Genomic DNA, 55399 nt, shown 5'->3' on the forward strand with positions numbered 1-55399 from the left:
TCGGCCAGGCTGATGTCCCAGTTGGCGATACGGCTGCCGACAATCTCAATCGCCGGCAAGGCGTAGGCGGTGGCGCGCAGGATATCGGCCACGGTGTTTTGCTCGTGCGACAGCGAGCGCTCCAGCACCAATGCAATCTCGGCTTCCACCTTCGGCTGCAGCACGCGGCCCGGCGCCACTTCTTCGCCGTCGCACAAGCACATATCGGCATACAGCATGCCGAAGTCCGGCTGGTCCACGCCCAACTGCTTCTGCACTGCGGCCGAAGTCAGGCCGATCTTGCGGCCGACAGCGCGGCGGCCGCGTACCAGCCAGCGGTCGGTATTGATTTTCTGGACGGCGTAGGCGCTCTCGATGTCGGTGGCGCCTATCAGGTCGCGCACCGGTGCACATGGTTCGCCGCGCTGGTGCGCTTCCCAGATCCGGTCTGCGGCTTGCTGAATTTGCGTATTCATGGACGACGCTCCTGCACAAAAGTGAATTCGATTTCGACGCTGGCGCCCAGCGGCAGTGCGCTGACGCCGATGCTGGTACGTGCTGGAGGCGTGACCTCCGGCGTGAACACGGCTTCCCACGCGGCGTTGATGTCGCTGAACAGATCCATGCGCGTGGTGTAGATGCGAGCGATCAGCAGCTGGTCCAGCGTGACGCCGTAATCCGGCAAGGCGCGTTGCAGAATCGCGAGGATGAAGGCCGCTTCGGCGCCGGGTCCACCGGCCATCAGCGCGCCGGTGTCAGCATCGAGGGCGATCATGCCGGACAGCTGCACCGTGTCGCCTATGCGCACGCATGGGCTGTAGCGGAAGCGCGGTGCAGCGACCGCCGGGGACTGTATCGTTTGGCGTTGCATGCGATCTCCTTACAGTTTGATGCAGATGTTGGCGACGTCGGAATAGAAGTCGAGCGAATAGCGTCCGCCTTCGCGGCCAAGGCCGGACAGCTTGACGCCGCCGAACGGCGTGCGCAGGTCGCGCAGATACCAGGTGTTGACCCAGACCAGGCCAACATGGATGCGGCGCGCAACGCGGTGCGCGCGCGACAGGTTGGTGGTCCACAGCGCGCAGGCCAGGCCGTACTTGCTGTCGTTGACGCGGCCGATGATTTCTTCTTCATCGTCAAACGGCGCGATGTGGCATACCGGGCCGAAGATTTCTTCCGTGTTGCAGCGCGCGTTGTCCGGCAGTCCGGTCCACACGGTCGGCTGCACATAGGCGCCCTGGTCGCGGGCGTCGCCGAATACTGGCACGCCGCCACCGGCAACCACGGTCGCGCCCTCTTCCACCGCCAGCCGGTAGTAGCTCAGTACCTTGTCGCGGTGGCCGCGTGAAATCAGCGGCCCCATATCGACCTCCGCTTCATCCGGGAAGCCGATGCGCAACGCATGCACCTTTTCCTTGATCGCGGCGACGAATTTTTCATAGATCGGCCGCTGCACGTAGACGCGCTCGGAACACAGGCACACCTGGCCGGAGTTGGTGAACGACGAACGCACCACGCCAGCGACGGCGGCATCGAAGTCCGCATCGGCAAACACCACGGCGGCGTTCTTGCCACCCAGTTCAAACGACACTTCCTTGACGCCGTCCGCCACCGCTTTCATGATGGTGCTGCCAGTGCGCGATTCGCCGGTGAAGGTCAGCGCGTCGATGCCCGTGCTCTGGGTCAGGAACTGGCCGGCCGAATCAGCGCCGCGGCCGTGCACCAGATTGAAGACGCCTGGCGGCACGCCGGCGTGGCACATGACTTCCGCCAGCAGCGTGGCGCTGGCCGGCGACTCTTCGGACGGTTTGGCGACGACCGCGTTCCCACAGGCCAGTGCTGGCGCCACTTTCCACGTCAGCAGCAGCAGCGGCAAGTTCCACGGCGAGATGATGCCCACCACGCCCAACGGCTTGCGCACCGTGTAATTCAGCGCGCCGGCGCCATCGGCGGTTGGCGTCTCGAAGGCATCCGAGTTGGCGCAGGCGGCCAGGTCGGCGAAGGTGCGGAAGTTGGTGATGGCGCGGGCAATATCCAGGCTGCGCGCCTGATGAACAGGACGGCCGGTATCGCCCACTTCGGCGGCGACGAATTCGTCGAAGCGCGCTTCGATGCCGTCGGCGATTTTGTGCAGCATGGCGGCGCGCTGCTGCACGCTCATCTTGCCCCATGGCCCGGACAGCGCGCGGCGCGCGGCCGCTACCGCCGACTCCACGGTGGCGCGGTCGGCTTCGGACACCCGCGACAGCAGGCGGCCGTCAACGGGACAGAGGTTATCGAAAGTCGCTGCGCTGGCGACGAATTCGCCGCCGATGTAGTGGCGCAACAGGGCCGGTGATTCTGGTTTCAAGGCTGTCTCCTTATGCTCGTTATGAAATCGAGTATAGGGAGAAGCTGAAATAAAATATAATGAAAAAACCGGACTCAGGTATTCCTGTTTTTTATTGCAGTTCCTTGGCGGCCAGCGTCAGACAATCGATAAATCGTGCCGCTGCCGGCGTGCTGGCGCGGTCGCCGCGCACCGAATAACCGATGCGGCCAAAGGCGCCGATGTCACCCAGCTCCAGTATCTTCAGCAGCTTGAGTTGCGCGAAGTGCTGCGCCACGGCGCGCGGCATCAGGTTAATCGCCTGCATGGATTGCAGCAGACCGATATTGGTCAGCAGTGACAGCGACTCCACCACGTTGGACGGCATTGGCAGGCCGGCATCCGCAAACAGGCGCTCTGCGCGCAGGCGCGCGGGCGATTCGATGGTCGGCAGTAGCCATGGCCAGTCCAGCAACTGCTTCAATTCGATCTTGGGCTGGCTGGCCAGCGGGTGTTCGCTCCAGACCACCGCGCACAACGCCTCACTATATAGCTCCGTGTGGCGGAAGCTGTACATGCGGGCCAGCGGCAGGTCGGCTTCCGGCAAGCGGCCGACTACCAGATCCAGTTCGCCGGTGGCCAGCGCGGGGAACAGGCGGTCGGTTGGGCCTTCGCGCACCGTCACTAGTACGCCGGGACGGTCCGCCTTCAGTTTGGCGATAGCGATAGGCAGCAGCCGCGCCGACGCCGAGATCAGCGTGCCGACCACCACATGGCCCGATTCGCCGGAGCGGAAGGAATTCAGTTCGTCCGTCAGGTAGCGCAATTCGGCAATGACGGCTTTGACGCGGTCGCCCAGCAGCGCCGCATAGCAGGTTGGCACAACGCCGCGATTAGTCCGTTCGAACAGTTCAACGCCCAGATCCGCCTCCAGCTCCTGGATCGCCTTGGTGACGGCGGGCTGGGTCAGATTCAGTTCACGCGCGGCGCGCGCAATGGATTGCGACACCAGCACGCGGTCGAAAATCAGCAGCGGCTTGAGTTTAATCCGCCGCAGCATGACATCCACCAGCGGGATGTTGACGCGATTGCCATCGCCCGGCCGCTCCGCCGGCACCTCGTCGTCATCGGGCTGCATGGGCATCCTGACGTTCGCGCATCACTTCCAGCACATGGACATTGAGGCGGTTGGCATGATCGCGCATCGCCAGGTAGGAACGCTCCGCATCGCCGCCAACGATGGCTTCCACCACCGCCGCATGCTCCTCCTGCGACTTGGCCAGACGCCGCTCCACACCACCTTGTGCGGCGCGAAACTGGTTCAGGCGCAGGCGCAGCTTGTCGATGCTATCGGCCAGGCTGCGGTTATGCGCGCCGGCGCAGATCAGTTGATGGAACTTGCCGTTCATTTCAAGATAGCCTTCTTCATCGCCCTGCTCGATGCACTCCAGGCTTTGCAGATGGATTAGCTCCAGCTGTTTTTTCTGTACAGCGCTCATGCGCTGCGCGCTGATGCGGCAGCACAGCGCTTCCAGCTCGCCCAGCGCTTCCAGCGTATCGGCCAGTTCATCGAGGCTGATGCTGACCACAATGCCGCCTTTGCGCGGACGCAGTTCGATCAGGCCATTCGAGGCCAGTTCGCGCAGCGCTGCGCGGATGGGCGTGCGCGACACCTTGAAGCGCTCGCCGATGGCGTTTTCTTCCAGGCTGTCTCCGGGCGCCAGGGTGCCATTGATAATTTCGTCTGCAAGGATGCGATAAAGCCGCATCGAAATGGTTTCCATCGTTTTTGCTCTTATCTACAAAGTTTCGACACTATACAAGACACTATAAACTAAACAGCATCCTGGTTCCCACCGCCAGCAACAGCAGCGCAAACAGCTTTTTGAGTTTCGCGACCGGCAGCGCATGGGCCAAGCGCGCGCCCAGCGGTGCGGTCAGCACACTGACGCCAGCAACCGCGATCAGCGCTGGCAGATAGACGAAGCCCAGGCTATGTTCCGGCAGCCCGGCCACGCGCCAGCCATTCAGCACATAGCCAGTCGCTCCTGCCAACGCAATCGGAAAGCCCAAGGCGGCCGAGGTGCCGATCACCGTATGCAGCGGCACATTACACCACGTCATAAAGGGAACGGACAAGGTGCCGCCGCCGATGCCGACGAAGCTGGACACCACGCCGATCGCGCCACCGGATGCCAGCATGCCGCCGCTTTCCGGCAGCTGGCGGCTCGGCGCGGGCTTGATATTCATGAGCATCTGGACGGCGACGAAGTAGGCAAAGGCCACAAAAATCGCTTTCAGCAGATTGCTGGACATGTGGGCTGTCAGCCACACGCCGGCCAGCGTGCCAAGCACGATGCCGGGCGTGAGCTGGCGCACCACGACCCAGTCGACCGCGCCGCGCCGATGGTGCGAACGCAGGCTGGCGACGGAGGTGAATAGTATCGACGCCATCGAGGTGCCCAAGGCCAGATGCAGCGTGTATTGCGGCGGGAAGCCGTGCGCCGCATACACCAGGGTCAGCACCGGCACAATGACCGTACCGCCGCCCACGCCGAGCAAGCCGGCCAATATCCCGGCAAAGGCGCCGAGACCGAGGTAAAGCAGGATATCCATGTATGTTCTCTTTATAGTAGCGTGCACACTTGATCGAAGCGCAGGCGTGGACTGCGCGGGAAAATTTTGGCGTGATCGCCATGACCGAGATTGCAAATGAAATTCACGCGCACCCGCCCATCGGGGAAGAACTCGCGGTTGACAGCCGCCGCATCGAAGCCGGAGACCGGGCCGCAGTCCAGCCCCAGCGCGCGCGCCGCCAGCATCAGGTAGGCGCCTTGCAGGCTGCCATTGCGGAAGGCCGTGGCTTCCGCCAGCACGGCGTTGTTGGCGAACAGCGTGGCTGCGGTTGGATTGTGCGGAAACAGCTGTGGCAAATGCGCGTGGAATTGCAAGTCATAGCCGATCACCGCCACCACCGGCGCATCGCGCACTTTATCGACGTTGCCGGGATTGATGGCGGGGAGCAGCCGCTCCCTGGCCTCGGCCGTGCGCAAGAACAGCACGCGCGCCGGGCTGCCATTGACGCTGGTTGGGCAGAGCTTCATTAAGTCATAGACCTGCACCAGCAGTTCGTCGTCCACCGTTTTGAGCAGCCAGCCGTTGTGCGAGCGCGCGGCGCGGAACAGCAGATCGAGGCCGGCGTCGTCGAGCCGCGCATTCATACAACCTCCGGTTTGTAGGCGGTGACGCTCAACTCCACTACCATGTCCGGATGCGGCAGCTGCGCCACGCCCACCGTGGCGCGCGCGGCGCGGCCGTTGAACGCCTGCGCATAGACTGCGTTGTAAGCGTCAAAGCAGGCCATGTCAGTCAGGTAGCTGGTGACGGACACGCAGTCATCGAGCGTGGCGCCCGCCTCCGCCAATGCGGCCCTGATTTTGTCGATCACGACGCGCGTCTGCAAAGCCGCGTCACGTGGCTGCGCGCCGGCCACGCTGCCATCCGCCTGACGCGCGCTCATGCCGGAGACGTAAATAAAATCCCCGGCGCGGCACCACGCCGGATAACGACCCAGCGGCGCGATCGCAGCGCTCATGCCGCCTCCAGCCCAGGCATGGCGAAACCAGCGGCCGACAACAGCGCATGCAGCTCGTCCTGCTGCTGCCCGCTCAAGGCCCGCAGCGGTGGACGCTGGCGCTGCCACTGCGGATCATCGCGATAATGCGCCAGCGTCCACTTGAGTGCCGCGATCATCGGATACTTTTGGATGATCTGGCGTATCGTATCCAACGAGGCTTGCGCCTTGGCGGCGTCCGGCGAGCGCCAGTCGGCGCACATCGCACTGATTGCCGCCGGATTGATGTTGATCGTCGCTGAAATGCAGCCCGCAGCACCAAGCGGCAAGGCGCGTGACAGCAGACTTTCCGATGCCGGGAAAATGGACAGCTGCGGGAAGTTCTTCAGCATCGCCTCCAGGTTGGCCCAGTCACCGGAGCTGTCCTTGACGCCGGCAATCTGCTGCGGGAAGCGCGCCGCCAGCCGTTCGATCAAATTCAGCGAGATCGGCACGCCGGAGAAAGCCGGGATGTGATACAGGAACACGCGAAGATTTTGCATCGCCACGCGCTCAATCACCTCGGCGTAGTAGTCAAACAAGCCGTCGTCGGAGACGCCTTTGTAGAAAAATGGCGGCAGCATCAGCACACCCGCACAGCCGTGCAAGGTCGCATGGCGGCTCAACTCCACCGTGTCCGGCAGCGCGCAGCAACCGGTGCCCGGCAAAATGCGGCTCGCATCCAGTCCATTGGCTATCAGGTGATCAAGCAACACCACTCGCTCGCTGACGGTGAGCGAATTTGCCTCGCTATTGGTGCCGAATACCGCCAGCCCGGCGCCCTGCTGCTGCAACCAGCGGCAATGCTGCGCGAAGCGCTCAACATCAGGACTCAGGTCCGCCTTGAATGGCGTAACGGCGGGCGCAAAAGCCCCTGTCAATCGGTTTGACATCATGATACTTCTCCAGTGAGTGATTCAAATGGGTCGCGTGTGATCCAGGAAGTCGATCAACGCAGGACCGAAGCAGCGGTCCGCTGTGCCTAGATGTGCGACGATGGACGTGTGGTTATGGCCTGGCACGCGCAGTAAAGTGCACGGCGCCGATGCGGCACGCGCGCGCCGGTAAAACTCTTCGCCGTAGCTATCGAGATAAGGATTCTCAAACTCCGCAATCGCCACCATTGCCGGCATATCGAGCCGCGCCGCATGCGTGCAAGGCGACAGTTGGTCATAGCGCGCCGCATCGTCGCCCCAATACGCCCGCACGCCCGCCGCATTCGGATTGCCGGGCAAGACGTCCGCCCGCAAGCGCGCGCTGATCAGCGCCAGTCCTGATAGCCCTCCCCCGCTGTGCCGCGCCGCCTCCAATGCCGGATCGAGCACATACGCCGCCGCATGCGCGCCGCCGGCCGAGTGCCCGGCCAACACGATATGCTGCGGATTGCCGCCAAACCTGCCAGCGTTCCGCCGCAACCACGCCAGCGCCAGCGCAATGTCCTCACTGCCGGCGGGATACGCGGCCTCCGGCGCCAGCCGGTACTCCAGGTTCACCGCCACGTATCCTTGCTGCGCAATATAGCGCGTCACATTGCCGTAGATTTCGGCGTTGCTGTTCATATTCCCGCGCATGAAGGCGCCGCCATGCACAAACACCACCACTGGCGCGGGCGGCGCGCCCTGCGCATCGTCCTGGCGATAGATGTCCATGCACTGGCGCGGATGCTCGCCATACGCCAGCCCGGCATTCACCCGCACGCCGTCCTTGCTGGCCGCCGCATGGTGCGGCGTGTAGATCGCTACCACCTGCTCGCGATGGCGATTGATGTCGTCCGCCCAGCGCGGCCCCATCGCCAGCAAAGTCTCGCGCTCTGCATCGGACAGGCCCGCAAACGGCGGCGCCCAGGAACGGAACGGAGCGCCCATCAATACACTCCCATGATCTGGCTGATCTGCGCGATATATTCTCCGTAGCGCGGATTGCCCTTGATGTTTTCCGGCCGCCGCGGACGCGGCAAGTCGATCGTAATATCATGGATCACGCGCCCCGGCCGCGCTGACATCACCAGCACGCGGTCCGACAGGAATACCGCTTCCTGTATGCTGTGCGTGACCAGCAGCACCGTCTTCATATGCTCCTGCCAGATGCGCAGCAGTTCGACGTTCAGCAAGTCGCGCGTCAGCGCATCGAGCGCGCCAAACGGTTCGTCCATCAGCAGGATCTGTGGATCCAGCGCGAGGATCTGGCCGATCGAGGCACGTTGCCGCATGCCGCCGGACAGCTCATGCGGATAGCTGTTCTCGAATCCCGACAAGCCAAGAGTGCGCGTCAGCTCACGCACCTTGTGCGCAACCGCCGCCGAAGGCAGCTTGCGCAACTGCGCGCCCAGCATCATATTCTGCTCCACCGTCAGCCAGGGCAGCATGTTACTGGTCTGGAAAACCACGCCGATATCGGACGTCGGTCCATGCACATCGCGGTTCGCCACTTGCACCACGCCTTCGCTGTGCGGCACTAATCCGGCAACGATGCGCAGCAAGGTGCTCTTGCCGCAGCCGCTGGGGCCAAGAATGGAGACAAACTCCCGTTCGCGCACGGACAGCGAGACATCCTCCAGCGCATTGACCGACTGCTTGCCTGGGAAGCGCTTGACCACATCCGCCACGCGGATCGCCAGCTTGCTGGCGCCAGGCGCCACCGCCGGCATTACTTTGAGTTGAGCCATCATCACACCGCCTTTCCGCGCCACCAGACCGCGCGCGACAAAACTTCCACTAGCCAGTACAACAAACTGGCCAGCACCGTAATGGTCAGGATTGCAGCAAACATCAGGTCCGTCTGCGCATTGGCCGTGGCCAGCGTCATCAGATGTCCCAACCCTTTTTCCGAACCGATGAATTCACCGACAATGGCGCCGATCACCGCCAGCGGCATGGCGATCTTCACGCCGTCCACAAAGCTCGGTAGCGCCGACGGCAGCTGCAAGCGCAACAAGGTGTCCCAGCGCGAGGCGCCAAGTGCGCGGAAATGCTCGTCCAGATTCGCCGCGATGCCCGCCATTCCACCCAAGGTCGCAATCACCAACGGGAAGAACGCAAACAGGAAGGTGGATGCCAGCTTGGACGAAAAGCCATAGCCGAACCACACAATCATCAGCGGCGCCAGCGCAATCTTCGGCATGCTTTGCAGCGCTGTGATGAGCGGATAAAGCGTGCGCCGTGCAATCGCGCTGAAGTGAATTGCAACGCCCAGCAGCAAGCCGCCAACCACCGCCAGCGCGAATCCCGCCAGCACTTCCAGCAGCGTGACCCAGCTTTCCGCCAGCAATAGCTCGCGCTCCTGCCAGCCCGCTGCGACTACCTTGCTCAGCGACGGCATCAGGTAACTGCGCACACCGGCCAGCGTCACACCGTACTCCCATACCAGCGCCACTGCGCCCCAGAACAGAATCGTCTCCATGATGCGTTTCATGAAGGCCTCCGTTCAGTGTTTGCCAGACTTTGCGTCGATCACCGCTTGCGGCGGTGCGACCACAAAGTGCTTGAAGCGATACTGGTCGAAGGAGTCGATGTTCCGTTCCCACACCTGCGGGCGGTAGTCGCTGCCCGGCGGGATCTGCGTCATCTCGCAATACACCTCGACGTTGTTTCCATCCGGGTCTTTAAACACCAGGAACAGATTCTCGCCCGGACCATGCTTGCCGATGCCACGCACGATTTCGATGCCATGTTCCTGCAGCACCTTCACGGTGCGATCGATCTCCGCGCGGTCTTCCACCAGATAGGAGAAGTGCTCCATGCCCGGCCGGCCGTAATGCGGCAGATCGTTGAAGCCTTCGGCATCCCTGGGGATCTGCGACAGCGCCAGATCGTGGTGGTCTTCGCCAGCACGCAGGAACACCATCTGGTCGGAAATCCAGTCCGATACCTGCAGGCCCACCACCTCGGTATAGAAGCGCGCCGATTTCTGAATGTCGCGCACCATCAGCACCAGGTGTCCGAGTTTTTTTGGTCGTAGTTTTTCCATGCTTGTCTCCATGTCCGTCTTGTTTTTTAGTCGACGAATCGATTGGTATAGATATCGGAAGGTTTGACGCTGGTGGTGACGTTGAAGGCCTTGTGCACGAAGTCCACCGTCGACTGCATGCGTTCCTCCTGCATCCAGCCCGGCTTCTTGCCGGCGGCTTCCGGCGCCTGCATCAGCACCGTGGTCTCTTCAATCTGCTGGCGCAGCACCGTGCGGTCGATCAGCTTCTGCTGGGTGGCCACCAGCGCCACCGCTTCCTGCGGATTCTTCGACTGGAACTCATAGCCGCGATAGGTGGCCTGCATGAAGCGCCGCACCACTTCCGGCTTCGCCGCAATCAGCTTTTCGCTGGTGACAATGCCATTGCCGTACAAATTGAGATTGAAATCGCGGTAGCGCAGCACGCCGATCTTCATGTCGTTCTTTTGCGCCATCTTCTCCAGCACCGGCTTGTTGGCGCCTTCCCAGCATTCCGCCAGGTCGATGCTGCCGTCCAGGAAGGCGGTGTTGATGACGGCGGGATCGAGGCGCAGCAGCTTGACGTAATCGGCCGGCAGCCCGTTGGCCTGCAACCACGCGGGAATCACATTGTGCAGCGGTGATGCGGCGCCACCACCGATCACCATCCCTTTCAGGTCGGCGATGGTCTTGATCTTGCGGCCTGGTTTGTCGACATAGCACAAGGCTCCCGGCCAGCGCGTATTGATCGCCCCCACCATCACCGTCTTGCCGCCCTGCGCACGGTTCAGCATTACGCTGATCGGGTCACCGTAGCCGAATTCAAACAAGCCCTGATCGACTTCGTTGACGGTACGCTGCCCACCGTAGCCGCGCGTGACGCTGACATCCAGTCCCGCCTCGGTGTAATAGCCCTTGGCGATGGCGATCAGCACACCGCTGGTACTGCCCTGCGGCAGCCAGGCCAGATTGAAGCGGACCGCGTCCGCCGCCCTTGCCGGCTGCGCCGCCAGCATGGCCAGTGCCAGCGACGTCGTCACCGCACGCCGTATGAACCGGTGCGCGCGCTTCATGCTGCCACCACGCGGTTGCGGATGCTGCCGATCTTCTCGATGGAGGCGATCATCTCATCGCCAGGTTTGAGATAGATCTCTCGGCCCATGCCGACGCCGGCCGGCGTACCGGTGGCCAGCAAGTCGCCCGGCTTCAGCGTCAACATGCCGGACAGGTAGGCGATCTGCTCGGCGATGTTGAAGATCATCGCATCGGCGGTATCGTTCTGCATCATCTCGCCGTTGACGCTCAGTTTCAGGCGCAGGCTTTGTGGCGCTTCGATGCAGCTGCGCGGTACCACCCATGGCCCCATCGGGCCGAAAGTGTCGTGGCTTTTGCCACGGAACCAGTCATGCTTGAACGGATAGTCGCTGCGGCGATTCAGGTCGCGCGCGGTGACGTCGTTGAACACCGTGTAGCCGGCGATGACATCGTAGGCTTGCTCCACGCTGACATTGCGACAGGTCTTGCCGATGATGACGCCCAGCTCCACCTCCCAGTCCAGCTTTTCCGTACTGGCCGGCATGACGACGTCGGTATCGGTGGCGGTGACGCTGGTCTCCGCCTTCATGAAACAGAACGGCATGCTCTCGGTACGCGGCGCCAACTCTGTGCCCATCTCGCGTGCGTGTTCATAAAAGTTGGACGCGGCGCCGAAGATGCGACCCGGCGTGTAAGGAACGCACAACCGGTAGGACTGCTCCACCAGCGGCGCCACGCGGCCACTGGCCAGCAGCGGTGGCAGCGCGCGCGACATCTGTTCCAGTAACGCGGCGTTGACCTCCCAATTCTGCAAAGCGCTGCCCAGATCCGGCGCCAGGCGCGGACCACCTTCGCCCAGCGCACCAGCTTCGATCAACTGCGCCACGTCGTACAGCCGATGGTCTTCCGCCACCAATGCCAGCCGCGTGCCGCCCTTGCCTACGGTGTGATCATAACTTGCGATTGCGTGCCACATGCATCATCTCCTCGTTATTGAATTAAGGTATACAGTATGTATTATCCGTATACATAGCAAGATGAATGTGTAAAAATCTTCACATCACATCAAAAGGAGACGTTCATGGAGCTACTGCTCTTGATAGAAATGGCTGCGCCGTTTGTGGCGGATCTGCAGTCACGCTGGCCGCTGGCTCGGCACACGCCACAGCGCGTCGGCGAGGTTCGCATCGCCATCACCAATGGCAGCACAGGCCTGAGCGCGCAGCAGATGGATGCGCTGCCTTCCTTGCAGCTGGTGTGCTGCTACGGTGCGGGCTATGAGAATGTGGACCTGCCAGCGGCACATGCGCGTGGCATCGCCGTCACACACGCGCCGGGAGTGAATAACGCCTCCGTTGCCGATCATGCGATGGCGCTGATGCTATCCAGCGCGCGCGCCCTGCCACTGCTGGATCGCGCGGTGAAGCAAGGCAAGTGGCTAAGCCACCGCGCCGCGCGGCCAGCGATACATAGCAAGCGCCTCGGCATTGTCGGCATGGGGAATATAGGCGCGCTGATTGCGCGCCGGGCGGAAGGTTTTGATATGGAGATTGCGTACCACGCGCGCCACGCGCGGCCCGACGCAGCTTATCGCTACGTGAACAATCTGCCAGAGCTGGCGCGTGACAGCGACTACCTGATCCTCGCCTGCCCCGGCGGCGCAGCCACGCGCCACATGGTGAACAAAGAAGTGCTGGAGGCCCTTGGTCCACAAGGCTTCCTGATCAACATCGCGCGCGGTAGCGTGGTCGATACGGCCGCGCTAATCGAAGCGCTACTGCAGAAACGCATTGCCGGCGCGGCCCTCGACGTCATCGAAAATGAGCCGGCCATCCCTGCCGATGCCACACAACTCGATACGCTGATCCTCACGCCCCACATCTCGGGCCGCTCTCCGGAAGCACAACAGGCGCAGCATGATGCGCTGCTCTACAACATCCGGGCCTGCCTGGAAGGCCGGCCGCTGCGCCATGTGCTAACGCTTAATTGATGCCGGTACGGTCGGCCTTCAGGTCCGGATGGCGCAGCGCCGGACCTGTAGCGCCAGCCGCCTCCACATCCTTCACCGCGCCGCCCCAGCCGTGATCCGTGAGGTCGAAGATGACGCCATTCGGATCGCGATACTTCACTTCGTAGAAGATATTCCCTTTCACCGGCACCTCGCCCATGTAGTACGTACCACCCGCCGCTTCAGCATCTTTGCGCGCAGCGGCGATGTCGTCTACCCACATGCCAATGTGATGCAAGCCGACGAAATCCTTGCCGCGATCCTCGCCCGCCGCCTGGTCGCTCTTGTAGTTCAACAGCGCGATCGACATCACGCCATCGCTCAGATAAACGCCGCGCGCCAACGAGGAATCGGTCTCGCCGACCTTTTTGAAACCGAAAGCCTGAATGTAAAACTCCGCCGTCTTCCAGGGGTCGGGAACGGACAAAGCGATGTGACGTAGCTTGGTGCTCATGGTGCTCTCCATAGTAGTGATAAGACTTGCCCGGCCATTGTACGAAGGCCCGAATTTAATGTATACGCTTTTATTTAAATGTATACATATAGAGACAGCCGTTTTATGATGCCGAAATAATGACCACCGGAGACCGACCATGAAGCGCCATGCATTCCCTCTCACCCTGCTCGCCTTGAGCCTGCCTGCGCTGGCAGCCAGCGATAACGTCAGCATCTACGGCTTCCTCAAGGTCGACGCCGAAACCGTGCAGGCCGCAGGCGTGCGCACGCAGCGCGTGTCGAATAATTTATCGGTGCTGGGTTTTCGCGGAACGGAAGATCTGGGCGGCGGCATGCAGGCGCTGTTTCAGATCGAAATGCCGGTGGCGGTGGATACCGGCGGTGGCGGCGACTTCACGCGCAACACGGCAGTTGGCGTGCGCGCAGGTTTTGGCCAGGTGATGCTGGGGATATGGGAGTCGCCTTACCGCTTTGTGTCGGTCTATGCGATCGATCCTTTCACGGCGGGGATCTTTGCATCCAACGCCATCATGGGCAATGGTTTTACCACGGCGGCGAATGCCATCGCGCCGGCGTCATTCGACCGCCGTCAGAAAAATCTGCTGCAGTATTTCACGCCAGAGTATCAAGGCTGGAATGCACGCGTTGCGGTCAGCGCGCGCGAGGAAGCCAGCGGCGCCGCCAATCCCGGCATGGCGTCCGGACTAGTCACGTATGAGAATGGGCCGCTGTACCTGGCCTATGGCGTTGAACAGCACAAGGACTACTTCGCCGCTGGCACCACGGATATTGGCCACAAGATCGGCGCCGCCTACAGCATCGGCGATACGCGCCTGCGCGCGGCGTGGGAATACCTGCGCTACGAGCCGACTGCCACCACACATCTGCGCCGCAATGCGATGCAGCTGGCGGCGACGCACACCAACGGACGCCATATCCTACGGGCCTCCGTCGCCAAGGCATTCAATGCGCGCGGCAATGCTGCTATCAGCGTTGGCGGCATCGTACGGCCGGGCGCCGATTCGGGCGCGCTGCAATATGCGGCCGGTTACGGCTACACGCTGTCCAAGCGCAGCGAGTTGTGGGCCGCCTACACGCGCGTGCGCAACGGGCGCAATGCGGCATACAACTTATCCGCCAATCCCATCGCGGGACTGTCCGCAGGACAGGATCCCTCGGGCCTTGGAATTGGCGTGCTCCACAAATTCTAAATTGAAGCTGTGAATTACGACTGGCGACGGCGGGCGGCAACGCCCAGCAGGCCCAGGCCAACCATCAGCATGCCATAGGTAGCTGGTTCCGGCACGGCGCTGATATTCAGCACGACGCGGGTATCGGTAGTGAAGCTCAGGCCGTTCCAGTTCACCGACGCCACATTGCCGCTGATGCCGACATTAGCCGCGCTAAAGCCTACCATGTTGGTGCTGCCGATAAGATCAACTCAAGTGAAATAAAAACAACTATCAGCCTGCAACTAAAACAACACGCCAATAGTCGTATCCAGCCTTGCTTAATTGGCCTGATTCAAGGCCGAATGATGGCGGGCGTAGGTGAAATACACCACCAAGCCGATCAGCAGCCACACGGTGAAGGCGATCCACGTCACGGCGCTGAGGAAGATCATCAGCGCGCCGCAGAACAGGATGGCCAGCACCGGAATCACCGGCACACCAGGGCAGCGGAAGGCACGCGGCAGGTCAGGACGCTGCTTGCGCAGCACGATTACGGCCAGCGACACCAGGCAGAACGCCGCCAGCGTGCCGATATTCGCCAGTTCGCCCAGCACCTGCAGCGGCACCAGCGCACCCAGCAGGCCGAACACGATGCCAACCAGCCAGGTCGCCACGATAGGCGTACCAGCGCCGTTCAACGCCGACAGTTTTTTCGGCAGCAGGCCGTCGCGCGACATGGCGTACAGCACGCGGCTCTGGCCGAAGGCCATCACCAGGATCACGGTGCTCATGCCGAGGATGGCGCCGAGGTCGACGAAACCGGCGAACCAGTTTTCACCGGCAAATTGCAGCGCCAGCGAGACCGGGTGGTCTATGCCTTTGAACTGGGTGAACGGCACAATGCCGGTCATGATGACAGTCACGATCACGTACAGCACGGTGCAAACAGCCAGCGAGCCGATGATACCGATCGGCAGGTCGCGTTTCGGATTTTTCACCTCTTCCGCCGCCGTGGTGACGGCATCAAAGCCGATGAAGGCAAAGAACACCAGCGCCGCAGCGCTCATCACGCCATTCACGCCATACGGCATGAACGGATGCCAGTTAGCCGGCGCCACGTGGCGCACGCCGACGAAAATAAACAGCAGCACTACGCTGATCTTCACCACCACCATGATGTTGTTGATTCGCGCCGACTCGCGCACGCCCAGCGACAGCATGACGGTCAGCAGCATCATGATCACAAAGGCAGGCAGGTTGAAGAAGGTCGTCACGCCTGGAATCGCGCCCGGCGCAGCCGACAGTGCGACCGGGATGTGCAAACCAAAGCCGCTCAGCAGCGACTGGAAGTAGCCGGACCAGCCGACTGACACGGCGGAGGTCACCAAGCCATATTCAAGAATCAAGTCCCAGCCGATCATCCACGCCACCAGTTCGCCGAGGATGGCGTAGCTGTAGGTGTAAATGCCGCCCGCCACCGGCAGGATGGAGGCGAACTCGGCGTAGCACAGTGCGGCGAAACCGCAGGCAAACGCCGCCACCACAAACGACAATGCCAACGCCGGGCCGGCGGTGGTTGCGCCACTGCCGGTCAGCACGAAAATGCCGGTGCCGACGATGGCGCCGATGCCCATCAACACCAGATCGACCGGACCCAGCACTTTTTTCAGGCCGCCAGTGGCGCTGGCCGCGCGCATGGCATCGAAATCCTTGGTTCTAAAAAGACTCACTACAGCTACCTCCACTATTGTTTTGAACAGGTCTTGTGGACCGGTTGTGCCTATGGCTTGTATGGCATTCTTTGAACACCAAAGCGCGGCAGTATGCCACAACTGGGAGGTAAGGGGCTAAGTCGCGGGGCGCACTACTGCATGAACCAGCCGTGGCTGACCACGATCGACTGCCCGGTCAGGGCATTGCTCGGGAACGCCGCCAAGAACAGCGCCGTCTGCGCCACATCGTCTACTGTAGTGAATTCGCCGTCGACTGTCTCCTTCAGCATCACGTTCTTGATCACCTCCGCCTCGGTGATGCCCAGCTCCTTGGCCTGCTCCGGTATCTGCTTTTCCACCAGCGGCGTGCGCACAAAGCCGGGGCAAATGACGTTGGCGCGGACACCATGCGCAGCGCCCTCTTTTGCCACTGTCTTGGCCAGGCCGATCAAGCCATGCTTGGCGGTGACGTATGGCGCTTTCAGCACCGAGGCTTCTTTTGAATGCACTGAGCCCATATAGATCACACTACCGCCGCGTTTTTGCGCGTACATGCGCTTCAGGCAAGCGCGTGTGGTCAGGAAGGCGCCATCCAGGTGGATCGCCAGCATCTTCTTCCAGTTGGCGAATTCGAAGGATTCGATCGGCGCCACGATCTGGATGCCGGCGTTGGATACCAGGATGTCGATCCCGCCCAGCTTGTCCGCTGCAGCGGCGATGCCAGCCTCAACCTGCTCTTCATTGGTAACGTCCATCGCCACTGCAATTGCGCGCTGGCCCGATGGATCGAGCTCACGGGCAGCCGCCTGCGCCTGCTCGAGGTTCAGGTCGGCGATGACGACCTTGGCGCCATTCTGGAAATAGACGGTGGCGATCTGCTTGCCGATACCGCTGGCCGCGCCGGTGACGACAGCAACTTTGTCTTGAATATTCATGATGATCCCTTTAAATAGGTTGAGCCGGCTTCGTGAGGAAATCGAAGACGGCTGGGTTGTTTTCAACGCTCGGTAACTTCATAATTTCTTCGTGCGCGAGGGTGGCGTCGGCATCGCTGTAGCCGGCCTGCCAATGCTCGTTCATGGTACGGCGCGAAAACTCCACGTCCTTGTACTGCCCTTCGTAGGTCGCCGAGCGGTACACCAGTTCAACGATGTTGTAGCGCGTGGCGTCTGCTGCTGCCGCCAGAAGCTGGGCTTGCGGCGAGGCCGCAATCTCGGCCGGAATCACAGCCAGCAGCTCGCTTAGCGCGGCCCGCAATTTCTTCACTTTGCGCAGGGAGTCGGTGGCGGCACGCGTGCGGCTGGAGTACTGAATCTCTTTCATGCGCGTGGCGACACTGGCCAGGTCGCTCGGTAGCTCGCCGTGCGCACTCCACAAGTCCACTTGCCACACCTGGGTATCCAGCCCGGAGCTGTTGGACAGCACCCAGTCGAGCGGCGTGTTAGACACCATGCCGCCATCCCAATACTTTTCGTCGCCGATCTGGACGGCATCAAAGCCCGGCGGCAAGGCACCGCTGGCCATGATGTGCTCGGGCCCTATGATCAGGTGGGAGGCGTTATCGAAGTAGGCGAAATTGCCGGTGCGGACGTTGACCGCGCCAACGCTCAGGCGCGTCTCGCCGGCGTTGATGCGGTCGAAATCGACCAGCCGCTCAAGCGTGGCGCGCAGCGGCGCCGTATCGTAGTAGCTGGTGGCGCCGCCGCCGTTCCATAGCAAATATGGTGGCGGCATGCGCGGCTCGAAAAAGCCATTCACGCCCAGCGCAAATGCGCGGAGCGCGGCCAGCTGATTCACCCACGTCCGGGCGGCGTCAACCATCGGCTGCCCGGTCCAGACGCCCGACACGCCGCTTTCGCAATCGCTCACCAGCTCCCAGAATTCACGCAGCCGCGCGACCCGGTTTTCCCTAGCGTTGCCGGCAATGATGGCGCAGTTGATGGCGCCGATCGAAATGCCGGACAACCAGGTGGGCTCGATGCCCTCTTCCAGCAAGCGTTCATACACGCCGGCCTGGTAGGCGCCCAGCGCGCCGCCACCTTGCAGCACCAGCGCCACGCTGCCGAACTCGGACTTGGCCCGGCTGGCCGGCGCGATGCGGGCGTCGCGCGCCACAGCAGGATCGCGCTTATTCACGTTCCGGCACCGGTACGTTAAAGCCATTCAGCGTGGTCGATACCAGCGCATACAGGCCGACGAGGTAGATCAATTCGTTGGTGCCGTGCTGGCCGAACGTAGCGATGGCCAGACGGTATAGCGGTTCGGGCAGCGTGCCGCCGCGGCACAAGGCGTAGGAGAAGTCGAAGGCGACGTTTTCTTCTTTCGACAGGTCGGCCGGTTTCAGGTCCGCTACCAGTGCGGACAGGCGCTCGGCCGACATGCCCTCTTTTTCGGCGACGGCAATGTGGGCATACAGCTCATAGGCCGCGTCATAACGGGCGCCGACCACCAGGATCGCAATCTGGCGCACGTTGTCGGGCAAGACGGCATTGGCGGTCATGGCCAAGGTCAGGTCCCAGATCGCCTTGCCGATGCCGGGTTCGTGCAGCCACGGATTCCAGGGCCCCATCAGGGCGCCGTCTTCGTTTTCGACCTTGAAGGCGTTGAAGTTGCTGGCAATGCCCTTGCGCATACTGTCGTACAGGGTCTTTTGCTCAGGAGTGAGTTGGTTTGGGGGGATGAGTGGAAGTCGCAATGTGTCCTCGCATAATGGGATGGATATCAAAGCAACGTATGGGGCGCAGAGACCTTGCAGGTTGCCTCGGCGTTTATTCTGGCAGTTTGGAAATCAGCCCGGCGCCCGATTGGCGCGGAAATGAAAAAACCCGCCGAAGCGGGTTTTTAGTGTACTGGCGGAGACGGTGGGATTCGAACCCACGATACAGGTATAAGCCGTATGCATCCTTAGCAGGGATGTGCCTTCGGCCACTCGGCCACGTCTCCTAGTCGATTGCTCAACTATGTCGTTTCAGTAAGCACCGAAGCGACGAGCAACATAGTATAGGGTGGTGTTCGATTGGTCAAGACACAAACAAACACAAACAAACACAAACAAAAAAGCCTCCCTTGCGGGAGGCTTTTTTGTTTGTTCTGGCGGAGACGGTGGGATTCGAACCCACGATACAGGTATAAGCCGTATGCATCCTTAGCAGGGATGTGCCTTCGGCCACTCGGCCACGTCTCCTAGTCGATTGCTCAACTATGTCTGCCGTGAAGCAGACGACCGCCATAGTATAGACCGTGATCCATTTGGTCAAGGCAACTACAACGGTTTTTTTGAAAAATTTATGCCTTTTCCAGTTCGAACGCTTTGTGCAGCGCACGTACGGCAAGTTCCATGTATTTCTCGTCGATCAGCACAGAAATTTTGATTTCCGAGGTCGAGATCATCATGATGTTGATGCCCTCTTCCGACAAGGTACGGAACATTTTCGACGCCACACCCACGTGCGAACGCATGCCTACGCCGACCACCGAGATCTTCGACACTTTGGCGTCGCCGGTGATGCTGGCCGCGCCCAGCTGGTCCTTGGTGCCGTTCAGCACGTCCAGCGCTGGCTGGAAGTCGTTGCGTGGCACGGTGAAGGTGAAGTCAGTCTTGCCATCCACCGACTGGTTCTGGATGATCATGTCGACTTCGATGTTGGCATCGGCCACCGGGCCCAGGATGTGGTAAGCCACGCCTGGACGGTCTGGCACGCCCAGCACGGTGATTTTGGCTTCATCGCGGTTGAACGCGATACCGGAGATGACTGCTTGTTCCATGTGTGTATCTTCCTCAAACGAGATCAGGGTGCCGGAGTTGGCTTCTTCTTCGATGTCCAGCATCGGGTCGGTCAGCGACGACAGAACGCGGGTCGGCACGCGGTAGTTACCGGCGAATTCGACCGAACGGGTCTGCAGCACTTTCGAGCCCAGCGACGCCAGTTCCAGCATTTCTTCAAAAGTGATGGCTTTCAGGCGACGCGCTTCCGACACCACGCGCGGATCGGTCGTATAAACGCCGTCAACGTCGGTGAAGATCAGGCATTCATCGGCTTTCATGGCGGCGGCAATTGCCACGGCCGAGGTGTCCGAACCACCACGGCCCAGCGTGGTGATGTTGTCTTCGTCGTCCACGCCCTGGAAGCCGGTGATGATGACGATTTTGCCGTCGTCCAGGTCGCGGTTGACTTTGTCGTTGTCGATCGACTGGATACGGGCCTTGGTGTAAGCGGAATCGGTTTTAATCGCGACTTGCCAGCCGGCGTAGGCCACGGCCTTCTTGCCTATCGCTTGCAGTGCCATCGACAGCAGGCCGACGGACACTTGTTCGCCGGTCGAGGCGATCATGTCCAGTTCGCGTGGGTCTGGCTGGGCTTGAATTTCCTTGGCCAGGCCGATCAGGCGGTTGGTCTCGCCCGACATTGCTGATGGAACCACCACAATGCGGTGCCCGGCGTCATGCCACTTGGCGACACGCCGCGCGACGTTCTTGATACGGTCCGTCGAACCCATCGACGTACCGCCATATTTGTGCACGATTAAAGCCATAACAGTGAGTTTTCCGCTCAAATAAAGGTAAATGGAACCCTTAACTCTACATGTCGCAATGCAAAATAACAAGTCGAAAAACTCATAAAGTCATACTCAATAGACATATCTACATACAAAATTCGGCAGAAAGCCCCTGATGTCTAGACAGCTTGCCAGCGCAAGCGGATGCGCCCTGCTCCGCTATCCACATGCGCGCAGTCCATGCCGATGCCGGCCGCGAACAGCAAATCCTTGGCGCTTTTCACCACCGGCAGGCGGCTGCGCTCCCATGCGGGGATGTTCAGCGCCTGATAGTGATATTTGACCGGACGCGTGGAACGGTTCGGGGCGAGCTTGAGCTTTTCGCCGCCACGACGGAATTCGATCACCAGTTTTTGGGTGCGCAGCCAATCGGAATCGAGGCCGTCTTCGGCGGGCTCGAAATGCAGGATACCGCCGTAGGCTGGGAAGGCCAGTTCGGCCTCGCCGCTCCAGATGAAGTCGGTGCCGGGCTTGTCGTCGAACTGGTCTTCGCGTGTGCCTTCGAGGTCTTCCAGTTTGGGCGTCAGGTGCAGGCGATCGCGGTAGCGGCGGACGTGGCAGTCGGGGTGCGTAACGAGCAGTTGGGCGTCGTATTTGGCTTCCAGTAGCTGGGCCAGCATTTCGGCCAGCCAGGCGGTGCTTGGCATGCTGTAGCCGCGCGTGGCGAACCAGTGGCGCAGCAGGTTGTAGGCGCGGTCCTGGCTCAGGGCGCGCAGCTTGCTGATATCGAGCTGGTCGCCGTCCAGCGCAGTGGCGAGATCTTGTTCCGCCAACTCGGTCAGCAGGCGGGTCGCCGATTGCGCGTGATGCGCACTGCGGGCGAAGCGCTCCTGGAAGCCAGGGAAGTGCTGCTCCAGCGCCGGCATCACAGTGTGGCGCAGCGCGTTGCGGGCGTAGCGCGGGTCGTCGTTGGATTCGTCGTGGATGTGGTTGATGCTGTGCTGGGCGACGTAACTTTCCAGCTGTTTGCGCGAGGCTTGTAGCAGCGGGCGGGCCATGATGAGGCTGGCGTTTTGCAGCAGGCTAGCGGCGGTGTTGGCAGCGTCCATGCCGGACAGGCCGGCCGGGCCGGAGCCGCGCAGCAGTTGCAGCAGGACGGTTTCGGCTTGATCGTCGAGGTGGTGCGCGGTTAGCAGGAGTTGGACGTTGTGCTCGGCGCACAGACTACCCAAGGCTGCGTAGCGGGCTTTGCGGGCGGCGGCTTCGGTGCCGGATTTTTTGGTGTCTTGCAGTTGGACGCGGCGGGCGGCGAACGGTACGTTCAATGCGGCGCATTGCTGCTCGCAGTGGGCCAGCCAGGCATCGGCGTTCGGGCTCATGCCGTGGTGGACGTGGAAGGCGTGCAGCGTGGCGCCATGCGCTTGCGCGTAGGCGTGGGCAAGGTGCAGCAGGGCCGACGAGTCCAGCCCGCCGCTGAGCGCGACGGCGATGCGCGGGGCGCCGCCCTCGCCTGCCTGTGCGTGCGCGGCGCTGACGGCGCTGTTAAACGTGGACTCGATGGTTGGCTTTTGCTGCTTCAATTGTGGCTCCGAAAATGCAAACCGGGAGCGTCGCTGATGCGGGCTCCCGGTGGTGTTCTATGGGCACCGGCGTTCGCCGGTGCGACGGTTCGTCACCCCGGCGGAAGCCGGGGCCCATGCTGAGTGTGTTATTCCTGCGGCGTGGTTTCTTTGAACTTACCGTAGCTCATCAGCTTTTCGTGACGGGCTTCCAGCAGGTCTTTGGTTTTCATGCCGTGGAACTGGCGCAGCGAGTCGGCCAGCGCGCGTTTCAGCAAGGTCGCCATCTGCTTCGGATCGCGATGCGCGCCGCCCAGCGGTTCGGTCACGATCTTGTCGATCAGGCCAATCGCTTTCAGGCGGTGCGCAGTCAGGCCCAGCGCTTCCGCTGCATCCGCAGCACGCTCCGAGGTCTTCCACAGAATCGAGGCGCAGCCTTCCGGCGAAATCACCGAGTAAGTCGCGTATTGCAGCATGATGACCTGGTCGGCCACGGCAATCGCCAGCGCGCCGCCAGAACCGCCTTCACCAATAATGGTAGCGATCAGCGGCACTTTCAGTTCCGCCATCACGTACAGGTTGTGGCCGATCGCTTCCGACTGGCCGCGCTCTTCCGCGTCGATACCTGGGAAGGCGCCCGGCGTATCCACAAACGTGAACACTGGAATACCGAACTTCTCAGCCAGCTTCATCAGACGCATGGCTTTGCGGTAGCCTTCCGGCTTCGGCATGCCGAAGTTACGCAGTGCGCGTTCTTTGGTATCGCGGCCTTTTTGATGGCCGATCACCATACAAGCCTGGCCGTTGAAGCGGGCCAGACCGCCGACCACCGACAAGTCGTCCGCATAAGTGCGGTCGCCGTGCAGTTCGTGGAAGTCGGTGAAGATTTCGTTCACGTAGTCCATGGTATATGGACGTTGCGGGTGACGCGCGATTTGCGATACTTGCCATGGCGTCAGCTTGGCGTAGATGTCTTTGGTCAGCTGCTGGCTTTTCTTCGCCAGGCGGTCGATCTCCTCAGAGATGTCGACAGCGGAATCGTCTTGCACGAAGCGCAGTTCTTCGATTTTGCCGTCGAGTTCAGCAATTGGTTGCTCAAAATTGAGGAAAGTCGTTTTGGTCATTGTACCTCCGTGTTTATTCTCAGCCGCGGCTCAGTTGCTTCATTTGCCCGCTTGTGACGGGCACAAAAAGGCCTCGCGCAGCGATTAGAGTATCTATTCTACAGCAACCGGGTCCAGGCTACGCCATAAATACCATGTCGCTACCGTACGATAGGGTTCCCAATTGGCCGACACCTCGCGCGCATCGCTGCGCGAGACTGGTTCGCCGGAGAAGTAGTTCTGGCTAATGCCCTGGATCAAACCGGGGTCATCCAGCGGTAAAACGTTCGGCCGGAGCAGATTAAATATCAAAAACATCTCGGCTGTCCAGCGGCCGATGCCGCGGATCTGGGTCAGTTCGGCGATCACCGCTTCGTCGTCCATCTGGTCCCACTGGGCCGTGTGGACGCGTTTGTTCTTGAAGTGGTCGGCCAGGTCGAGGATGTATTCAGTCTTGCGCTTGGACAGGCCGCAAGCGGACAGCTCTTCGGCGCCCGCCTTGATGATCTGCGCCGGCGTGCATTTCGGGCTGATCGCCAGCAGCTTTTTCCAGGCGGCGTCAGCCACTTTGGCAGTCACCTGCTGGCCGACGATGGAGCGCGCCAAGGTGGTAAAAGGATCGTGATGGCCGCGCAGATGCAGGTCGCCAAACTGGGGGATCAGCTTGTTCATGATGCGGTCGCGCTTCATGAGCTCAAGCTTGGCTTCCTCCCAATATGGCGGCACTCCGCCCACAGCCTCGTTATCCTTGGCGATGACCATGTTATGCGCGGCGCCAGTTGGTGGTGCCGTCAGGCTTGTCTTCGAGGATGACGCCTTGCGCCAGCAGATCCGCGCGGATCTTGTCCGATTCGGCGAAGTTGCGGGCTTTCTTGGCTTCCGCGCGCTTGAGGATGGCTTCCGCGATGGCGGCATCATCACCGCCCTCACCGCCGACCGACGCTTGCAGGAATTGCTGCGGCGTGCGGTCCAGCAGACCGATCACGGCAGCCAGGCCTTTCAACTGGCGCGCCAGTACTGGCGATTTCGATTTGTTCAGCTCGGTGACCAGATCGAACAGCGCGGCCACCGCCAGCGGCGTATTGAAGTCGTCGTCCATCGCTTCGGCGAAGCGGGCGGCGTGCTCTTCTTTCCAATTTAGCGGCAGGCCATCGCCCTCCACGCCGTCCAGCGCGGTGTACAGGCGGGTCAGCGCGCCGCGCGCGTCGTCGAGGTGTGCGTCCGAATAGTTCAGCGGGCTGCGATAGTGGGCGCGCAGGATGAAGAAGCGCACCACTTCAGCGTCGTACTTCTTCAGCACGTCGCGGATGGTGAAGAAGTTGCCCAGCGATTTGGACATTTTCTCGTTATCCACGCGCACGAAGCCGTTGTGCACCCAGTAATTGACCATGGCGTGGCCGGAGGCGCCTTCCGATTGCGCGATTTCATTCTCGTGGTGCGGGAACTGCAAGTCCGCGCCGCCGCCGTGAATATCGAAGTGTTCGCCCAGCAGCTCGCACGACATGGCCGAGCACTCGATGTGCCAGCCCGGACGGCCCTTGCCCCACTTGGAATCCCACTTCACCTCTTCCGGCTCGGATTCTTTCGATGCTTTCCACAGCACGAAGTCGAGCGGATCGCGCTTGCCGGTGTTGACGTCCACGCGCTCGCCGGCGCGCAGGTCATCCAGCGACTTGCCCGACAGCTTGCCGTAGCCGTCAAAATTGCGCACGGCAAAATTGACGTCGCCGTCTTCACCCTGGTAGGCCAGTTGTTTCGATTCCAGCTTCTCGATCAGCGCCAGCATTTGCGGCACGTACTCGGTGGCGCGCGGCACCAGCGTTGGCGGCAGGATGCCAAGCGCGGTGGTGTCTTCGTCCATGTACTGGGTAAAGCGGCCGGTCAGCTGCGAGATAGTCTCGCCGTTCTCGACCGCGCGCTTGATGATCTTGTCGTCGATGTCCGTGATGTTGCGGGCGTAGGTGACCTCGTAGCCGGAAGCCAGCAGCCAGCGGTACATGACGTCGAACGCCATCATCATGCGGGCGTGGCCGATGTGGCAGTAATCGTAGATGGTCATGCCGCACACATACATGCGGACCTTGCCCGGTTCGATCGGTACGAATACTTGCTTGTCACGCGCCAGCGTGTTGTAAATCTTTAAATTGCTCATCGGACTCTTGCGTTTTGCTGGGTCCACAGACAATACGATGACCCGGCGCGGCGTATGCGCCTGTCGTCATCGTGAGCCTGGGGGAACCTTGGGAATGTTCTTGTTTCTACCTTCTAAGGGGTAGAATGGAATAAGTATAGCATTGATAAAAACAGCATAGGCTTCATCTGTAACGGGATTTTGCCTATCTAACACTCACCAGAGGATGACCGATGTACCAAAAACTGATGACCGCCCTCGCCGGCCTGAGCTTGTCTGCCGCCGTACTGGCCGCCCCGACTGTCCAACAGGTCGAGCTCAAAACCACGATGGGCGATATCGTCGTTGAGCTGAACCACGAGAAAGCCCCGAAGTCGGTCGACAATTTCATCAGCTATGTGAAGTCTGGTTTCTATAAAGGCACGATTTTCCACCGCGTGATCGACGGCTTCATGATCCAGGGTGGCGGCTACGACGAAAAACTCAAGGGCAAGCCGACCAGCAAACCGGTGCCGATCGAATCGAAAAACGGCCTGAGCAATGTGAAGTATTCGCTGGCGATGGCGCGCATGGGCGATCCGAACTCGGCCACGTCGCAATGGTTCATCAACGTCGAAGACAACACCCCGCTCGATTTCCCGGGCCCGGACGGCTCCGGCGGCTACACCGTGTTCGGCAAGGTCGTCAAAGGCTTCGAGACGGTCGACAAGATCAAGGCCGTGCTGGTGGACGACAAAGGCATCTTCCAGAACATCCCGGTGATTCCTATCGTGGTCAAGTCCGCCACGATTTTGAAGACACCGATCCAGCCGAAACAGTAAAATAGCGGCCTTGCCGTTTTCAATTAACCATTCAGGATAACAAAATGACCAAAGTAATCATCAAAACCAACCTCGGCACCATGACCGCAGAACTGGACGCAGAAAAAGCGCCTAAGTCGGTTGCCAACTTCCTGGCCTACATGGAAGCCGGCCATTACAACAACACCATCTTCCACCGCGTGATCGACGGCTTCATGATCCAGGGCGGCGGTTTCGAGCCAGGTATGAAACAAAAGCCAGCGGACACCACCGTGGAAAACGAAGCCAAGAACGGCCTGAAAAACGAGCCATACACCCTGGCCATGGCCCGCACCTCGGCGCCACACTCGGCATCGGCCCAGTTCTTCGTCAACGTCAAAAACAACTCCTTCCTGGACTACCCAGGCCAGGACGGCTGGGGCTACGCCGTGTTCGGCAAAGTCGTGGAAGGCACCGATGTGGTTGACGCCATCAAGAAAGTCAAAACCACCCGCAGCGGCATGTTCGCTGACGTGCCGTCGGAAGACGTGGTCATCGAAAGCATCGAACTGGCTGCTTAAGGTAGCAACTAAGCTATGAGCGAAGTCTGCGCGCTGTTCATCTCCGATCTGCATTTGCAGCCTGCGCATCCTGCCACCAGCAAGGCGTTTTTCGACTTCCTGGAGCAGCATGCGCGGCACGCGCAGCAACTGTATCTGCTCGGCGACCTGTTCGAGTATTGGGCCGGTGATGACGACATCACCGATCCGTATCACGCCGACATCGTGGCGGCGCTGCGCGCTGTCAGCGATGCCGGTGTGGTGATCTACTGGATTGCCGGCAACCGCGATTTCCTGGTCGGAGCGCGCTTTGCCGAAGAGGCCAACGTCATCCTGCTGCCCGAAACGTGGGTGGCCGAAATCGGCGGCCATAAAGTGGTGGTGCTGCACGGCGACGCCCAGTGCACCCAGGACACCAAGTACATGGAATTCCGTGCCATGGTGCGGCAGCCTGCGTGGCAGGCCCAATTCACCGCCATGCCGCTGGCGCAACGCAAGGCCATCATCGCCGGCCTGCGCGCCGACAGCCGCAAAGAGCAAAGCGGCAAATCCTACGACATCATGGACGTGACGCCGCAAGCCATCCTCGATGTGTTTGCCGAGACCGGCGCTGAAGTCATGATCCACGGTCACACCCACCGCCCCGCCCTGCACCAGCTCGACGAAGGCAAACGCCGCTACGTGCTGCCGGACTGGGAACCGGAATCGACACCAGCGCGCGGCGGCTGGATCGCCATCACCGACGATGGCGCCATTACGCGCTACGACCTCAACGGCGCAGTCATCCCATCATGAACCAGCGCGCGCTGCTTGCCGGATTGTGCAGCGCCCTGTTCAGCGGCGCGGCGTGGTCTGCGCCAGCAACGCTCACCGTCGCCTGGCGCGACAAACCGCCCTACCACTACACCGAAGACGGCATGGCCAAAGGCTTTTTGCTGGAGCGCGCGCGTAGCGTGTTCGATAGCGCCGGACTGACGGTACGTTTCGTCAACGAACCGCAAAAACGGATCTGGGCCAACTTCCAGCACGGCGCCACCAATTACTGCTCGATCAGCTGGTACCGTTTGCCGGAACGCGAGGCCGTTGCGCAATATAGCCAGCCCCTCCACGAAGACTTGCCGCACACCGTATTGATCGCGCCGGGCATGGCCAACCGCGTGAAAGCGCACACCACGCTGGCCTCGCTGCTGACCGATCCGACGCTAACCCTGGGTGCAGTGGAAGGCGTGTCCTATGGGCCAGCGCTGGATGCGATGATCAAGACCAGCAAGAACCAGATCATGAGCCGCACCGTGGAGACCACGCAAATGCTGCGCATGCTGACTGTGGGCCGCGCGTCCTTCATGTTCGCCGACCGCGAGGACTGGGAATTTTTCAGCGCGAAGAACAAGGCCAGCCAGTCCGTCGTACGCTATGACTTGCCGGACATGCCGGCCGGGATGAAACGCCACATCGTCTGCAGCCGCGACGTGTCACAGGAAACGATGAACAAGCTGAACCAGGCGATTGCTGCGACCGGTGGCACCAACAATCCCGGCCACAGCAAACCCACCAAATAAACTCAGCGATTAATCGAGGACATCGCCGTATTCAGGCGGCGCACCAGTTGCTGGTTAAGGTCACGTGTGTGGCGCGCCCAACGGTCCATCGTATGCTTCAACTCCACGTACAGTTGCTCGGCGCGGGCCGCATCGCCCACGCTGGCCGCCCAGATGGCGAACTCGGCTTGCACGGCAAAGCTGTTGTAGTGACTCAGCGCATATTCAAACTCGGTACGCGCTTCATCGTGACGGCCGGTGGCTGCGTAAGTTTGCGCCAGCAGCAGCGAGATTTGTTCGGGACGGAATCTGCCGTCAGCGCTGCGGATGGTTTGCAAATGCGCCAGTGCTGCCTCGGCCTTGCCACTGGCCAGACTGGCCTGTGCTGCGCCGTAGCGGATTTCCAGATCGCCGGAGAATGGACCTTGCAGGCAAGCTTCGTAGGTGCTGGCCGCCTCCTCCGCGTTACCAGCTGCCAGCAAGGCTGCAGCCAAACGCATCTGGTTCTGGGCGGTTGGGGTGAAATCGTAGGCATTGCGCGCTTCGCGCAGGGCGCGGCCCGGATCGAACGTCTTGGCGGCGGCGCTCACCGCCTTGCGGGCGCCGTGCTGCAGTTTCGAATCCGGCAGATAGATTGCGAAGAAATACACGATGCTGCCGAGGCCGGGGAAGAAAAACAAAATCATCACCCAGTACAGCTCTTTACCACTGCGGATCGCATGGATGGCGAAGAAGATCGCCACCAGCACATGCAATCCGATACCGAAAATATACATACACCGCCTCTACAATAAAAGAATGACACGATTGTAGAAGCTATTCCCGGGCATCACAAGGCGACGACACCAGCCGGTTGGCGCAGGTAGGCAGCAGCGTAGCGGGACAGGCGGCCGATGAACACACCGTTGAACAGGCCGTACAGCACAGTCACACCCAGCGATACCGGCAAGCTGTGCACCACTTCAGGATGCATGGCCGTCATCACGCCCACCGTGTACTTGGTGATGAAGATAGCGATCATCAGCATCAGCGGCGCCCAGCTGCCGCGCTGAAACACCGTGCCGGCGGCGCGATTAACACTGATTTCACCTTTGCTGAGGCTCCAGACCAGCGCCACCGCCACCGCCACGCCTGCTGCCCAAGCGGCCCAGACTGCTTCGCCCAGTACGCCGTGCGGGTTAATGCTGGTCAGCGCCAGCACCAGCATCACGCCGGGGATGATGGCCAGTTTCTGCAGCGAGATGTCACGGTCTTGCGAGGCCAGGTAGCCGCGATACAGCAGGAAGGCCAGCAGGGCCCAAACGTAGAACGGGGTATGTGCGAGGATTTGGCTGATCATGATTTGCTCCGTTAAGTAAGTTTCGATGGAGCCATGATGCCTGCAGCGAACGCCAGCCGGACCAGCATGCGACGAAATGCGCCAGCCCGGCGCGAAATGCAGCCGGCCGCCGCGAAATTCGGGGTCAGTTCTGCCATTGGTACATGAGCCCGTGTGCGATTGGCAGAACTGACCCCGGATTATTATTGGGCGGGCTGGAGTTTGGCGACCAGCGCGCCGGGGCGGGTGTCGATCCCGGTCAGCACGAATTGCACGCCGGCGTAGCGCAGCTCTTCCGGGCGGAAGGTGTGCACCGGCATGTCGCGGATCACTTTGTCGCTCAGCAGGTTGGCCACGCTGGCCAGCTGGTTTTGTTTGCCCTCATCAACGCCTTCGACGTTGAAGCGGTCCACATGCGCATCAGCGATGTAGATGGCATTACGCATGCTGTCCACCCGCAAGCGGCCCGACACCAGCATGCTGCCATGCCAGGACTGGCGCGCCAGCAGCGGCGTCACGCCCAGATCAAAGGTCAGCGCCACACGGTCGCTATCCGGCAGGATGTCGAGCCGTGGATGGCTCAGCTCGACTTCAAACACGCCCAAGGCACGCTGGTGCATGGGGAATTTGCGCTCCAGGCTGGCTTGCAGCTTCTCTTGCGGCAAGTTCACCTCGCGCGGGCCGATCAGGGTGGCGCAGGCCGCCAGCAACAGTGCAGCGGCAAATATGGCATAACGTTTAAGATTCATCGGACCATCTTTCAAAAATACGGGACAGGCGCATTATATGACTCTGACGCGATTAGGTTGCGCCGGCTGGAGCATCAGCCGCGAGGCGGCGCCCGCGTTTGACGGCGCCGGCAGCCATCTGGAGCGTTATGCCGCCGTGCTGAATGCGGTCGAAATCAATTCTTCGTTCTACCGCCCCCACAAGCCGCAGACGTACGCGCGCTGGGCAGCCAGCGTACCGGACGACTTCCGCTTCTCGGTCAAACTGCCGCGCAGTATCACGCACGAGCGGCGCTTGCAGGATGCCTCCGCTCTGATCGGCCAATTTGCGGCCGAAGCCGGTGCGCTGGGCAACAAGCTCGGCTGCGTGCTGGTACAGCTCCCGCCCAGCCTGCGCCTCGATACCGTTGCCGCCGAACGCGTCTTCCCGCAATTGCACGAGCACTTCGGCTGCATGCTGGCCTGCGAAGCGCGCCACGCCAGCTGGTTCAGCGACGAAGCGACCGCCCTGCTACACGCGCACCACATCACCCGCGTGATAGCCGATCCACCAGCCGGCCAGCCGGGGCCGTACATCGCCACCACGGATCAGAGCTACGTCCGCCTTCACGGCAGCCCACGCATCTATTATTCCACCTACGACGAGGCCTACTTGCAGAGCGTGGCCGCGTGGCTGGCCCACCGCGATGGCTGGTGCATCTTCGACAACACCGCCGCCGGCGCCGCTATCCTCAACGCACTACTGCTTCAGCAACTTCAGGCCGCAGCGCCCGCTCCAGATCGTCAAAATTGGCAGGCTTGACCAGATGCATATCAAAGCCAGCCGCACGGCTGCGCTCGCGGTCTTCGCTAGAGCCGTAGCCAGTGTGGGCGATCAGGCGCATCCCGGCCAGCGCAGGTTCCGCGCGCAGCATGCCCGCCAGCACGTAGCCATCGACGCCCGGTAAGCCCACGTCCAGCAATGCGGTGTCCGGATGATGGGCCAACGCCAGCGCAATGGCCTCGGCAGCATTGTGCGCGATGTACACCTCATATCCCAGGGCCAGCAGCAGCTCGCCCATCACGCCGACCGAATCGGCATTATCATCGACCAGCAGCAAGCGCAGTCCCGCCGGCGTGAGCGACGCGGCGTTGGCCGCTCCTGCCGCCGGCGTAGCGCCCAGCTGCAAAGGGAACTCTACGATAAAAGTGCTGCCCTTGCCGATGCCGGCGCTCTGCACTTCGACTGTACCGCCATGCATCTCCACCAGCGTCGACACCAGCGACAAACCAATGCCGAGCCCGTCATGCACCCGGTCCTGGGTCGCTGCGCCCTGCGCAAACATGTCAAAAATCCGCGCCAGATTGTACGAGGTGATGCCGATGCCATTGTCGCTGACTGTGATGCGCAAGCGCTCCGGCTGCGGCAACGCCACGACCAGCGCAATCCGCCCGCCGGGATCGGTGAATTTGGCCGCGTTGTGCAACAGGTTGCCGATGATTTGCGACAGCCGCACCGGATCGCCATGCACCTGCACCGGATGCGGCGGCAGCGTCACCGTCAGCGTGTGATGCCGGGCGTCGATCAGCGCTTTGACCGTTTCAACGGCGGGTTCGACTACCGCATGCAGCGTCACGTCCTGATACCGCAGCGTCAGCTTACCCTCCGAGATCCGCGCCACGTCCAGCAGATCATCAACCAGATGCGATAAATGGCTGACCTGGCGCAAGATCACCTCCCGCGCTTTGCGGTGTGCCTCGCCGTCGGCCTGGGGCACCGTATTCATCAACATGACCGCGTTGCGGATCGGACTGAGCGGATTGCGCAGTTCGTGCGCCAGCGTCGCCAGGAAGTCGTTCTTGTTGTCGTCCGCCGCCCGCAGCAGGCTTTCCATGTTTTTGCGGCCACTGATGTCGCTGGTAATGCGGGCGATGCGGTATGGCTGCTGCTGGTCGTCGCGCACCAGGAAAGCACGGTCGCGCACCCAGCGCACCTGGCCATCCAGCGCCAGCCGGTACTCCTGATCGTAATGGCCGTTCTCCAGCACGCCCAGCCAGCCCGCCAGCACCAGCGCGCGGTCGTCGCCATGCACCGCTGCCGCCCAGTCATCCGGCGACTGCTGCAAATGCGCCAGCGCGCGGCCAAACAGGTGCTCGTAGGCCGGGCTGGCGTAGAGCAGCTGGCGCTCGCCAAGGCTGAACATCCAGAACACGTCATCAATATTGTCGGTCAGCTGGCGGAAGCGTTCTTCGCTGTTGCGCAACTCGGTCTGGATACGCTGCAGGCGCAGCAGCGCATTGACATTGGCGATCAGTTCATCCGCTTCGATCGGCGCGGCCAGGTAGTTATCGGCGCCGCCGTCGAGGCCGCGGATTTTGTCGTCGCGGCCTATCAATGCCGCCGAGGTCTGCAACACCAGCACCGTGCAGGTCGCCACATCGTCCTTAATCCGGCGGCACACTTCGATGCCGCTGATGTCAGGCAGCTTGACGTCCAGTAGCACCAGCGCCGGCTTGGCCTTGCGCGCCAGTTCCAGCGCGTCGGTGCCGTTGGCGGCCTCAATCACCTCAAAGCCGGCGCTTTGCAGGATGCGGGTCTTGACGTAGCGCGCGCCATCGTTGTCGTCTACATTGAGTATCAAAATGTCGCTATTGGCCATGGCGGTGTCCCTGAGTCATGGTGCGGTGGCGGGCAGCCGCAGGTAAAAAGTCGAACCCTCGCCTTCGGCGCTGCGCACATCCACCTCGCCACCCAGCAGCGTGGCCAGCTTGCGGCACAACGGCAGCCCCAGCCCGGTGCCCTTGGCGCGGCGCTGCAAGGGATGGGCGACCTGGCTGAATTCTTCAAAGATCAATTGCTGGTTGTCCGGGCTGATGCCGATGCCGCTATCGGTGACGGCAAACGTCACGCGGCCATCGAGCACGTCCTGCATTTCGACCAGCACCTGTCCCTGTTCGGTAAACTTGAGCGCATTGGAAATGAAATTGCGCAGGATTTGCGTCAGCTTGCCTTCGTCCGACACCAGCGTGACCGGCCCCGGCTCGGCAAATATCAGCTCAGTCCGGGCATCACGGGTCAGCGGTCGCAGCATGCCTTTCAAGGCGCTGAACAATTGGCCGACATCGATCGGCGCCATACTCAACTCGACCTTGCCAGCCTCGATCTTGGCCAGGTCCAGCAAATCATTCACCAGCTCCGACAGGCTGCCGGCCGCGCTGGAAATAAACGCCACCTGCCGCTCCTGCTCCGCCGTCAACGGGCCATCCATGCGGTCAAGCAAGAGCTGGGACAGCGCCCGGATCGAACTCAGCGGCGTGCGCAGCTCGTGGCTGGTATTCGACAGAAAGCGTGACTTCATCTCATCGGCCTTGCGCAAGCGCTCGGCTTTTTCCTCGATCTCGGCATACAGCGCCACCACGCCGCGATTGGTGTCCTCCAGCTCGCGCGTCAGTTCCAGCAAATCGTCCTGGCGCTCGCGCAGTTCGGCCAGCGCCTGCGCCAGCTCGCGGTTTTGCTGCTCGATTTCCGAGTAGGTGCTTTGCACCGGCATGCTGGCCAGCTGCGCACCGATCTCGGCCAGATCCAATGGCGCCTGGGCCAGCAGTGGCAGCGTCTTGTGCATCACCACGTTCAGGGCGGTCGGCGTGGCGCTGACAATGCTGCATTCATCCATCAAGCGCTGCGCGGTGACCAGCGCCAGCTCCAGCTGCGGCACGCCGGCGTCGCTCTCGGCAGTGGCCGGCGCGCGCGACGCGCCTTCAGCGGTGATGATCACGCGCAGCTGCGGCAGCTTGGTTTGCACATTGACGGCAAAGGTCGCGCGTCCACCGGTCAGCCGGCCATAGGCACAGCGCGCCACTTCCGACACCGAGGTGGCTATCCGCACCTGATCCTGCACGCCGAAATTCAGCATGCCGGCAATCTGGCGCGCGCGCTGGCGTACCGCCACCACGTCCGGGGCGCTATCGATGCCAACCTGGAGCAGGCGCACGAAAGGCATCATGGGCTCCCCGGCATGGCCAGCACCAGCACGCTGGCATCATCGCGCCGGCGTCCGTGGTCCCGCAGCAGCACGGCAGCGATCATGGCAGGTTCACGCGCGAGCAGGCCCGGATACTGCGCCAGATCCCACTGCGTGCTGATGCCGTCGCTGGCCAGCACCACCAGGGAGCCCGCCGGACAAGGAAACTGCAACTCCTGCACCTTGCGCACGTTATGGCCAACGATGCCGTTATGCGACATCAGTTGGCGGCGCGCGCCGTCGACATAAATGCTGGCCATGATGTTACCGATGCCGGCAAACGCCAGTTGCTGGGTCGCCGGATTGAGCGTGGCGATCGCCAGCGCCGCGCCGCGCGTTGGCCGCAGCGCCGCGTGGCACGCCTCCACCAGCAGGCCCGGTGGCTGCGCCGGCGTAGCCTTCAGGGTGGCGACGGCAGCAGCAGCGGCCTTGGCAGCTTCCGGCCCATGGCCCAAGCCGTCAACCGCCAGCATGGTAATACCGTCCTGCCGCGGCAGCACGGCCCAGGCATCGCCGCTCTCGGTCTCGCCCGCTATCGGTTGGCACACGCCGCCGTAGCGGAGCGGCAAACTGGCCGGTGCGGCGTCGCGCCACAAGCGCGCGAACAGCAGCGTGCCCTTGCCCATGGGGGCATACACGTCAAACTGGTCCGCCAGACGGCGGATCGCGCCCAGCCCGGTGCCAGCCGTGCCGGCACTGGAGACGCCGTCTGTCATGGCCTGCTGCAGATTGGCGATGCCCGGGCCCTGGTCGAAGGCCAGCACTTCGACGCAGCGCCTGCCGCCATAGTTGGCGACCGAGACCAGCATGCTGCCCTCGCCAGCGTGCTTGAGGATGTTGGTGGCGGCTTCAGTAATAATCAGCGCCAGTTGCCCAATGCGCGTCTCGCTCATGCCGAGCCGGTCGGCCAAGGCCTGGCCACTGCGGCGCGCGGCGCCGACATCGGCCGCATGCTGGATCGCGATCCATTCAGCCGGATCCAGCGAACTGCTTAGATTTTCCATTTGATAATCGCTACCGCAGTGCCCTCGCCGGGGCGAGAATCAATATTGAAATCATCGGCCAGGCGCTTGGCGCCGCCCAGTCCCAAACCCAGGCCACCGCCGCTGGTGTAGCCGTCGCGCAGCGCCAGCGCGATATCGGCAATGCCGGGGCCGTCGTCGGCAAACACCAGCCGCAGCCCACTCCGCAAACCATCCGTCAAGCGCTCCAGCACCACCACGCCACCGCCGCCATACTTGATGGTATTGCGCGCCAGTTCGCTGGCCGCCGTCACTAGCTTGGTCTGGTCGACCAGGCTCAGCTTCATAGCCAATGCATGCTCGCGCACGGCCTTGCGCACGCTCACCACGTGCTCGTCGGTTTCCAGCGGCAGCAGCTGGTGCAGGTCCGCCCGGTCGGCATACTGGCTAAGCAAGGGCGAGCGGTAGCGGCTAAGATCTGGTGTCCCGTTACGCATCAGTTGTAATTCTTCCCAAGCAGCTTCATGCCACGCTCAACATTGAGGGCGGTTTTCACGCCGGGCAGCGTCAGGCCCAACTCCACCAGTGTGATCGCTACTGCCGGCTGCATGCCGACCAGTACGGTTTCCGCATCGAGCACGCGCGCCATGGCGGCGGTGTTGCTGATCATGCGGCCGATGAAGGAGTCCACCAGATCCAGCGCAGAGATGTCGATCAGCACACCCTTGGCGTGATCGCGGACGATCCGCTCGGTCAGGTCGTCCTGCAAGGTCATGGCCAGGCGGTCGTGCATGTCGACCTGAATCGTCACCAGCAGCAGGTCGCCGATGCGCAAAATAGGAATACGTTCCATCGTGCGCTCACCCCCGGCGGCTGATGGTGGCCCCTACCCGGTCCAACGCCACCACGAAGGCGTCGGCCAGGGTGGCCTTGGTGACAACGTCCTCAAGATTGACGCCCAGGTGCACAATGGTCTGGGCAATCTGAGGCCGGATGCCGCTGATGATGCAGTCGGCGCCCATCAGGCGGGCGGCGGCAATGGTTTTCATCAGGTGCTGGGCCACCAGCGTATCCACCGTGGGCACGCCGGTAATGTCAATGATGGCAATCGCGGCGCCGGTCTCCACCACTTTTTCCAGCAAGCTTTCCATCACCACCTGGCTGCGCGCGCTATCGAGCGTGCCGATCAGCGGCAGCGCCAGAATGTCCTGCCACAATTTGACAACCGGCGTCGATAGCTCCATCAGCTCGTGTTGCTGGCGCACGATGATCTGGTCGCGGCTCTTCTGGAACACTTCCACCGTGTACAGCCCCAGCTGATCAAGGATGGTGCTAATCCCCCACAGGGCCTCGGCCAGCTCCAGCGGCTCTGCGCTCAGTTCGCGGCGCAGCATGGTGAACAACGATTGCTTGAGCGAGAACACAAAGGTTGCCGTCTCGTTAGGCGTCGAACCCTGCTTGGCACGCTGGCTGGAAATTTCATTCAGCAGGTTGCGCACCTCGTCCCAGGGACGCAGATTGATGTCCTCAGTACCGCCCGTTGCCAACGCCACTGGCAGCAAGGCCAGGAATTGGCGGCTGTGGCGCTGCACCGTGGTATCGTCGCCACGGAAACTCTTGCCTGCCAGCTCTGCGGTCCAGGTGCCCAGGACGTCGCTCTCATGCTGCGTAATCAAGGTGCCGACGCGCAGGACGGTATTCGAAGTGCTCATGCATTCCCCAGTTTTAGATGATGATTAATTAACTGACTATAGCCTACTCAGGAAAAATTGCCATTCTTTAATCGTGCGCGCCAAATGACTTGCTTTTTTGATTTCTAGTGTTATAGTTCACTACAACACCACTTCATCAACACACGTAAGGGGTACCTATGTATGTGGAATGACAATGCGCCGATTTATCGGCAGCTAAAGGACAAGGTAGTCGGCATGATGCTCGACGGCCTGCTCCAGCCGGGCGATGCCCTGCCCTCGGTGCGGCAAATTGCCGCCGACTATCAACTTAACCCGATCACGGTGTCGCGCGCCTACCAGGAACTGGTGGATGAGACTCTGGTCGAAAAACGGAGGGGTTTAGGTATGTACGTTACTGATGGCGCCCGCGACAAATTGCTGGCTTCCGAACGCGAGCGCTTCCTGCGCGATGATTGGCCCACCATGCTGGAACGCATCCGCCGCCTCGGGCTGGATCTGGAAGCGCTGCTGAAGGCGGCGCCGGGAGGTGCGGCATGAGCGCCATCATCACCGCCAACAAGCTCGGCAAGCGTTACGGCAAGCAGGCTGCGCTCGACGGTGCCAGCTTCAAGATCGAAGCTGGCCGCATCGTCGGCCTGATCGGCCCTAACGGTTCCGGCAAGACCACCACCCTCAAGGCCATCCTCGGCCTGACCCAGTTCGACGGCGAACTGTCGGTGCTGGGCCTGGACCCACGCACCCAGCGCGAAGAACTGATGAACGAGGTCTGCTTCATCGCTGACGTCGCCATCCTGCCGCGCTGGCTGAAGGTCAAGGACGCCATCGATTTCGTCGAAGGCGTGCACCCGCGCTTCGACCGCGCCAAGGCCGAGAAGTACATCGCCAACACCAAGCTGACGCCGGACATGAAGGTCAAAGCCATGTCCAAGGGCATGGTGGTGCAGCTGCACCTGGCGCTGGTGATGGCCATCGATGCCAAGCTGCTGGTGCTGGACGAGCCCACCCTTGGCCTCGACATCCTGTACCGCAAGCAGTTCTACCAGAACCTGCTGGAAGAATACTTCGATGAGAACAAGACCATCCTCATCACCACCCACCAGATCGAGGAAGTCGAGCACATCCTCACCGACCTGATGTTCATCGAGAACGGCAAGATTTCGCTGGCTGCGTCGATGGATGAAGTGGGCGAACGCTTTACCGAGGTGATGGTGGAGCCGCAGTTCATGGCCGCCGCCAACGCGCTGCAGCCGGTGAGCCAGCGCACCGTATTCGGCAAGGCCGTGATGCTGTTTGACGGCGTGGCCCGTCACCAGTTGTCGAATTTTGGCGAACTGCGCACGCCTAGCGTGGCCGATCTGTTCGTCGCCACCATGAAAGGAAGCTACGCATGAAAACCATGAAATGGCTGATCAAGCGCGAGATGTGGGAGAACAAGGGCATGCTGTTCTGGACGCCAGTGGTCATCGCCTCGGCCGTCGCGCTGCTGGTGCTCACCAGCCTGTTCCTTGGCAAAATGACCGGCTTCGAGATGGAAGGCCACAACATCGGCACCGTGACGATTGAAGGCGCGGCGCGCGACCACATTGCCGAGACGCTGTCGCAAGCCTATATCGGCGCCGGCATGCCGGTGCTGATGGTGCTGGGTTTCCTGGTGTTCTTCTACTGCCTCAACGCGCTGCATGACGAGCGCCGCGACCGCAGCCTGCTGTTCTGGAAATCGCTGCCGGTGTCGGACTTTACTACCGTGATGTCCAAGCTGCTGCTGGCTGTCGTGGTGGCGCCGTTGATCACCATGGGCATCGCGATTGTGCTGGGCCTGGTGATGCTGTTGGCGACTTGCCTCCTGCTGCTGGCGCATGGCACCAACTTGTTCGGCGCGATCCTGTCTTCGCCCGAGTTCTACCTGACGCCGTTGCGCCTGGTCGGACTGCTGCCGGTGTACGTGCTGTGGGCTTTGCCAACCGTAGGCTGGCTGCTGATGGTGTCGAGCATGGCGCGCTCCAAGGTCTTTCTGTGGGCCGTGGGCACGCCGGTGATAGGCTCGCTGCTATTGCTGTGGGCTGAAAAAGTGCTGCACTTCGGCTTCGACGCAGGCTGGATCGCCTCGCACATCACCAACCGTATCTTGCTCGGCGTGGTACCGGGCTCGTGGCTGGTGTTCTGCAAGGACGCCATCGCGATTGCCCACGAAGAGCACAAGATCGCACTGCCGGATGCAATCTTCAACGCCTCCTGGTCAACCTTGGGTGGCGTCAGCGTGTGGATCGGCGCCGCAGCCGGCGTGGCGATGATTGCCATCGCCGTCCAGATGCGCCGCCGTCGCGAAGAGGTGTAAGCCTTACTCGAACTGCTTGCGAAATTCGGCAAACTGCGCGGTAAGGTCTTCCACTTGCTGCCGCAGTTGCTGGACTTCCTGCTCCAGCGCGCCGACGCGGGTGCCCTGCCCGCCGCCGCTGACCGAACCGCCAAGGCTGGCCGCGGTTTCCTCGCGCGCCAGCGCTTCTTCCCCGCCCAACAGTTGGCCGTAGCGCGGCTCCTTGGTCCCCGGCGCCAGCGCCAAGCGCGACACCAGCGGCGGATATTTATCGATCAGGAATTGCAGCGCCAGCTCCACATCCCCCACCGACTTGAAGTCGTGCAGGCGGCCGGTGCGGGTGCGGATTTCGCCGGCGGTTTGCAGGCCGCGCAGCATCAGCACGGTCAGCACCGCCAGCTTGTCCTGCTCCAGCGACCACTTGATGCGCATGCGATGCTCATATTTGGTCACGCGTGCACCGGCTTGCGTGATGCCGTTGACGTACTTGCGCTGCATCAGGCGTTGCAGCACCTCGGACACCGCCTCTTCCGACAGCGCCATCACCGGATCGCGGCTCGACAGCTGGTTGCAGCCATTCACCAGCGCATTCAACGACAGCGGATAGTTATCCGGCGTCAGCGCTTCTTTTTCGGCCAATACGGCCAGTACGCGGATTTCAAACGGATCCAGTACTTCTGCGCCTTCTTCCATGAGGAGCTTCCTTATTCGACAAGCTTGTTGAGTTGGACGGAATTCAATTTATCACACTCGGGCACGCTCTGACACTCCAGCCCCGCCGCCTTCATGGTGGCCACCAGGCGTTCGATCTGCTGTTCCTGCCTGACCGCGTTTTCGATCAGGCCGCGCAGCGCCTTGGACAGCGGGTCGTCACCGTTCGGCGTGACGCCGTAAGCGGCAAACGGATTCGGCGCCGCATTGGCTTCCTTCTGCACGATGTGGGCTGGATTGCCGACTGCGGTCGCACCCGCAGGCACTGGCTTCAGCAGCACCGCATTCGAGCCAACCTTGGCATACTCGCCGACGGTAAAGCCACCCAGCACTTTGGCGCCGGCACCGACAATCACGCCGCGTCCCAAGGTCGGGTGGCGCTTGGCGCCGGTGTGCAGCGAGGTGCCGCCCAGCGTCACACCCTGGTAGATGGTGCAATCGTCGCCCACTTCCGCCGTCTCGCCGATCACCACGCCGAAGCCGTGATCGATGAACACGCGGCGGCCGATGGTGGCGCCGGGATGAATTTCAATTCCGGTAATGATGCGCGCCAGATAAGAGATGAAACGGCCCAGCCACTTCATCTTGCGCCACCAGCACCAGCTGGCCCAGCGGTGCATGACAATGGCTTGCAAACCGGGGTAGCAGGTCAGGACCTCCCACGTATTGCGGGCGGCAGGGTCGCGTTCGATGATGCTGTTGATGTCTTGGCGCAGACGATGAAACATGGCTTATCCAGAATGACAACCGGTGCTTGAATGGTAGCGTATCCGGCCGGTAGTTGCTGAACAGCGGCAGACTTGAGGAGGGAGAACCGGCGGCCCTCAAAGTCGGCCGCCGGTGTTTGCGTGTCGCTTAGATTTCTTTGGCGAGACGCTGGCGGCGGGCTTCGTACAGACAGACGCCCGATGCGACCGACACGTTCAAGCTCTCAACCGAGCCGAACATCGGAATACTGACCAGCGAATCGCAGGTCTCGCGCGTCAGGCGGCGCATGCCCTCGCCTTCCGAACCCATGACCAGTGCGGTCGGGCCGGTGAAGTCGGCTTCGTACAGGCCTTTATCGCCATCATCGGAAGTGCCGATCAGCCAGATGCCGCGATCCTTCAGTTCGCGCAGGGTGCGCGCCAGGTTGGTCACGGTGATGTAAGGTACGGTCTCGGCCGCGCCCGAAGCTACCTTGGCGGCGGTCGCGTTCAGGCCCACTGCGCGGTCCTTCGGCACGATCACTGCGTGCGCGCCGACACCGTCGGCCACGCGCAGGCAAGCGCCCAGGTTGTGCGGATCGGTGATGCCGTCCAACACCAGCAACAGCGGCGGGCCTTCGATGGCATCCAGCAGCTCGTCCAGATTGCGCGCCAGCGCCAGCTGCGAGGCAAACGCGATCACGCCCTGGTGACGGCGGGTGCCGACGATCTTGTCCAGACGCGCGGAATCCACCGGCATCACGCGCACGCCAGCCGCTTTCGCGTTGGCGATCAGGTCTTTCATGCGGCGGTCGTCGCGCGTGGCGTCGACAAAAATTTCTTCCACCGAGGCGGCTTCGTGACGCAGGCGCGAAGTCACTGCGTGGAAACCGAAAATCATTTTATTCTTACTCATTTATCGCTTCTTCTTACTTTTTGGGGCAGCTTGTTTAACTGCTCGAGGTTTGGCTGCGGGTGCAGCCTTGGGCTTGCGGGCGGCGGCTTTCGGCTTGGCTGCGGCGGCCGGCTTTTTAGGCGCGGCTGCAGCAGCAGGCTTGCGGGCCGGCTTGCTTGGCTTGGTGGCCGGGATCGCCGGACCAGGCTTGATGTTGTTCTTGCTCGCCTTGGACGGCGCGTCCGGCTTGCCGGCTCTTGGTTCGGGCGCATCGGCGCCGGCCAGTCGCAGGTCAATCTTGCGCGACTCCAGGTCGACACGTACCACTTGTACGGCAACGCGGTCGGTCAGCTGATACTTCCTGCCGGTACGCTCGCCTTTCAGCTCGTGACGCGCATCGTCGTACTGGAAGTAATCGGCGCCGAGGTCGGTGATGTGCACCAGGCCTTCAACGAACAGCTGGTCCAGCTGCACGAAGATGCCGAAGGTGGTCACGCCGGTGATGATGCCGGTGTATTCCTCGCCCAGCTTGTCCTGCATGAAGTAGCACTTCAGCCAGTTCTCGACATCGCGCGAGGCTTCGTCGGCGCGGCGTTCGTTGGCCGAGCAGTGCACGCCGAGCGCGTCCCACACGGTCAGGTCGCCGGCTTTCTTCTCTTTGCCTTCGGCCTTGTCCTTGGCTTGCTGCTTGCGGGTAGCGTTCGAGACGTTGGTGTTCAGCACGCTGTTGCTGGCGATCTTGGGCTCGTACTTTTTACCCAGCAGGATGGCCTTGATGGCGCGATGCGTCAGCAAGTCCGGATAGCGGCGGATCGGGCTGGTGAAGTGGGCATACGCCTCATACGCCAGGCCGAAGTGGCCGATATTGTCCGGCGAGTACACCGCTTGCTGCATCGAACGCAGCAGCATGGTTTGCAGCAGCGACGCGTCCGGACGCTCCTTGATCTGGCGCATCAGCGCGGCGTAGTCGCCAGCGGCCGGCTTGTCGCCGCCGTTCAGCACCAGGCCTACCTGCTTGAGGAAGGTGCGCACCTGCTTCAGCTTTTCAGCGGTCGGCGTGGCGTGGATGCGGTAGGTGCCAGGGTGCTTGTGGCGGATCAGCAGATCAGCCGCGCACACGTTGGCAGTCAGCATGCACTCTTCGATCAGGCGGTGCGCATCGTTGCGGGTGCGCGGGATGATCTTCTCGATCTTGCCGTTCGGATTGCAGACGATGTAGGTTTCGGTGGTTTCGAAATCGATGGCGCCACGTTCCGCACGGGCTTTCAGCAGCGCCTGGAATACATTGTACAAATTGTTCAGGTGCGGCACCAGGCTGGCGCGGCGCTTGGCTTCCGGTCCCTTGGTGTTGCCGAGAATATCGGCCACTTCGGTGTAGGTCAGGCGCGCGGCCGAGTGAATCACGGCTGGGTAGAACTGGTAAGCGGTGATCTCGCCCTTGCCGGTAACGACGGCGTCGCATACCAGGGTCAAGCGGTCGACTGCCGGGTTCAGCGAGCACAAGCCGTTCGACAGCTTCTCCGGCAGCATAGGAATCACGCGGCGCGGGAAGTAGACCGAGGTACTGCGTTGCAGCGCGTCGGCATCGAGCGCGTCGTTCGGCTTGACGTAGTGGCTGACGTCGGCAATCGCGACGATCAGACGGTAGCCGTTGCTGCGGCCGATCTTGACCGGTTCGCAGTAGACCGCATCGTCGAAGTCGCGTGCGTCTTCGCCGTCGATGGTAACCATCGGCACGTCGCGCAAATCAACGCGGTCGCCCCAGTCGCTTTCGCTCACCACGTCCGGCAGCTTGTTGGCCTGGCGCAGCGCGGCGTCCGAGAAAATGTGCGGCACGCCGAACTTGCGCACGGCAATTTCGATTTCCATGCCCGGATCGTCCAGCGAGCCCAGCACTTCAACGATCTTGCCGACAGGCTGCTTGAAGCGCATCGGCTGTTCGGTCAACTCCACGCTGACGATCTGGCCGGCCTTGGCCTTGCCGACCGAACCTTCCACCAGCACGTCTTGCGAAATACGCTGGTCTTCCGGCGCCACAACCCAGGCGCCGTTTTCGTTCAGCAGGCGGCCGATGATGTGGGTGTTGGCACGCTGCGTGACTTCGACAATCGTGCCTTCCGAACGGCCGCGGCGGTCCACGCCGACGATTTTCGCCAGCACGCGGTCACCATGCAGCACTTTCTGCATTTCCTTCTCAGGCAGGAACAGGTCTTCGCCCGGCTCGTCCGGGATCACAAAGCCGAAGCCATCGCGATGGCTGCTGACGCGGCCGGCGATAAAGCCGGTCTGCGTGGCCAGCGAGTAGTGACCGCTGTCATCGATAATGATCTGGCCGTCGCGCTGCATGGCGTTCAGGCGGCGCGACAGGATAGCCTGGGCGTCGGTGCCGACTTTCAGCGTTTTCGACAGGGCGCGCAGGTCCAGCGGACCTTTGGCGCTGCGGAAGATGCCGAGAATTTCCTCCCGGCTGGGAATGGTGTGTGTAGATTGGTTCAAAAGTTTTTTCTTATTTTTTCAGTGTTGGCATATATATGGGATACGGCGACAGGCGTAGTGTACTTGGAAACGCTGGGCTTGACCATTTCGCGCGTCGCGGCCGGGATCGGCAAAATATTTTTCGGGAGGCCTTTGACTTCGTCGGGGAATCCTCTATAATTCTGGTCTCTCGCAGCGCAAGCGGCGAGAACTGCTAGACAGGGTTGATGTGCAGTATGGAATGTAAAAGTTCATCTGGCGCAAAGCTCTCCCGGTCGATATAATAGCAGAGTTGTTGAGAAGCATCAGTGCCCACGTGGCGGAATTGGTAGACGCGCATGGTTCAGGTCCATGTGCCGCAAGGTGTGGGGGTTCGAGTCCCTCCGTGGGCACCACAGAATTCCGCGAAAAAAGCCGCCCTCGGGCGGCTTTTTTCATTCTGTCCACTCTAATTTCAAGTGGGCGCCAATTTCCCTCAGTAGATCATTCTCGTTGACCGGCTTGGCCAGGAAAGCATTCGCACCAACCTCCAGCGAACGCTCCTCCTCTTCCGGTGTCGAGCTAGCCGAAATCATCAACACCGGCGTATCAGCCGTGCGCGCATCGGCGCGCAGGCGTCGCGTGGTTTCAATGCCATCCATGCCAGGCATCACCATATCCAGCAGCACCATGTCGGGCCGGATGGTTTGCGTTTGCATCAGCGCCGACATGCCGTTTTCCGCCTCCACGGTGCGGAAGCCGAGCGAGCCCAGCAAGTCGCGCAGCAGCGCGCGGTTGGTGGCGACATCATCCACCACCAGAATCGTTTTACGCGGACCGACATAGCCGGTCGCGATGTGCTGACTACTGACCTTGAGCCCCGGGGACTCCACCACCATCAGCGGCACATCAAACCAGAAGCGGCTACCCTCGCCGAGCGCGCTCTCCACTTGCAGCAGGCCACCCATCAACTGCACCAGCTGGCGACTGATCGCCAAACCAAGGCCAGTGCCGCCGGCGCGGCGCGACGCATCACCGACTTGCTCGAAAGGCCGGAAGATCGCCTCCTGCTGGTCTGGCGCGATACCAATGCCATCATCGATCACCTCAAAGCGCAGCCGCACCACATCCAGCCCCTGCCCCGGCTCGGTCGGCAATGGCGAGACGCGCAGGCGCACCACGCCACGATCAGTGAACTTGAGTGCGTTGCCCAGCAAGTTCAGCAGAATCTGGCGCAGCCGCGTTTCATCCAGGCTGACGGCTTGCGGCAAGCCCGTCATCAGCTCCAGCTCAAATTGCAGGTGCTTTTGCTCGGCGCGCACGCGCATGATGTCAGCCACCACCGCCAGCAAATCACCGAGTCGCACCGCCTTGGGATGGAACTCCATCTTGCCCGCATCCACACGCGAGAGGTCGAGCACATCGTTAATCAGCGCCAGCAAATGCTGCCCGCCTTGCTGGATGGTGCTGAGACCAGTTTGCTGCGTTACCGTCATACTCTTGTCGCGCTTGAGAAGCTGGGCATAGCCAAGAATCGCATTCAGCGGCGTGCGCAACTCGTGACTCATCGAGGCCAGGAAGGCGCTCTTGGCGCGGTTGGCCACTTCGGCGCGCTCCATGGCGGCGCGCAAATCGTCGTTGGCTTTTTGCAGCTCGGCGTTGACGGCAGCCAGTTGCGCCGGGCTCGGGATGCGCAGCGCGATCGGGATCAGACGCAGCATGGCAACCGCTGTCACCACTGAGGCGGCAGCAGTGATGGCTTTCAACGACACCGACAACACATAGTCGGGTTTCCACACCACCCAGATATCGGCCACGTGCGTGGCGCCGCAAGCCAGGATGAATACGCCGAAAGCGATAAACATCCAGTCGAACGGCATATCGCGCCGCTTGCGGATGAAGTAAAGCAAGCTGATGGGGATGGACAGATAAGACAGCGCGATCAAGGCATCGGAAATCACGCTCGTCCACAGGATGGACGGGATCCACAAGAAGCAATGGCCGTGGGGCATAAACCCATCACTGCTGAACCAGTTACTGATCATTTCCATTCCAGTCTCCGGCATTGTTGAAATGACAGTATTAAGCTTACGAAACGGCTTCGCAAGATGCAAGCAGAAAAATACTTGCAGAAAACAACTGATCCCCGTAGAATACTGGCCTCTGACGCGAACAACGCGACGGAGAGAAGTAAAATGCCCACGTGGCGGAATTGGTAGACGCGCATGGTTCAGGTCCATGTGCCGCAAGGTGTGGGGGTTCGAGTCCCTCCGTGGGCACCAAAAATTCCGCGAAAAAAGCCGCCCGGCTGAACGCGCTCAAGATCGCGTTCATGTCTGGCGGCTTTTTTTGTTTTTGCACCCGCCACGCTTCGCAAATAAAATTTTGCAATAGTGAGACAGGCAGTCAAATCGCAGCCACTCCCCAGCATACAGTTCCATCGATATCAACTTGATAACTGGAACTCTCATGAAAATCTTGTCGCCGCTGATTGCGGCCCTTCTCTTCGCCGCCAGCATGTCGGCACATGCCGATACCCTGACTTACACCTTTACCGGCACCTGCACCAAAAATTGCACCCACCCACCCGTGACCACGGCGAAAGACACCCTGATTATCACCGACATCAAGGCCGGGGAAGTATTTGGACTGAATAACCTGGTCTCGTTCACGGGTACGGGTTCGATACTGCACCCGACCGTCCTCGGCGGCCAGTTACCGACCACATCCGGCGGCGGCGAATTTATTGAGCGTGGCGTTAGCGGCGGTGGCAGCAACTTCTATTTCTACACCTTCAGCACCCATGTCGACGGCACCTGGAGGGCCTCATGGATTTCCGAAATCGGCGCCAAGGTCAGGTATGACTATTCCGGAATCGGGGGCACCTGGACGCTGACCGATGTGGTCACGTCACCCATCCCGGAGCCGGAACAGTACACGATGCTGGCGCTAGGCCTGGCATTCATAGGCATGGCCGCCCGCTCGCGCAAATCCTCCTGAGCTGCGGCACAAATTGATGTTGCGGAAATAATTTCACAAAAGCAGCAATTTGCTATTGACGGGTGTGCGATCGGCCTTTAAGATGCGTGCCTTCTGTTGCGGAACAACGCAGCGGAAAGTAGCGAGGCAGTATCAGCGCCCACGTGGCGGAATTGGTAGACGCGCATGGTTCAGGTCCATGTGCCGCAAGGTGTGGGGGTTCGAGTCCCTCCGTGGGCACCAAGCGCTGATGACTGTTGATGTTACAAATGCCCACGTGGCGGAATTGGTAGACGCGCATGGTTCAGGTCCATGTGCCGCAAGGTGTGGGGGTTCGAGTCCCTCCGTGGGCACCAAAAATTCCGCAAAAAAGCCTCCATCAGCGCTCAGCGTCGATGGAGGCTTTTTTCATTACAGCGCAGCTTTTACGGCATCCGCCAGCGAGATGGTTGGGTGGCCAATCAGCTTGCTCAGGGTGCGGCTGTCGTCGAACAGTGCGCCTTTGGCGGCCTGGGCGTCCGAATCGGCAATCAGGTCAGCTAGCGCGCCTGGCAGGCCAACGTTCACCAGCAGCTCGCGATACTCTTGCTGCGGCAGGTTGTGGAACGGGAGCGCTTTGCCGGTCTGGCGCGACACTTCTGCGGCCAGCTCAGCCAGCGTGAAGCCGGTATCGCCCGCCAGTTCGTACACTGGTTCCACTGCACCCGCTTTAGCCAGCACCACCGCCGCCGCTTCCGCATAATCCGCACGCGACGCCGCCGAGATACGGCCCTCGCCCGCCGCACCAGCCAGCGCGCCATGCGCTACCGCGCCGCCCAGGCTACCCGTGTGATTCTCCACATACCAGCCATTGCGCAGCAAGGTGTACGGCACGCCCGACGCGCGCACGGCCGCTTCGGTCTCGCGATGCTCACCAGCCAGACCGAGTGTCGAGTGCGCCGCATGCAGCACGCTGGTGTAGGCCAGCAGGCTGACTTTGGCGCGGGCCGCCGCATCAATCACGTTGCGGTGCTGCGCCACGCGGTTACCCAAATCATTCGACGAGATCAGCAGCACTTTGCTGGCGCCGGCAAAAGCCGCATCCAGCGAGGCCGGATCGGTGTAATTCGCACGGCGCACTTGCACGCCTTGCGCCGCCAGATCGGCCGCCTTGGCTGGATCGCGTACGGCAGCGACGATCTGTGCTGCAGGCGTGGTTTTGAGCAGGTTGGCAATCACCAGACGGCCCAGTTGGCCGGTTGCAGCAGTAACGACAATCATGAAATCCTCCGTTTAAAAGTTGATGAGACCATGATATAGGCTATACTTACGAATTGTAAGTACGCACATTTTAGTAAGTACCTCGGGAGCCCATCATGACCAGTAAATCGCTACGCCAGACCATCCAGGCCATGCAGCAAGATCCCCGGCGCGCCCAGGTAATGGCGGCCGACTGCCCTTCCCGCGCCGTGCTCGGCCACATCACCAGCCGCTGGGGCGTGCTGGTGCTGGTGATGCTGCTGGAGCGTACCCACCGCTTCAGTGAGCTGCGCCGCGCGGTCGGTGGCGTCAGCGAGAAAATGCTGGCGCAAACGCTGGACGCCCTCGCCCACGACGGCCTGGTGTTGCGTGTGGCCCACCAGGTGGTGCCACCGCATGTCGAGTACAGCCTGACGCCGCTCGGGCGCGAAGCCGCGCAGCGGCTGGAGGTGCTGGTCGACTGGATCGAGGAGAACTTCCCGCTGATCCAGACCGCGCAAGAGGCCTACGCACAGAAGGCTGCATAACGCTGGCCGCACACCGCGTTCTTGTAATACACTGGTTCCACGCCGCCTTGCGGAGCCGAACCAGCCGGACATGATGCCGCCGTTCTCTGCCGATCAGCCGCACACCATCCTGATAGCCGTCAGCACCGGCTATGACGCTGCCGCCTTGCGCCGCATGCTGGCGCGCCACCATTTTGAAGTCCACGCCGTCAGCCGCGGCGACGAGGCGCTGGCCTTTGCCCGCCACGGCCAGGTCGCGCTGGTGCTGCTGGATGTCGCGCTGGCCGGCAGCGCCAGCCTGGAGCTGTGCCCTCGCTTGCAACAAGCCAGTGACAAACCACTGCCGGTGTTCCTGCTGTCCAGCAATCCCAACGACGAAGAGCGCACGCGCGCCTACGAAGCCGGCGCCGCCGCCTACCTGCCGATAAATTTCCCCGTCGACGATATGGCGGAAAAAATCCTGCTCTACCTGCAGGCCATTTCGCCGGCGCCGGTGCTGGCCGGCATGCCGACCATGGCCACGCTGGAAGTCAACTATCACACCATGCTGGCCGGCTCGCCGGACGCCATCTTGCTGATGCAGCGCGGCAGCAACCGCATCCTCGATGTCAACCGCCGCACGCGCCAGCTGTTCGGCATGACCGAGACCGAGCTGATCCAAACCAATTTGTTGTCGCTGTGCCCACCCGCGCAGCCGGACGGCCAGCCCAGCGAGCACGTGTTTTCAGTCGATCTTGAACAGATCATGTCGGGCGAGATCCAGCTGTTCGAGCTGGAGATGCGCCACAGCTCCGGCCGCGCCATCGCCTGCGAGCTGCGCATGGTGCCGCTGACCACGCAGGAACACCGCCTGATGCATGTGCGCATAGTCGACGTCACCGCGCGCAAGCTGGCGGCCGAACTGCGCGACGGCAAGAACGCATTGTTGGAAATGATCGCGCGCGGCGCACCGCTGCAGGAAACGCTGGATAAGCTGGTGCGCCTGATCGAAGGCCAGCTGGACCAAGGCTCGTGCACCGTGATGCTGCTTAACGCCGACGGCGCGACGGTGCAAAGCGCCGCGGGCCCCAGCATGCCGTCCGATTACATGAACGCGCTCAACGGTCTGCCGATTGGTCCGGCAGCCGGCTCCTGCGGCACCGCCATGTACCGCAAGGAGACCGTGATCGTCAGCGACATCCTCAACGATCCGCTGTGGGCGCCCTATCGCAACGCCGCCGCCCACTACGGCCTGCGCGCCTGCTGGTCGATGCCCATCCTGCTGGACCAGGATACGGTGCTGGGCTCGTTCGCCATGTACTACCGCGAAGAGCGCTCGCCCACCGAGGAAGACCGGCGCCTGATCCACGCCGCGACCCATCTGGCCGGCATCGCCATCGGCCGCATGCGGCGCGAGGAAGAGCTGCAGCGCCATCGCGAGCATCTGGAAGAACTGGTGGCGGCCCGCACCGCCGAGCTGCAGCACGCCAAGGAAGACGCCGAGCACGTCAACGAAGAACTGAGTACCGCGCTGGACAACCTCAGCATGACGCAGGAAGAGCTGGTGCGGCGCGACAAGCTGGCCGCGCTGGGCGCGCTGGTGGCGGGCGTCGCCCACGAGCTGAACACGCCGATCGGCAACAGCCTGACCATGGCCAGCAGCATGAGCGAGCGCACCGCCGCGCTGCGCCACGACCTTGAAAGCGGCCTGCGCCGCTCGGTGCTGCAAGCCTACCTCGACGAAGCCAGCGCCGCCGACGAGGTGGTGCTGCGCAACCTCAACCGCGCAGCTGCGCTGGTGGCTGGTTTCAAGCGCATTGCGGTCGAGGGCGGCAACAGCCAGCGCAGCCAGTTCGTGCTGGGCGACGTGGTGGCCGGGCTGCTGCAATCGGTGCAGGGCGAGGTGCGCCAGCGCGGGCTGGAGCTGATCGAGGACGTCGAACACTGGCTGGAAATGGACAGCTATCCTGGCCCGCTGACGCAGGCGCTGCAAAACCTGATCGAAAACAGCCTGGTGCACGGCTTTGCCGAACGTCACTACGACCGCGGCAGCATTACCTTGTCGGCCCACGACAGCGGCAACGGCGAAATTGCCATCATCCTGAGCGACACCGGCACCGGCATCGCGCCCGAGCACCTGCCGCGCATCTACGATCCCTTCTTCACCACCCGGCTCGGCGCAGGCAGCTCCGGGCTCGGTTTGTATATCACACACAACATCGTGACCGGTATGCTGGGCGGCCGCATCGAGGCAGCCAGCACGCCGGGCCAAGGCACCAGCTTCATGTTAAGGCTACCAAGGGTTGCGCCACTGTAGTCGTGCGCTAATTTTTTCCGCCCCGCAATTGTTGCAGACGTATAATTGCTGCTATCAGACCGGCAAATAGCCGACCTCTAGCGGAGACACGCGGTCATGCCACCTAACCCCGTTCCGTCCAGGACAATTAAAGTAGCGCCCTTGCGCTGCGAGTTCTGCGACGCCACGACCGAGAGCGAATTCCTGCGTCACCAACTGGCCATGACGCACGCCCAGTTGCGCGTGACCTTTTTGTTCTGCGCCCTGTTCTACCTGTGCTTTGCCGCGACCGACCTGATCTGGGTCGGCTACTCGCTGAAAACCTGTCTGCTAGTGGGCGCGCGCATCGCCGTGGCGGCCGTGGTGCTGACTTGCCTGGCGCTGCTGAAGCGGCGGCCGGATTCGATCCCGTTCACGCGGGTAGCGGCCAATATCGTCGAAGTAGCGGGCGCAGCCGGTTTCCTGCTGATCGCCGCGCTGCGGCCGACCGAGTTTTCGCTGCATGCGATTTCCATGTCCATCGTGGTCATCGTGCTGTACATCTACATCCCGAACCGCTTGATTTACGCAGTGACGATCGCGGCGGCGGCAACCGCCTTCTTCATGCTGCTGGCGTGGCAACTGGGCGGCATGCCCACTCTTGAACTGGCCACGATGGCGTCACTGCTAGCCCTGACCAACGTGTTCGGCTACGTGGCGGCACGGCGCTACCAGATCTTGTGGCGCGAAGAATACAGCGCGCAGATGGTGCTGAAAAACCTGTCGGTGCGCGATCCGCTGACCGGCTGCTACAACCGGCGCCACCTGCACGAGCAGCTGCTGGAAACGGAAATCTCGCGCGCCCAGCGCTACCGCCTGAGCCTGACCGTCATCATGAGCGACCTCGACCACTTCAAGGCGGTCAACGACACCTACGGCCACTACGGCGGCGACGCCGTGCTGCAGCGCTTTGCCGCCCTGCTGCAATCGATGACGCGCGACAGCATCGACAGCGTAGTGCGCTACGGCGGCGAGGAATTCCTGCTGATCCTGCCGGAAACCGACTTGGCCGGCGGCGAGCTGCTGGCCGAGCGCCTGCGCCAGACCCTGGCCGACACACCGGTCGATCACGAAGGCCAGCAGATCCATGTGACAGCCAGCTTCGGCGTCGCCAGCGTCGACTTCGCCAGCTCCACACACGAAGCGCACGACAACATGATCGCCGCCGCCGACGAATTGCTGTACGCTGCGAAAAACAGTGGCCGCAATCGCGTCTGCGCGCAACAACTGGTGTGAACATGAAAAAAATCAATGTGAAAGTGACGACGACCTTGCTGCTGGCCCTGTGCTGCAGCACGCTCAATGCCGAGCCGGCGCCGTGGTGGAAGTGGCGCAGCAAGATAGATGGCGCGCTGATCTGCTCGCAAACGCCGCTAGGGGAAGGCTGGGAAAAGGCTTATGGCCCCTTCCGCGATGCCCGTTGCGAGAAATTAATTGTTGTTAGATAATAAAATCGCACACAAGTTAGACCGAGAATCGCTGTACGCTGCATCCACCTTTATAACAAGGAGACTGTATGTTCACGAATCCAGAGCAATTTGCCAACGTTACCAAAGCGCTGTTTGAATTCCAACTTGAAACGTTCAACACCCTGACCAGCAAAACCGTACAGGGCGTGGAACAAGTGATTGCCCTCAACATCTCCACCGCCAAATCGCACCTGGAAGATAACCTAGCTGCCGGCAAGGAAATCAGCCAGGCGCCGGATCCAAAAGCCGCCATCAAACTGGCCGCCGAGCAGATCCAGCCCGGTGTAGCAGGCGCCGCCGCCTACCACCAGCAGTTGGGCGACATCATTGCCGAGATCCGCGAAGAATTCACCCGCGCCGCCGACGCCCACGTGGCCGAAGCCAAGAGCAACCTGAGTGCCCTGATCTACGACGTGACCAAGAACGTACGTCCCGGCTCGGAAAACGCCGTGCAGATCGTGAAAACCGCGATCGACAACGCCTTCGCCGGCTATGAGCAAGTGACCAAGGCCACCAAGCAAGCCGTGCAGGTGGTAGAAGCGGAAATCGCCAAAGCCAGCGCACTGGCTGGCCAGGCCGCACCAGCCAAACCGGCCAAAGCCAAGAAATAAAACCCGGGGTCAGTTCTGCCATTGGTACACGAGCTCATGTACCAATGGCAGAACTGACCCCGAAATTTTGCTGTACCGGCGAGGGCGAACGCGATACACTGTACATAAATACAGTTAATCGTCGTTCGTCCCCGCTGCAATGATCAAAGTTCTCGACAATCCGTTCTACTATCTGGAGAATTTTCACCAGGTGCTGGTGTGGATAGCCGAACGCTACGACGATCTGCTCACTCCCGAAGAACGCCACTTCCTCACCGTATTCCCTTCGCTGCCACAAGCTTCGCGTGCGCTGTTCGTGCGCATGGTGATGCGCAAAGGCACCGTGTTCCGCGCCAGTAAATTGGTGTATGCCGAAATCGGCAGCACGCATGAGGCGGCGCGCCCGCTGGCCGAGCTCGGCCTAATCGCAGAAGATCCGCAACTGGGGCTGGACGCCTTGTTCGACCTGCTGCAAAAACCGGAAATCGCCAAAGTCTTCAAGCTGGCAACGCACGTCAAGCACCTGCGCAAGGCAGAGCAACTGGAAGCACTACGCGAAGAGTACGACGCCGAGCACCGCTTCTCCGCCTGGTACGCCAATTCGGGCGACCATGTCTACCGCAATCTCACGCAAGAGCTGTGCGACCGCCTGCGCCTCATCTTCTTCGGCAACTACCATCAGGACTGGACTGACTTCGTGCTGTCCGACCTTGGCATTTACCAATACGAAAAGGTCGAGTTCTCGCCGGCCGCGCGCGGCTTCCGCAGCCGCCGCGACATCGATGATTTCCTCACCCTGCGCCAGTGCCACGAGCGCTTTGCCGAAGGTGAAGAACCGGCCGCCGTCATTGCCGACCTGCCGCCCTGCGCGCCCGACAACGAATGGCTGCGCAGCCGCCGCAACAAGCTGATTTTCGCCATCGCCCAGCACGTGGAAAAGCAGTCCGACTGGCCGGCCGCCTACGCGCTGTACGCCGATTGCGACTATCCCGGCGCCCGCGCCCGCGCCATCCGCGTGCTGGAAAAAAACCAGCAGCCGCGCGAGGCTTTCGATTTACTGCAAGCCGCCATGCAAGCACCGGAGAGCGAGGCCGAACGCCAGCAGCTGCTGCGCATGGCGCCGCGCCTCGCGCGCAAGCTCGGTCACGCCAAGCCGCCGCCGGTGCTGCTGGCGCAGGCCGAGCGCATCGACCTGAATCTGCCGCCGCCGCAGGAAGACTACTACGTCGAATTCGTGGTGCGCGACCATCTGCACAGCGACGACGCGCCGGTCTACTACGTCGAGAACTCGCTGATGAATTCCCTGTTTGGCCTGCTGTGCTGGGATGCGGTGTTCTCGCCGATACCGGGTGCGTTCTTCCATCCGTATCATCGCGGCCCGGCCGATTTGCACAGCGCCGACTTCCAGCGCCGCCGCGCGCAGCAGTTTGAACACGCGTTGTCGCAGCTGGATGGCGACGCATACCGCGCCACCATCCGCGCCAACTACGCGGCCAAGTATGGTATCCAGTCGCCCTTCCTGTACTGGGAAGCGATCAGCGAGGAGCTGCTGGAGATGGCGCTCGCTTGCATCCCGCCACAGCACCTGAAGCACGCGTTTGAACGCATCCTGCAGAACATCAAATCCAACCGCAGCGGCTTCCCCGACCTGATCCAGTTCTGGCCGGCCGAGCGCCGCTACAATATGATCGAAGTAAAAGGCCCCGGCGACCGCCTGCAGGACAACCAGCTGCGCTGGATCGAGTACTGCGCAGAGCACCAGATGCCGGTTTCGGTCTGCTATTTGCAGTGGGCAGCATGAAGTACAACGTAGCAGTGCGCGCCCTCTGTGAGTTCACCGCCAAAACCGGCGACCTCGATCTGCGCTTCACGCCCTCGCCCACCGCGCAGGAAGGCATCGCCGGTCACGGCGTGGTCACCTCGCGCCGCGATGACGATTACCAGACCGAGATCGCGTTGTCCGGCGACTTCGGCCCGCTGCACGTGCGCGGCCGCGCCGACGGCTACGACATCCGCACCAACCGCCTCGAAGAAATCAAAACCTATCGCGGCGACTTGAAGAAAATGCCGGACAACCAGCGCGCGCTGCACTGGGCGCAGGTCAAGATTTACGGCCACCTGCTGTGCCAGGACCAGGGTCTGGAAAAAATCCGCCTCGCGCTGGT

At 61.6% G+C, this 55399-nt stretch carries 59 protein-coding genes and 6 tRNA genes (2 of these 65 only partly in view); 22 read left to right on the forward strand and 43 right to left on the reverse strand.

The window, feature by feature from the left end:
* The 15 genes from mhpD to GTP46_RS20170 all read right to left on the reverse strand — a co-directional run.
* Positions 1-455, reverse strand: partial view of a 2-keto-4-pentenoate hydratase gene (mhpD, locus tag GTP46_RS20100; protein WP_161008406.1) — the 5' portion only. The gene continues 328 nt to the left of window position 1, outside the view; only the first 455 of its 783 coding nucleotides appear in the window; its start codon is at positions 453-455; its stop codon lies off the left edge, out of view.
* A complete protein-coding gene (locus tag GTP46_RS20105) occupies positions 452-850 on the reverse strand; it encodes a RidA family protein (RefSeq protein ID WP_161008407.1) in 399 nt (132 codons plus the stop codon). Before GTP46_RS20105 ends, mhpD begins: the two co-directional genes overlap by 4 nt.
* A gap of 9 nt (positions 851-859) precedes the next feature.
* The gene (locus GTP46_RS20110) at positions 860-2329 is read right to left on the reverse strand and encodes a 2-hydroxymuconic semialdehyde dehydrogenase (RefSeq protein ID WP_161008408.1); all 1470 of its coding nucleotides are present in this window, start codon (positions 2327-2329) and stop codon (positions 860-862) included.
* A 91-nt stretch (positions 2330-2420) separates the two neighbouring features.
* Entirely contained in the window at positions 2421-3425 is a 1005-nt protein-coding gene (locus tag GTP46_RS20115; RefSeq protein ID WP_202414360.1) for a LysR substrate-binding domain-containing protein, read from the reverse strand.
* Entirely contained in the window at positions 3412-4071 is a 660-nt protein-coding gene (locus GTP46_RS20120) for a GntR family transcriptional regulator (RefSeq protein ID WP_161008409.1), read from the reverse strand. Before GTP46_RS20120 ends, GTP46_RS20115 begins: the two co-directional genes overlap by 14 nt.
* A gap of 43 nt (positions 4072-4114) precedes the next feature.
* Positions 4115-4903: a sulfite exporter TauE/SafE family protein gene (locus GTP46_RS20125; RefSeq protein ID WP_161008410.1), complete on the reverse strand. Its 789-nt coding sequence runs from the start codon at positions 4901-4903 to the stop codon at positions 4115-4117.
* A gap of 11 nt (positions 4904-4914) precedes the next feature.
* On the reverse strand, positions 4915-5508 hold the full coding sequence (locus GTP46_RS20130; protein ID WP_161008411.1) for a malonic semialdehyde reductase: 594 nt from the start codon (positions 5506-5508) through the stop codon (positions 4915-4917).
* Complete coding sequence (locus tag GTP46_RS20135; RefSeq protein ID WP_161008412.1) at positions 5505-5882, reverse strand: RidA family protein; 378 nt, start codon at positions 5880-5882, stop codon at positions 5505-5507. The genes GTP46_RS20130 and GTP46_RS20135 overlap by 4 nt, the downstream gene beginning before the upstream one ends.
* Positions 5879-6796 (reverse strand): dihydrodipicolinate synthase family protein, encoded by a 918-nt coding sequence (locus tag GTP46_RS20140; protein WP_161008413.1) that lies wholly within the window; start codon positions 6794-6796, stop codon positions 5879-5881. The genes GTP46_RS20135 and GTP46_RS20140 overlap by 4 nt, the downstream gene beginning before the upstream one ends.
* Before the next feature lie 21 nt (positions 6797-6817).
* The gene (locus tag GTP46_RS20145; protein WP_161008414.1) at positions 6818-7765 is read right to left on the reverse strand and encodes an alpha/beta hydrolase; all 948 of its coding nucleotides are present in this window, start codon (positions 7763-7765) and stop codon (positions 6818-6820) included.
* The gene (locus GTP46_RS20150; protein WP_161008415.1) at positions 7765-8568 is read right to left on the reverse strand and encodes an ABC transporter ATP-binding protein; all 804 of its coding nucleotides are present in this window, start codon (positions 8566-8568) and stop codon (positions 7765-7767) included. Before GTP46_RS20150 ends, GTP46_RS20145 begins: the two co-directional genes overlap by 1 nt.
* Positions 8568-9311 carry an ABC transporter permease gene (locus tag GTP46_RS20155; protein ID WP_161008416.1) on the reverse strand — a complete coding sequence of 248 codons (744 nt, stop codon included), beginning with the start codon at positions 9309-9311 and terminating at the stop codon, positions 8568-8570. The genes GTP46_RS20150 and GTP46_RS20155 overlap by 1 nt, the downstream gene beginning before the upstream one ends.
* A gap of 12 nt (positions 9312-9323) precedes the next feature.
* Complete coding sequence (locus GTP46_RS20160; protein WP_161008417.1) at positions 9324-9866, reverse strand: VOC family protein; 543 nt, start codon at positions 9864-9866, stop codon at positions 9324-9326.
* A 26-nt stretch (positions 9867-9892) separates the two neighbouring features.
* Positions 9893-10897: an ABC transporter substrate-binding protein gene (locus tag GTP46_RS20165; protein ID WP_161008418.1), complete on the reverse strand. Its 1005-nt coding sequence runs from the start codon at positions 10895-10897 to the stop codon at positions 9893-9895.
* Positions 10894-11835 carry a fumarylacetoacetate hydrolase family protein gene (locus GTP46_RS20170; RefSeq protein ID WP_161008419.1) on the reverse strand — a complete coding sequence of 314 codons (942 nt, stop codon included), beginning with the start codon at positions 11833-11835 and terminating at the stop codon, positions 10894-10896. Before GTP46_RS20170 ends, GTP46_RS20165 begins: the two co-directional genes overlap by 4 nt.
* Positions 11836-11940: 105 nt before the next feature.
* Between GTP46_RS20170 and GTP46_RS20175 the strand changes: the two genes are divergently transcribed.
* Entirely contained in the window at positions 11941-12849 is a 909-nt protein-coding gene (locus tag GTP46_RS20175; protein ID WP_161008420.1) for a 2-hydroxyacid dehydrogenase, read from the forward strand.
* On the opposite strand, the gene GTP46_RS20180 is transcribed toward GTP46_RS20175, so the two are convergent.
* The gene (locus GTP46_RS20180) at positions 12842-13321 is read right to left on the reverse strand and encodes a VOC family protein (protein ID WP_161008421.1); all 480 of its coding nucleotides are present in this window, start codon (positions 13319-13321) and stop codon (positions 12842-12844) included. The two genes, GTP46_RS20175 and GTP46_RS20180, sit on opposite strands and share 8 nt — an antisense overlap.
* Positions 13322-13460: 139 nt before the next feature.
* On the opposite strand from GTP46_RS20180, the gene GTP46_RS20185 reads away from it, so the two are divergent.
* Positions 13461-14534, forward strand: coding sequence for a porin (locus tag GTP46_RS20185; protein ID WP_161008422.1), 1074 nt, complete (start codon positions 13461-13463; stop codon positions 14532-14534).
* A gap of 14 nt (positions 14535-14548) precedes the next feature.
* On the opposite strand, the gene GTP46_RS20190 is transcribed toward GTP46_RS20185, so the two are convergent.
* The 12 genes from GTP46_RS20190 to cysS form a co-directional block, all read right to left on the reverse strand.
* The gene (locus GTP46_RS20190) at positions 14549-14740 is read right to left on the reverse strand and encodes an FxDxF family PEP-CTERM protein (RefSeq protein WP_161008423.1); all 192 of its coding nucleotides are present in this window, start codon (positions 14738-14740) and stop codon (positions 14549-14551) included.
* 93 nt (positions 14741-14833) lie between these two features.
* Positions 14834-16225 carry a branched-chain amino acid transporter BcaP gene (gene bcaP, locus GTP46_RS20195; RefSeq protein ID WP_161008424.1) on the reverse strand — a complete coding sequence of 464 codons (1392 nt, stop codon included), beginning with the start codon at positions 16223-16225 and terminating at the stop codon, positions 14834-14836.
* Positions 16226-16359: 134 nt separating this feature from the next.
* Entirely contained in the window at positions 16360-17142 is a 783-nt protein-coding gene (locus tag GTP46_RS20200; protein WP_161008425.1) for a 3-hydroxybutyrate dehydrogenase, read from the reverse strand.
* Between the two features lie 10 nt (positions 17143-17152).
* Entirely contained in the window at positions 17153-18343 is a 1191-nt protein-coding gene (locus GTP46_RS20205) for a patatin-like phospholipase family protein (protein ID WP_371869707.1), read from the reverse strand.
* The gene (locus GTP46_RS20210) at positions 18336-18839 is read right to left on the reverse strand and encodes a carboxymuconolactone decarboxylase family protein (protein ID WP_229259035.1); all 504 of its coding nucleotides are present in this window, start codon (positions 18837-18839) and stop codon (positions 18336-18338) included. Before GTP46_RS20210 ends, GTP46_RS20205 begins: the two co-directional genes overlap by 8 nt.
* A gap of 218 nt (positions 18840-19057) precedes the next feature.
* Positions 19058-19150 (reverse strand) — tRNA-Ser (locus tag GTP46_RS20215).
* A 148-nt stretch (positions 19151-19298) separates the two neighbouring features.
* A tRNA-Ser gene (locus tag GTP46_RS20220) sits at positions 19299-19391 on the reverse strand.
* A gap of 101 nt (positions 19392-19492) precedes the next feature.
* Positions 19493-20740, reverse strand: a complete 1248-nt coding sequence (locus GTP46_RS20225; RefSeq protein ID WP_161008428.1) for an aspartate kinase — start codon at positions 20738-20740, stop codon at positions 19493-19495.
* A gap of 143 nt (positions 20741-20883) precedes the next feature.
* The gene (gene tilS / locus GTP46_RS20230) at positions 20884-22284 is read right to left on the reverse strand and encodes a tRNA lysidine(34) synthetase TilS (RefSeq protein WP_161008429.1); all 1401 of its coding nucleotides are present in this window, start codon (positions 22282-22284) and stop codon (positions 20884-20886) included.
* Positions 22285-22412: 128 nt separating this feature from the next.
* The gene (locus tag GTP46_RS20235; RefSeq protein WP_161008430.1) at positions 22413-23387 is read right to left on the reverse strand and encodes an acetyl-CoA carboxylase carboxyltransferase subunit alpha; all 975 of its coding nucleotides are present in this window, start codon (positions 23385-23387) and stop codon (positions 22413-22415) included.
* 93 nt (positions 23388-23480) lie between these two features.
* The gene (locus GTP46_RS20240; RefSeq protein ID WP_161008431.1) at positions 23481-24128 is read right to left on the reverse strand and encodes a DNA-3-methyladenine glycosylase family protein; all 648 of its coding nucleotides are present in this window, start codon (positions 24126-24128) and stop codon (positions 23481-23483) included.
* Between the two features lies 1 nt (position 24129).
* Positions 24130-25518 (reverse strand): cysteine--tRNA ligase, encoded by a 1389-nt coding sequence (gene cysS, locus GTP46_RS20245; RefSeq protein WP_161008432.1) that lies wholly within the window; start codon positions 25516-25518, stop codon positions 24130-24132.
* A gap of 212 nt (positions 25519-25730) precedes the next feature.
* Between cysS and GTP46_RS20250 the strand changes: the two genes are divergently transcribed.
* Genes GTP46_RS20250 through GTP46_RS20265 form a run of 4 tightly spaced genes read left to right on the forward strand, consistent with a single transcriptional unit; the run spans position 25731 to position 28395 of the window.
* Positions 25731-26318 (forward strand): peptidylprolyl isomerase, encoded by a 588-nt coding sequence (locus GTP46_RS20250; RefSeq protein ID WP_161008433.1) that lies wholly within the window; start codon positions 25731-25733, stop codon positions 26316-26318.
* 44 nt (positions 26319-26362) lie between these two features.
* Positions 26363-26857, forward strand: a complete 495-nt coding sequence (locus GTP46_RS20255; RefSeq protein ID WP_161008434.1) for a peptidylprolyl isomerase — start codon at positions 26363-26365, stop codon at positions 26855-26857.
* A 15-nt stretch (positions 26858-26872) separates the two neighbouring features.
* Positions 26873-27631 carry a UDP-2,3-diacylglucosamine diphosphatase gene (locus GTP46_RS20260; RefSeq protein ID WP_161008435.1) on the forward strand — a complete coding sequence of 253 codons (759 nt, stop codon included), beginning with the start codon at positions 26873-26875 and terminating at the stop codon, positions 27629-27631.
* A complete protein-coding gene (locus GTP46_RS20265; protein ID WP_161008436.1) occupies positions 27628-28395 on the forward strand; it encodes a substrate-binding periplasmic protein in 768 nt (255 codons plus the stop codon). Before GTP46_RS20260 ends, GTP46_RS20265 begins: the two co-directional genes overlap by 4 nt.
* Before the next feature lie 2 nt (positions 28396-28397).
* On the opposite strand, the gene GTP46_RS20270 is transcribed toward GTP46_RS20265, so the two are convergent.
* The 3 genes from GTP46_RS20270 to GTP46_RS20280 form a co-directional block, all read right to left on the reverse strand.
* The gene (locus GTP46_RS20270; RefSeq protein WP_161008437.1) at positions 28398-29150 is read right to left on the reverse strand and encodes a tetratricopeptide repeat protein; all 753 of its coding nucleotides are present in this window, start codon (positions 29148-29150) and stop codon (positions 28398-28400) included.
* Positions 29151-29203: 53 nt separating this feature from the next.
* Complete coding sequence (locus GTP46_RS20275) at positions 29204-29713, reverse strand: DUF6622 family protein (protein WP_202414361.1); 510 nt, start codon at positions 29711-29713, stop codon at positions 29204-29206.
* Between the two features lie 182 nt (positions 29714-29895).
* The gene (locus GTP46_RS20280) at positions 29896-30441 is read right to left on the reverse strand and encodes a DUF1439 domain-containing protein (RefSeq protein ID WP_161008438.1); all 546 of its coding nucleotides are present in this window, start codon (positions 30439-30441) and stop codon (positions 29896-29898) included.
* A 37-nt stretch (positions 30442-30478) separates the two neighbouring features.
* On the opposite strand from GTP46_RS20280, the gene GTP46_RS20285 reads away from it, so the two are divergent.
* Positions 30479-31222, forward strand: a complete 744-nt coding sequence (locus GTP46_RS20285) for a DUF72 domain-containing protein (RefSeq protein WP_161008439.1) — start codon at positions 30479-30481, stop codon at positions 31220-31222.
* Here GTP46_RS20285 and GTP46_RS20290 read toward each other — a convergent pair.
* Genes GTP46_RS20290 through GTP46_RS20315 form a run of 6 tightly spaced genes read right to left on the reverse strand, consistent with a single transcriptional unit; the run spans position 31152 to position 37095 of the window.
* Complete coding sequence (locus tag GTP46_RS20290) at positions 31152-33059, reverse strand: hybrid sensor histidine kinase/response regulator (protein ID WP_161008440.1); 1908 nt, start codon at positions 33057-33059, stop codon at positions 31152-31154. The two genes, GTP46_RS20285 and GTP46_RS20290, sit on opposite strands and share 71 nt — an antisense overlap.
* A 15-nt stretch (positions 33060-33074) precedes the next feature.
* On the reverse strand, positions 33075-34403 hold the full coding sequence (locus GTP46_RS20295; RefSeq protein ID WP_161008441.1) for an ATP-binding protein: 1329 nt from the start codon (positions 34401-34403) through the stop codon (positions 33075-33077).
* Positions 34400-35425 (reverse strand): ATP-binding SpoIIE family protein phosphatase, encoded by a 1026-nt coding sequence (locus GTP46_RS20300; RefSeq protein WP_161008442.1) that lies wholly within the window; start codon positions 35423-35425, stop codon positions 34400-34402. Before GTP46_RS20300 ends, GTP46_RS20295 begins: the two co-directional genes overlap by 4 nt.
* Complete coding sequence (locus tag GTP46_RS20305; protein WP_161008443.1) at positions 35413-35880, reverse strand: anti-sigma regulatory factor; 468 nt, start codon at positions 35878-35880, stop codon at positions 35413-35415. Before GTP46_RS20305 ends, GTP46_RS20300 begins: the two co-directional genes overlap by 13 nt.
* The gene (locus GTP46_RS20310; RefSeq protein ID WP_161008444.1) at positions 35880-36236 is read right to left on the reverse strand and encodes an STAS domain-containing protein; all 357 of its coding nucleotides are present in this window, start codon (positions 36234-36236) and stop codon (positions 35880-35882) included. Before GTP46_RS20310 ends, GTP46_RS20305 begins: the two co-directional genes overlap by 1 nt.
* 7 nt (positions 36237-36243) lie before the next feature.
* Positions 36244-37095, reverse strand: coding sequence for an STAS domain-containing protein (locus GTP46_RS20315; protein ID WP_161008445.1), 852 nt, complete (start codon positions 37093-37095; stop codon positions 36244-36246).
* Positions 37096-37257: 162 nt separating this feature from the next.
* Between GTP46_RS20315 and GTP46_RS20320 the strand changes: the two genes are divergently transcribed.
* Genes GTP46_RS20320 through GTP46_RS20330 form a run of 3 tightly spaced genes read left to right on the forward strand, consistent with a single transcriptional unit; the run spans position 37258 to position 39412 of the window.
* The gene (locus GTP46_RS20320; protein ID WP_161008446.1) at positions 37258-37614 is read left to right on the forward strand and encodes a GntR family transcriptional regulator; all 357 of its coding nucleotides are present in this window, start codon (positions 37258-37260) and stop codon (positions 37612-37614) included.
* Positions 37611-38468, forward strand: coding sequence for an ABC transporter ATP-binding protein (locus GTP46_RS20325; protein ID WP_161008447.1), 858 nt, complete (start codon positions 37611-37613; stop codon positions 38466-38468). The genes GTP46_RS20320 and GTP46_RS20325 overlap by 4 nt, the downstream gene beginning before the upstream one ends.
* Positions 38465-39412, forward strand: coding sequence for a hypothetical protein (locus tag GTP46_RS20330; protein WP_161008448.1), 948 nt, complete (start codon positions 38465-38467; stop codon positions 39410-39412). Before GTP46_RS20325 ends, GTP46_RS20330 begins: the two co-directional genes overlap by 4 nt.
* A gap of 3 nt (positions 39413-39415) precedes the next feature.
* Here GTP46_RS20330 and GTP46_RS20335 read toward each other — a convergent pair whose 3' ends face one another.
* The 4 genes from GTP46_RS20335 to rnr form a co-directional block, all read right to left on the reverse strand.
* Positions 39416-40084, reverse strand: coding sequence for a YceH family protein (locus GTP46_RS20335; RefSeq protein WP_161008449.1), 669 nt, complete (start codon positions 40082-40084; stop codon positions 39416-39418).
* A gap of 11 nt (positions 40085-40095) precedes the next feature.
* Positions 40096-40830 carry a serine O-acetyltransferase gene (gene cysE, locus GTP46_RS20340; RefSeq protein ID WP_161008450.1) on the reverse strand — a complete coding sequence of 245 codons (735 nt, stop codon included), beginning with the start codon at positions 40828-40830 and terminating at the stop codon, positions 40096-40098.
* 127 nt (positions 40831-40957) lie between these two features.
* Positions 40958-41704, reverse strand: a complete 747-nt coding sequence (gene rlmB / locus GTP46_RS20345; protein ID WP_161008451.1) for a 23S rRNA (guanosine(2251)-2'-O)-methyltransferase RlmB — start codon at positions 41702-41704, stop codon at positions 40958-40960.
* Complete coding sequence (gene rnr / locus GTP46_RS20350) at positions 41705-44179, reverse strand: ribonuclease R (protein WP_161008452.1); 2475 nt, start codon at positions 44177-44179, stop codon at positions 41705-41707.
* 289 nt (positions 44180-44468) lie between these two features.
* On the opposite strand from rnr, the gene GTP46_RS20355 reads away from it, so the two are divergent.
* A tRNA-Leu gene (locus GTP46_RS20355) sits at positions 44469-44553 on the forward strand.
* A gap of 39 nt (positions 44554-44592) precedes the next feature.
* Here the strand turns inward: GTP46_RS20355 and GTP46_RS20360 are convergent.
* Positions 44593-46188 carry an ATP-binding protein gene (locus tag GTP46_RS20360; RefSeq protein ID WP_161008453.1) on the reverse strand — a complete coding sequence of 532 codons (1596 nt, stop codon included), beginning with the start codon at positions 46186-46188 and terminating at the stop codon, positions 44593-44595.
* A gap of 146 nt (positions 46189-46334) precedes the next feature.
* Between GTP46_RS20360 and GTP46_RS20365 the strand changes: the two genes are divergently transcribed.
* The 4 genes from GTP46_RS20365 (at position 46335) to GTP46_RS20380 (ending at position 47472) form a co-directional block, all read left to right on the forward strand.
* A tRNA-Leu gene (locus tag GTP46_RS20365) sits at positions 46335-46419 on the forward strand.
* Between the two features lie 187 nt (positions 46420-46606).
* Positions 46607-47137 carry a PEP-CTERM sorting domain-containing protein gene (locus tag GTP46_RS20370; protein ID WP_161008454.1) on the forward strand — a complete coding sequence of 177 codons (531 nt, stop codon included), beginning with the start codon at positions 46607-46609 and terminating at the stop codon, positions 47135-47137.
* 137 nt (positions 47138-47274) lie between these two features.
* Positions 47275-47359, forward strand: a tRNA-Leu gene (locus GTP46_RS20375).
* Positions 47360-47387: 28 nt separating this feature from the next.
* A tRNA-Leu gene (locus GTP46_RS20380) sits at positions 47388-47472 on the forward strand.
* Between the two features lie 55 nt (positions 47473-47527).
* Here the strand turns inward: GTP46_RS20380 and GTP46_RS20385 are convergent.
* Entirely contained in the window at positions 47528-48376 is an 849-nt protein-coding gene (locus GTP46_RS20385) for an SDR family oxidoreductase (RefSeq protein ID WP_161008455.1), read from the reverse strand.
* Between the two features lie 95 nt (positions 48377-48471).
* On the opposite strand from GTP46_RS20385, the gene GTP46_RS20390 reads away from it, so the two are divergent.
* The 7 genes from GTP46_RS20390 to GTP46_RS20420 form a co-directional block, all read left to right on the forward strand.
* A complete protein-coding gene (locus tag GTP46_RS20390; RefSeq protein WP_161008456.1) occupies positions 48472-48882 on the forward strand; it encodes a winged helix-turn-helix transcriptional regulator in 411 nt (136 codons plus the stop codon).
* Between the two features lie 70 nt (positions 48883-48952).
* Complete coding sequence (locus tag GTP46_RS20395) at positions 48953-51157, forward strand: ATP-binding protein (protein WP_161008457.1); 2205 nt, start codon at positions 48953-48955, stop codon at positions 51155-51157.
* Between the two features lie 96 nt (positions 51158-51253).
* Entirely contained in the window at positions 51254-52411 is a 1158-nt protein-coding gene (locus GTP46_RS20400; RefSeq protein ID WP_202414362.1) for a GGDEF domain-containing protein, read from the forward strand.
* A 2-nt stretch (positions 52412-52413) separates the two neighbouring features.
* Positions 52414-52623, forward strand: a complete 210-nt coding sequence (locus GTP46_RS20405; protein WP_161008458.1) for a hypothetical protein — start codon at positions 52414-52416, stop codon at positions 52621-52623.
* A gap of 68 nt (positions 52624-52691) precedes the next feature.
* Positions 52692-53255, forward strand: a complete 564-nt coding sequence (locus tag GTP46_RS20410) for a phasin family protein (RefSeq protein ID WP_161008459.1) — start codon at positions 52692-52694, stop codon at positions 53253-53255.
* A gap of 139 nt (positions 53256-53394) precedes the next feature.
* Positions 53395-55035 (forward strand): VRR-NUC domain-containing protein, encoded by a 1641-nt coding sequence (locus GTP46_RS20415; RefSeq protein WP_161008460.1) that lies wholly within the window; start codon positions 53395-53397, stop codon positions 55033-55035.
* On the forward strand, positions 55032-55399 hold the beginning of the coding sequence (locus GTP46_RS20420; protein ID WP_161008461.1) for an ATP-dependent DNA helicase. 1924 nt of this gene lie beyond the right edge of the window; only the first 368 of its 2292 coding nucleotides appear in the window; its start codon is at positions 55032-55034; the stop codon falls past the right edge of the window. Before GTP46_RS20415 ends, GTP46_RS20420 begins: the two co-directional genes overlap by 4 nt.

This window comes from Duganella flavida (assembly GCF_009857445.1).
GTDB lineage: Bacteria > Pseudomonadota > Gammaproteobacteria > Burkholderiales > Burkholderiaceae_D > Rugamonas > Rugamonas flavida.

Bases quoted from the DNA above. Each gene is read 5' to 3' on its own strand.
- GTP46_RS20335 (WP_161008449.1), bottom strand. From the start codon at position 40,084: ATGGAAGAAGGCGCAGAAGTACTGGATCCGTTTGAAATCCGCGTACTG.
- GTP46_RS20370 (WP_161008454.1), top strand. From the start codon at position 46,607: ATGAAAATCTTGTCGCCGCTGATTGCGGCCCTTCTCTTCGCCGCCAGC.
- GTP46_RS20175 (WP_161008420.1), top strand. From the start codon at position 11,941: ATGGAGCTACTGCTCTTGATAGAAATGGCTGCGCCGTTTGTGGCGGAT.
- GTP46_RS20170 (WP_161008419.1), bottom strand. From the start codon at position 11,835: ATGTGGCACGCAATCGCAAGTTATGATCACACCGTAGGCAAGGGCGGC.
- GTP46_RS20250 (WP_161008433.1), top strand. From the start codon at position 25,731: ATGTACCAAAAACTGATGACCGCCCTCGCCGGCCTGAGCTTGTCTGCC.
- GTP46_RS20235 (WP_161008430.1), bottom strand. From the start codon at position 23,387: ATGACCAAAACGACTTTCCTCAATTTTGAGCAACCAATTGCTGAACTC.
- GTP46_RS20330 (WP_161008448.1), top strand. From the start codon at position 38,465: ATGAAAACCATGAAATGGCTGATCAAGCGCGAGATGTGGGAGAACAAG.
- GTP46_RS20160 (WP_161008417.1), bottom strand. From the start codon at position 9,866: ATGGAAAAACTACGACCAAAAAAACTCGGACACCTGGTGCTGATGGTG.
- GTP46_RS20180 (WP_161008421.1), bottom strand. From the start codon at position 13,321: ATGAGCACCAAGCTACGTCACATCGCTTTGTCCGTTCCCGACCCCTGG.
- GTP46_RS20135 (WP_161008412.1), bottom strand. From the start codon at position 5,882: ATGAGCGCTGCGATCGCGCCGCTGGGTCGTTATCCGGCGTGGTGCCGC.
- GTP46_RS20130 (WP_161008411.1), bottom strand. From the start codon at position 5,508: ATGAATGCGCGGCTCGACGACGCCGGCCTCGATCTGCTGTTCCGCGCC.
- GTP46_RS20395 (WP_161008457.1), top strand. From the start codon at position 48,953: ATGATGCCGCCGTTCTCTGCCGATCAGCCGCACACCATCCTGATAGCC.
- GTP46_RS20115 (WP_202414360.1), bottom strand. From the start codon at position 3,425: ATGCAGCCCGATGACGACGAGGTGCCGGCGGAGCGGCCGGGCGATGGC.
- GTP46_RS20150 (WP_161008415.1), bottom strand. From the start codon at position 8,568: ATGATGGCTCAACTCAAAGTAATGCCGGCGGTGGCGCCTGGCGCCAGC.
- GTP46_RS20270 (WP_161008437.1), bottom strand. From the start codon at position 29,150: ATGTATATTTTCGGTATCGGATTGCATGTGCTGGTGGCGATCTTCTTC.
- GTP46_RS20225 (WP_161008428.1), bottom strand. From the start codon at position 20,740: ATGGCTTTAATCGTGCACAAATATGGCGGTACGTCGATGGGTTCGACG.
- GTP46_RS20240 (WP_161008431.1), bottom strand. From the start codon at position 24,128: ATGGTCATCGCCAAGGATAACGAGGCTGTGGGCGGAGTGCCGCCATAT.
- GTP46_RS20105 (WP_161008407.1), bottom strand. From the start codon at position 850: ATGCAACGCCAAACGATACAGTCCCCGGCGGTCGCTGCACCGCGCTTC.
- GTP46_RS20415 (WP_161008460.1), top strand. From the start codon at position 53,395: ATGATCAAAGTTCTCGACAATCCGTTCTACTATCTGGAGAATTTTCAC.
- GTP46_RS20305 (WP_161008443.1), bottom strand. From the start codon at position 35,880: ATGCGTAACGGGACACCAGATCTTAGCCGCTACCGCTCGCCCTTGCTT.
- GTP46_RS20405 (WP_161008458.1), top strand. From the start codon at position 52,414: ATGAAAAAAATCAATGTGAAAGTGACGACGACCTTGCTGCTGGCCCTG.
- GTP46_RS20410 (WP_161008459.1), top strand. From the start codon at position 52,692: ATGTTCACGAATCCAGAGCAATTTGCCAACGTTACCAAAGCGCTGTTT.
- GTP46_RS20295 (WP_161008441.1), bottom strand. From the start codon at position 34,403: ATGATGCCTTTCGTGCGCCTGCTCCAGGTTGGCATCGATAGCGCCCCG.
- GTP46_RS20320 (WP_161008446.1), top strand. From the start codon at position 37,258: ATGTGGAATGACAATGCGCCGATTTATCGGCAGCTAAAGGACAAGGTA.
- GTP46_RS20210 (WP_229259035.1), bottom strand. From the start codon at position 18,839: ATGCGCAAGGGCATTGCCAGCAACTTCAACGCCTTCAAGGTCGAAAAC.
- GTP46_RS20255 (WP_161008434.1), top strand. From the start codon at position 26,363: ATGACCAAAGTAATCATCAAAACCAACCTCGGCACCATGACCGCAGAA.
- GTP46_RS20200 (WP_161008425.1), bottom strand. From the start codon at position 17,142: ATGAATATTCAAGACAAAGTTGCTGTCGTCACCGGCGCGGCCAGCGGT.
- GTP46_RS20390 (WP_161008456.1), top strand. From the start codon at position 48,472: ATGACCAGTAAATCGCTACGCCAGACCATCCAGGCCATGCAGCAAGAT.
- GTP46_RS20275 (WP_202414361.1), bottom strand. From the start codon at position 29,713: ATGATCAGCCAAATCCTCGCACATACCCCGTTCTACGTTTGGGCCCTG.
- GTP46_RS20280 (WP_161008438.1), bottom strand. From the start codon at position 30,441: ATGAATCTTAAACGTTATGCCATATTTGCCGCTGCACTGTTGCTGGCG.
- GTP46_RS20145 (WP_161008414.1), bottom strand. From the start codon at position 7,765: ATGGGCGCTCCGTTCCGTTCCTGGGCGCCGCCGTTTGCGGGCCTGTCC.
- GTP46_RS20315 (WP_161008445.1), bottom strand. From the start codon at position 37,095: ATGAGCACTTCGAATACCGTCCTGCGCGTCGGCACCTTGATTACGCAG.
- GTP46_RS20300 (WP_161008442.1), bottom strand. From the start codon at position 35,425: ATGGAAAATCTAAGCAGTTCGCTGGATCCGGCTGAATGGATCGCGATC.
- GTP46_RS20155 (WP_161008416.1), bottom strand. From the start codon at position 9,311: ATGAAACGCATCATGGAGACGATTCTGTTCTGGGGCGCAGTGGCGCTG.
- GTP46_RS20185 (WP_161008422.1), top strand. From the start codon at position 13,461: ATGAAGCGCCATGCATTCCCTCTCACCCTGCTCGCCTTGAGCCTGCCT.
- GTP46_RS20190 (WP_161008423.1), bottom strand. From the start codon at position 14,740: ATGGTAGGCTTTAGCGCGGCTAATGTCGGCATCAGCGGCAATGTGGCG.
- GTP46_RS20385 (WP_161008455.1), bottom strand. From the start codon at position 48,376: ATGATTGTCGTTACTGCTGCAACCGGCCAACTGGGCCGTCTGGTGATT.
- cysE (WP_161008450.1), bottom strand. From the start codon at position 40,830: ATGTTTCATCGTCTGCGCCAAGACATCAACAGCATCATCGAACGCGAC.
- GTP46_RS20285 (WP_161008439.1), top strand. From the start codon at position 30,479: ATGACTCTGACGCGATTAGGTTGCGCCGGCTGGAGCATCAGCCGCGAG.
- GTP46_RS20125 (WP_161008410.1), bottom strand. From the start codon at position 4,903: ATGGATATCCTGCTTTACCTCGGTCTCGGCGCCTTTGCCGGGATATTG.
- GTP46_RS20140 (WP_161008413.1), bottom strand. From the start codon at position 6,796: ATGATGTCAAACCGATTGACAGGGGCTTTTGCGCCCGCCGTTACGCCA.
- GTP46_RS20290 (WP_161008440.1), bottom strand. From the start codon at position 33,059: ATGGCCAATAGCGACATTTTGATACTCAATGTAGACGACAACGATGGC.
- GTP46_RS20325 (WP_161008447.1), top strand. From the start codon at position 37,611: ATGAGCGCCATCATCACCGCCAACAAGCTCGGCAAGCGTTACGGCAAG.
- rlmB (WP_161008451.1), bottom strand. From the start codon at position 41,704: ATGAGTAAGAATAAAATGATTTTCGGTTTCCACGCAGTGACTTCGCGC.
- GTP46_RS20310 (WP_161008444.1), bottom strand. From the start codon at position 36,236: ATGGAACGTATTCCTATTTTGCGCATCGGCGACCTGCTGCTGGTGACG.
- cysS (WP_161008432.1), bottom strand. From the start codon at position 25,518: ATGAGCAATTTAAAGATTTACAACACGCTGGCGCGTGACAAGCAAGTA.
- GTP46_RS20265 (WP_161008436.1), top strand. From the start codon at position 27,628: ATGAACCAGCGCGCGCTGCTTGCCGGATTGTGCAGCGCCCTGTTCAGC.
- GTP46_RS20260 (WP_161008435.1), top strand. From the start codon at position 26,873: ATGAGCGAAGTCTGCGCGCTGTTCATCTCCGATCTGCATTTGCAGCCT.
- GTP46_RS20360 (WP_161008453.1), bottom strand. From the start codon at position 46,188: ATGGAAATGATCAGTAACTGGTTCAGCAGTGATGGGTTTATGCCCCAC.
- GTP46_RS20120 (WP_161008409.1), bottom strand. From the start codon at position 4,071: ATGGAAACCATTTCGATGCGGCTTTATCGCATCCTTGCAGACGAAATT.
- GTP46_RS20400 (WP_202414362.1), top strand. From the start codon at position 51,254: ATGCCACCTAACCCCGTTCCGTCCAGGACAATTAAAGTAGCGCCCTTG.
- GTP46_RS20165 (WP_161008418.1), bottom strand. From the start codon at position 10,897: ATGAAGCGCGCGCACCGGTTCATACGGCGTGCGGTGACGACGTCGCTG.